Genomic DNA, 46,422 nt, shown 5'->3' on the forward strand with positions numbered 1-46,422 from the left:
CTCCCCTGCTCCCTCACTCCCCACTCCCCACATCTTAAAAGGCGGTCAGCACGCAGAGAAATAAGGCTTCAGTCCACTCAACGACTGCGCCGTAGGTATCTCCAGTATGTCCGCCTAGTTTGTGGTTGAACCACGCACCAGTTAAAGTGGCGATCGCACTTCCTGCAATTATCATTGTCAGTGCGAAAAATAGCTGCTCTTTATCTATCAGCACAAGTAAACCACTCAAACCAAACAACAACAACAATCCTGGTAACAAATCTTTGTAAGAACGAATGGCTTGTTTGTGAAATGCACCTTTGCCAGTTGGTTTCAGATAAGGATATCGAGCGATCGCCAGTTGTTGTCCCCAGCGTCCCCACCCACAAGCAGCCATCAGCAATAACCAACGGTTTTCTGGCATATCTGTCAAAGCTGTTATTTTCAGCATCACCAAGGCGATCGCTGCCATTGCCCCAAATGCACCTGTGGCACTATCTGCCATCACCTCCAGTCGCCGATCTGGGTCGCCCACTGCCAAACCATCGGCAGTATCCATTGCCCCATCTAAGTGCAATCCTCCAGTCATGGCAATCCAAACACTTACTACCAAAGCACTACGAGTTAGCACTGGCATACCAATATAATCCATCCCCGTATCCAGTAACCCTAAAATTCCCCCAATCATCAACCCCACAAACGAAGCAAGACGTGCCACTCCCCGAAAGTCTAATCCGTTCAAATACGGTAGTGGAATAACAGTGTAAAATATCATACTAGCTGCCAGCTTTAACAGCAGCTTTTTCCACCACTGTTGCTGTTTCATCATCTGAATTACATTAATATTTGGTTAATTGCTGGATAATAGTCATAATTTCGGTACAACCGACATCAGCAGACTTTAAAGCTTTAGATAAGATTTACTTCTATTAGAAATTCTCCCTGAAAATTTTGTTATGCTGATCTAAGTAATAGACGGATACATACAGTGCCATTTTATACAAAAATTTCAGGATTTAGGAAATTAAAATTCCATCAGGGATCAAAATTTGTGTTTTGTATACGTTAATTAAAAACTTACTCCAAATTGTTAGACGATTGCCCCACAAAATTGATATTTTTTTAAATGTGGGAGTAAATAAGCTATTCAATTACGACAGTTTAGCTATGTTGTCACTCTCCGTAGCTCTAATCGCTATTTTCCTATGAGTCACCATCTACCCGACACCAGGATACCAGCTCCGTGCATTATTAACACGGGAATCATTGTGAATCAGCTCGACATCCGCCGATTGCTGGCAGATTTAGGTCGAGTCCACTACATCTACACCCAAGAAGATAAGGTACTGAGCGAGGGTGAAGGGGATGTGATGGAAGTTTTTGCTAATCCGCAAAGGTCTACTTTAGTGGCTAACCACGCGCTATATTTGAATGTTTGTAGTTTTGATTACTTGGAACTAAAACAGTCGTCGCAACAAGAAACCTACTTCGATTTGATGCAGGATGGGGTTCGTCTGCGGTTGATTCCCCGCTCAACCCCTGTACAAGAGCGACGAGAGCGAAACTTCAATGTCAGCGCCATAGAAGCAATGATGGAGCAAGTACTCTCAGCCAGGTGGGATGCAGAAATTGACGATGACTGTTCTGATTCTTTCTAAAATAGCGACTGTTATACCAATTTGATGTCGGGGCAATACCCTGCGGGAAGCCGCTTCTCTACGAGACGCAAACGCGAGTGCGTCTACATGAATTGCCCCGACATCGTATAGTTTTGCGTAAGTCCTATAGGCGCATCTTCAACAATTCAAAATGGCATGAGTGCGAATTTTTCTTTTGAATGTCTTGCTTGCTGTAGCCAAACCAAAGCTAGAGCCGGAGTGTTTTTCACGCCTCACGGTGTTGTAGAAACCCCTAGATTTATGCCAGTGGGAACGCTGGCAAATGTCAAAACTATTACCCCAGCACAGCTACGAGATACTGGGGCACAAATGATCTTGTCCAATACTTATCATCTTCACTTACAACCAGGAGAAGCGATCGTGGCTGGGGGTGGTGGGTTGCACAAATTTATGGGCTGGAACGGTCCGATGCTCACTGATTCGGGGGGGTTTCAGGTGTTCAGCTTAAGCGAGATGCGAAAAATTACTGAAGAAGGTGTAACTTTTCGCTCACCCCATGATGGACGAATTATTAACTTAACACCAGAGCTATCCATTGAGATTCAAAATACTTTGGGGGCAGATGTGATTATGGCCTTTGATGAGTGTCCGCCCTACCCAGCGACTCGCCAAGAAGTAGAAACTGCAACTGAGCGCACTTATCGCTGGTTAGAACGCTGCATAGTGGCTCATCAAAGCAGTGAGCAGGCATTATTTGGGATTGTGCAGGGGGGCGTGTATTTGGATTTGCGTTGCCGTGCGGCTGAAGCTTTGGCTAAATTGGATTTACCCGGATATGCCATTGGTGGCGTGAGTGTGGGAGAACCGCCAGAATTGATGGCTGAGATTGTAAAAGTGACAGCACCGCTTCTACCTCCCGATAAGCCGCGTTACTTGATGGGTGTGGGTACTTATCGGGAAATGGCGATCGCGATCGCATCTGGGATAGATTTATTTGATTGCGTAATTCCTACACGCTGGGCCAGACATGGCACCGCAATAGTCCAGGGCGGACGCTGGAATTTAAAAAATGCTAAGTTTCGTGAAGATTTTACGCCATTAGATGAAACTTGTCCCTGCTACACTTGTCAAAATTTTAGCCGTGCTTACATATCTCATTTAGTGCGATCGCAAGAAATTTTAGCTTATACCTTGTTGAGCATTCACAACATTACCGAACTAATTCGCTTTACGCAGCATATTAGAGAAGCAATATTGAGCGATCGTTTTGCCACAGAATTTGCTCACTGGCTCAACTCATCTGAATCAGCACCAGATGAGGGGGAAATTACAAATGACTATTGACAAATGATCAAGACCCAAACCATGTTAAGATATCTCTCAATTATGAAAGCTATGTTGGATAGGTGGATTTAAACAAACATGGAAGCAGCACTTTTATTAGCAAAACTGCCTGAAGCTTACCAAATCTTCGATCCTTTGGTAGACGTTCTCCCAGTCATCCCTGTATTCTTCTTGTTGCTTGCTTTCGTTTGGCAAGCAGCTGTGGGATTTAGATAAGTTAATCTATTTTTAAATTTATAGGACAGGTAGAGTACCTGTCCTATTTTTTTGTAGCACCATGTTTTATAAAGTTAATATTTATTAATATTTTGTAATGAATTAAGATAATAAATAAGATGTGAATCAAGCCATGTCAATATGAAGCCTTGAAAGCCAAGCTTAGAGTCAAAGAGGAATCAGTTATGGGTAATATCAAATTCGTTAAAGAGAATAAAGAAGTAGTGGCGGCGGATGGTGCAAATCTTCGGCTCAAAGCCATGCAAAATGGTATTGATATATATACATTGATTGGCAAGATGACCAATTGCGGTGGCAATGGTCAATGTGGCACTTGTGTTGTCGAGATAGTCGAAGGACTAGAAAATCTTTCCCCCCGCACAGACGTAGAAAGCCGGAAATTCAAGAAAAAGCCGGAAAATTACCGCCTTGCCTGTCAAACTTTAGTGAATGGCTCAGTCAGCGTAGTCACCAAACCTTAAGTTCTCAAATCTGGCATTGCTTCAATTTGTATCCAGTCAGTAGTCAAAATACTTACCAAAATTAAGTTTCCTAATTTTGAATTTTGAATTTTGAATTTTGAATTGGTATAACTCTGTCATTGATGATGCTATCCTAATGTTGTTGACTGGAAATTTAAGAGAGGCTTTTTTGCCATGCAAGTTAATGACCTGGGGTTCATAGCGAGCATTTTGTTCGTACTAGTCCCCGCTGTGTTTTTACTAATTCTTTACATCCAAACTGCTAGCCGCGAAGGTGGAAAAGATAGTTAAGAGTTTGTGTATAAAATAAATAACCCCTGCACCAATAGTGTAGGGGTTTTTATTTATCAACCACTAACTTAGTGCTGTTAGCGGGGCGTTTAGCCCGTGCTGAATAGTAAAGACAAGGCAAATCTTGCTTTTTTACTATCCTATTAAAATAATTCTTATACTCAGCACTGTTTACTTTAAGCGATTGTCCGCGCCAACAATACCGGACAAGTGGCATTGACTCGAACATAGTCAGACAAGGAAGAACCGATGAGTCTGTCTATGTCAACAAAACTCTTAGCGATGGATGGACGACGATCTGGAGAACCGAGCAATAATAAGTCTATATTCAACTCTTCTGCCAATCGACAAATTTCTTCACCAGGTTTGCCACTGCTGATATAAGAACGAGATTGGATGCCTAGTTTTTCAGCTTCTGCAACTGCGGCTGCTAAAACTGGATTTTTGTCTGAATTAACTTTAGTTATTTCCGATTTTTTACCGCCCAAATCTGTACTAATATTTGCCAAAATTAACTCGCCACCTTGAATATCTCGCAGTAAAAACAGTGCCAATTTCAAGCAATTTTTTGCTGAATCAGAGTTGTCTATTGCCACCATAATGCGCTTAATTCTTTTAACATAAATGTCATCCTTTACCAGCAGCATGGGGCGAGAAGATAGTTGGAAAACATACTGACTGACTGAGTTTGATAAAATCGATTGCAGCCGCTTCAGTCCGCGTGAACCCATAATAATCAAGTCAGCGTCGATTTCATCAGCTACTTGGCAAACCACATCTTTGGGGTCGCCTTCACGCAAAATTGAAGAAACCTGGCTAGGATCTAAGTTCAAAGTTTGAATTGCATTCGCCAGAATTTTACCACCATTTTCCCATTTAGCTGTCATGGTAGCAGCAGCATTTTGTGCTTGAACAACATGCAAAATTGTAACTTTTGCAGATTGGATTGAAGGGATTTCTTTCAGGGTTTTGAGCATTTCTTCTGCGTGTCCCAATCCCGATACAGCCAGTAAAATTCTTCTGATCATCTTACGTAATTTTTGTGAAGTTTACTTTTGTTTTCGCTGTTAGTACTTGGCTCTGGTCAGATTTTTACCGCCTTGCTCGATCACCTAGTTAGTAAGTTGACACAAATAAACTTTGTTTTTTAGTATTTAACACTCAAACAAATGGCAAAGGATAAAAAACTCAACAAATGTTTAAGTTTATTTGCACCTAGTTACTTAAATTCTCAACTAGATTTCAATTATTAAGCATACTCTCAATTTAGCCTGAAGAACTTAATAAATTATGATGTTAGTTATCATTTTTAATCTATGTTAACTTTTTTTAATTAGAGGTTAGTTAAGTATTGCAAAGAAATGCCAAAATAACTCTTCAGGAAAGTTGATTCAGTGTAACCTTTAACAGGCGATGTCTACGACGGGCTATGCCTACGCTTCCGGCTTGAATAGTCTACACTACTCCTGAATTTTCTCTACTCTCCGCCTTTTTTTAAATTTCTTGCAGTTTTTGTAACTCAGGCAGGATTTACTGTATCCGCAAATATTAACAGAGATAAATCAACTACTTACTACTGCTCCTTTGACGGCAGCAGAGGATAATGTTGATAACCTATCATATCCAGTCTGCAATGTAGACAGGTCCAGTTTCAATACTTCCATCGGGCATGATGGTATTCCAGAAAAAAGTACCAATGTCACTATGTCTGTCTTGACGGAGTTCCAACCCATTCTTGTGCATAAAACCAACACTGTTTCTGAGGTCAGCTTCAGCCAGGTTGGTATGATTGAGGATGGCTGGACCGATAGATCCAGCCAAATTAGCCCTAGTCAAGTTGGCGTAACTCAAATCAGCCCTTCGCAAATCAGTACGATATAACCTAGCTTTGATCAAATTGGCACCTCGCAAATCAGCCCTACTCAAGTTACAATCATCGAGAAAGCCTTCCGAAACGTCAATTCCAACCAAGAAAGCATTGCTGAGATTAGTACCAATAAAACCGCATTGAGCCAAGTTAGCTCCAGCCAAGTTAATTCCACTGAGATCGGCTCCTTCCAACAAAGAGTAGTCACCGTAAATATAGCTAAAGCTCAGTCCAGAGAAATCCCTTCTGCCAGCAGCATAAAGCTCGAAGAACTCCTCAATGAAAGAAATTTTGGCTCCCCTATATCCATCCATACCCTAACTCCACAATCAATTAGTATTATCGACAGTACCGCACAAACCCTCTGGAACACTCTCCTAAGAGGATGTTTTAAAAGTGGTTGGCTGTGATTTTAGGCACTTATTGATCCCCCCTAGCCCCCCTTAAAAAGGGGGGAACCGGATCAAAGTTCCCCTTTTTAAGGGGGATCTAGAACGTTTTGCTACTGACAAGAGGACTTCTCAAACATCCTCTAAGGGAAGAACTATAGGTTTCAAGATAGACGTGGTTTAAACACCTTCTTAATTAACGCATTTAGTTCCAGATTGATCGCCAACTAAATTATGGAAATTACCTTATGACCACAAATTCGCCTCAGCCGCGAAAGTACGATGTAGTTATAAGCAATGATTCTAATCCCCTAGCAAATGATGCAGTTTTGGGAGGGATTGAAAGAGTTAAGCAATTGCTGGCGCATGGAAAGGTTGAACAAAAAATTGATGCCCTTCTAGATGCTTTTGAATATGGGGAAGCTGGCTTAGACTTGATTATTCAAGCTTTACAGAACTCAGAGGTTGACGTTCAAGAAGCAGCTTATTGGCTACTTCAGGAAAGTATAGAGCCAAAAGCTAAACGGGCATTACAGGCATACAACCCATATTTATTTTTTGAGTATCTTTTGACTATTGAGAAGTATACAGATGAAGTTCGCAGGATAGCTTGTGTAGATGTTAGCCAAGAGTGCCAAACCTTAGTTAATTGTAATTATAACAACACAATTCAAGTGTGGAATATGCAAACACAACAAGTAATATGCACATTCCAGCCAGAAGTAACTAAGGAATTTCATCAAATCGCTACCACACCCAACAATCGCGTTTTAGGACTTTGGAATTGTAATGATTATGCTGAAGTGTGGGATCTAAAAACAAAGCAAAAAATCTTCACTACACATCGGAGATCAGATTGGTTTTGGTATATTGTCTTTAGCCCAGATGGTCAATCATTTTTAAATGCTGTTGACGGAGAAATTTTTGAATTGTGGGATATACAAGTAGGAGGAATAATTTCCTCTATTCATATGTCTGATATGGGTCATAATTTTATCTATTCAAATTCGCAAGTTTTAGTGACTGAAGAAAAAGACTTTGACCAAAAATATAAAATATGGGATTGGCAAACAGAACAAGTAATTTGCACTTTAAACCTTTCAGGGTATATGCCTGTAATTACTGTCAGCCGCGATCAACGCTTTTTACTTAGTGGTAGTCGAGAAAATGGAATTATCAAAGTGTGGAGCATTCGCACAGGACATGAACTTTGTAGTCTCACAAGTAATTCATCGTCAATTACTAGTCTTGCAATTAGCTCAGATGGACAGAGACTATTTATTTGGAGTGGAGACAGCACCGTTGAGGTGTGGGGAATTTAATTATTCACGGTGATTTGAGATAGTTTTACTTCAGAATTCTTATAAATTATGAATTATTTAAAACCTGCCATTTCCCTGAACAATGTGCTTAACGGTGGTCAAGGTTTCCAGGCTGATAAATCCCCGGCGATGACCTTTTTGGTTAGACATGCCGAGAAACACTGAATCTCCCCGCGAGGGGTTGCGGGAAAAACGCGGGGAAGTGTTGATGTAGGTAGAAGCACTGTTAACTCCCAAGGCAAACTGCCGACTTTCCTGGTAAGATTCAGTAACGATGGAGTCGGCATGACCACTGCTGTATTGATTAATCCAGGCGATCGCAGCCTCTAAGCTATCCACCAGTTTAAAAGCTACGGTCCTAGTCAAATAAGGGTTTCCCCATTCGCCCTCCTTCACCAGCTGCAACTGAGGAAAAGCTTTTACTAGTTCTGCATCCCCTTTAATTTCAAAGCCTTTTTCCATCAAGCTGTTCCACAGAACGGCTATTGATGATGGCAAGGCTTGGCGATGAATGAGTACCTTTTCAATCGCATTAACTTGGTCTGGTTCGCTCTGATGGCTATCAAGAATCATCCAGCGCACCATTTCTAAGCTGCTATTCGGCGACCAGTAGAGATAACAGTTACCCATCGCTGACTTTAAGACTGGACAAGTTGACTGTCGTACTACCTGCTGCACCAAGCTAGAACGTCCGTAGGGAATCACTAAATTCACGTACTGGTCTTGGGTGACTAAATCCCGAATCGAAGCACCATGTTCTGCTGTGATCAGTTCTAGACAGCCCGCAGGTAGACCAACTTGGGCGATCGCACTTTGCAATACCTCAGCGATGGCGGCGTTAGAATGGCTAGCTTCAGTACTGCCTTTGAGAATTAGACAATTGCCAGTTTTGATACAAAAACCCGCTGCGATCGCCCCTAAATCGGGAAACGCTTCATAAATAAATCCAATCACTCCCAAGGGCATTAATTGGGTGTAACTCTGGGAATCTTCCAGTTGATAATCAGCGGTTCTGACGCGCCGCAGCGGATCTGATAATTCCCCCAACCGTTGTAAAATGTCTACTGTCATCTCTAGCCTTGTGGGAGTCAGCTTCAACCAGTCCAATATCAACTCTGGCACTGCCATTTCCCGACTGGCTTCTAAATCCAAGGTGTTGGCTTCTAGAATGTCGTCAAATGAACGCTCAAGGGCTTGTGCCATCGCCAATACTGCACGACTACGGTCTGCTCCCTTTGTGATCCCCAACTTTAGGGAAGCTTGATAGGCTCGTTGGGCACTAGTAATCGGTTCGGGGTGGTCATCCAAAACTTCAACAGTCATTGAGTTAACGTCTGTAGGTAAGCCAGACCATTAGTGCTGGTAGGATAGCCAATAGCACCGCCACCATTGCCCAAGCAATAATGCTGGAACCATTTGCCAATCGCAGTGCTAATGGTAGCCATATAATCACTAGCACGAAAATAATGCCCAGCGCTATAGGCAGATAGCTTTCTCCCAAGCGGGGATGGACAACATGCCAACTATTTCCCATCCAACGCCAAGCCCGCTTGTAGGGATAGGTGGTAGAAAGCTGTTCTAAGACATGACCATTATCTTCTACAACAAAGATTTGCTGACAGCGATCGCAACCAAATGCTTCTGTCAGCGTAATCGGAATTAACTGACCCCGGCGACGACAGGGACAGGGGTATTCAGCATTGAAGTCGATTTTTTCAGGTTTTTGAGATTGCACAAGCGTTCTAATAACTTGAGCGTGTTTTACATGAACTGCGAGAATATAATCCCTTGGTAAATGCCTGATAAGGCTTCTCTCTTTATATAGATGGGCAGGCTATGCATACATCACCATGATTGCAAACAGTAGATGCAGCAAACTTGAAGTATCGTAATTGCCATATTACTACGGGGTTCTCTGTTTGTAGTCTTTCCCCGTAGCTGGCAATCTTGTTCAAAAATTTCCTTCTTTTCATCTATCGCTTTCAAGGTAATGTGGTTGCGTTTTTGGGCATTTATTGTGCTGACACACCTGGTACAATTTTAAGCCTACGTAGCGATCGCTCCTAAAACAAATCGTTTGGAAAGGCTACGCTCATAAACAACAGACACCAACAAACCCTAGATTTTCCTTTGAGTCACTATATCTTACTATCCAGTTATCAAGGTTAGATCGGGATTACGTTCAATCTCTATTTCTTGCAGTTCACAAGCGTTTCCAGAGCGGGAATTGCCAAAACATCCAGAGCATGTGACTTTTTGCCCAAATAGATTAGATTGTGGCTTACTTCACTGCTAAAAGACGCTTTGCACCTGACTACACTACTATTTAACTAACCATCTTTAGTCCAGTGTAATACACCCGACACAAAATGAATTGATTACACTTATAAAGATTGTAGCCAAGCTAATGCATATCTAGACAAGTCTAAAGCTGGGTTTTATATTTCTTAGCAAGTGGGTAATACCAATTCTATGTGAGGCTGCGCTTTATTCACGTAGGGGCAATTCATGAATTGCCCCTACAGCGGGGTTTTGGGTAAGTTCTATAGGCGCATCTTCAAAAAGAAATGGTATAACGTGATTTGAGTAGGCGATATTCACATTGGCAGGGTAGACGATTTGTTTGCTCGCTCTGTCCATATTGGGAGCGGTTTACAAGAGTGGAGCGCGAATCGACGAACACTTGAATGCACCCTAAAAACACTAAACCCCTTGGAGTTTTTGACTTCAAGAGGTTTTAGTTGGAAGCGGGTAACGCGATTCGAACGCGCGACATTCACCTTGGCAAGGTGACGCTCTACCACTGAGCTATACCCGCAATTGATAACCATATATTAATATCTCAGATTTATTCTTAATTGTCAACCCCTTAATTTAGTTATGAGTGCTGAGTTTTTTAACTCATAACTCAGCACTCATAACTCAACACTCATTTAGCCCAGTTCTTCTGACTCCGCAGTTAAATTGCCGACGCTGGCACTTTGAAAAGAGGCAGGCATTGACTGGCTATTACGAGAATATGGCTCTGCCAGGTTAGAACGCAGTTGCCGCATGAGGCTTGCCATTTCTAGGGCATTCATGGCATAATCCCAGCCATGATTACCTTTGATGCCTGCCCGTTCTAAGGCTTGCTGCATAGTATCTACTGTCAAAATGCCAAAAATTACTGGTACCCCAGTTTGAAAGCTGGCGGCGGCAATGCCTTTAGAAACTTCTGAGGATACATAATCAAAATGGGGTGTTTGCCCTCGAATGACTGCACCTAGACAAATTACAGCATCATAACGATGGGAAAGTGCTAGTTGGCGAGCTACTAAAGGTACCTCGAAACTTCCCGGAACCCAAACATAGTCCACCTGACTACCGTGAGGGTTAGGGTCTACACCGTGGCGTTTTAAGCAATCTTGACATCCCTCTAGCAACTTTCCGGTAACAAGGTCATTGAATCGACCAATCACCACTGCAAACCGCAAAGGCTCCGTTTGGGTAAAAGTTCCCTCGAAAACTGCCATGACTGCCTCTTAATCAACTATACTTCTGGCCAATATACATTTCTTATTTAAATGTAGAGGAGCAGGAAAGCACGGTCTTAACAATTCAAAATTCAAAATTCAAAATTCAAAATTAAAGACATTTCAGACGGGGATTTAAACCCCGACTGAAATGGGTGCTACATGTAGATGTAGGGGTCTTAAACCCTTTAATTTACGATAAAAAAGGAAATCGGAAAAAACTTCTCCTTTTTTCCTTTGGTCTTTGACCTTGGCTTTTCTGCTCCTCTAGTTCTTATATTATGTGCCTGCGCCAGAGCGAAGCCGTCACCTACACGACAAAAAAGTTTAACAAACCAACTAAAAATACCAAACCAATCCAGACGCCGGAACCAACCCAGAGCAGTTTTTTAGATTCACCCCAATTTTGGGGAGTGGCGTAAGCAACGGGAACGCCAACAACCAGGACAAAAGACAACACGACTAGACCTATCAAGGCAAACTGGAATATTATGGTCATTTTTGCTTCTCCCAATACAGCTAAATAGTGATATATCCTACACTAACAGTAAGCTGTACAGTGTAGGCAAGGAGCGTGACTCCTGCTATTGCATAGGACATTTCCAGAAGCTCTGGTTTTATGTGCCTGTGATGCGCCACGGCCGACAGCTTGATTTTTTCTTCCTTTCGTACCCCACAAATTTTACGACACAGGATGAATTGCTTATGACTTATGCACTGATGTGTCAACCAATGGTAAATTTGCATTCTTTGAAAGGATGCCGACTCGTTTCCCGTTGTCCAACGTTTCACGTAGGTTTCCCAGAGGGCTATCTAGAGGTGTATCAACGACCGTGGCGGCGAGTAACCAATTAAATCATACAATGCCCTGATCATCTATTTCAGAATATTTGACAATTAGGGTGCTGACTCTGAAGGCTAAAGGGTGAGGCTTCTGTCCATTTTAGCTAAAGAGCGACACTGACACTGTTTTCTTGTTTTTAAGTTACCAGAAATTGCAACCTTTTAGTCATTTGTCCTTTGTCTAAGTACCGATGACCAATGACCAATGACTAATGACTAATGACTCATAACTATGGATTTAATTCTTTGCCACACAACAGCAGATTTTGACGCACTAGGAGCAGCGGTAGGGCTAACACGCCTACTACCGGGAAGTAAAATTGTGCTGACTGGCGGTTCTCACCCTCCTGTATGGGATTTTTTGGCATTGCATCGGGATGAATATCCGCTGATTGAACGCCGTTCGGTGAATCCAGAAAAAATTCGTTCTCTGACTGTGGTGGATACACAACAGCGCGATCGCTTGGGTAAAGCTGCCCAGTGGTTAGACTTACCCAATCTAAGAGAGATTATAGTTTATGACCATCACTTAGGACAAGAATCAGATATTACTGCCACGCGATCGCATATTTCCTCAGTAGGAGCCACTACAACTTTAATTGTGGAGCAATTGCAACAACAGCAAATTTCCCTGACTTCTGCCGAAGCAACTGTGATGGCTTTGGGTATCCACGTTGACACTGGCTCCTTGACCTTTGACCAGTCTACACCACGGGATGCCCTAGCTTTGGCTTGGTTGATGCAACAAGGTGCCAGTTTGTCGGTAATTTCTACCTACCGTGACCCTGGCTTGTCTTTGGAATTGCAGCAGCTATTAACTGAGGCGCTGGAAAATTTAGAATATCTCTGTCTACATGGATATACGGTTGCTTGGGTAACTTTGAAAACAAATGCTTTTGTGCCAGGGCTATCGAGTTTGGTTTCGCAACTCGTGGAATTAACCGAAATTGATGCCATACTGCTGGCTAATGAGTATCCTTTAGGTGAAAGTGATTCACGCTTAACAGTAATTGGGCGATCGCAAATTCCCAAAACAAATCTTAACCTATTATTCCAACTCTTGGGCGGCGGGGGTCATTCGCAGGCCGCATCGTTGAACCTACGCAAAGTAGATTCACAGGCAATATTAAAACAACTCCTTGAGGGGGTAAAAGCACAGATTCCTCATCCCCCCACTGCTAGGGATTTGATGTCTTCTCCTGTCCGCACGATTCTGCCTGAAACCACAATTGCCGAAGCCCAGCGTATTTTATTACGTTATGGACACTCTGGTTTATCTGTAGTTGATGCTCAAAAGCAACTGGTAGGTATTATTTCGCGGCGGGATATTGATATCGCCTTGCATCACGGATTTAGTCATGCGCCAGTCAAGGGTTACATGACTAGGAATCTCAAAACGATTACACCAGATACGACATTGCCACAAATTGAGTCGGTGATGGTGACTTATGATATCGGGCGCTTACCAGTATTGGAAAATGAGCAGTTAGTGGGTATTGTCACCCGTACTGATGTCTTGCGGGAATTACATCAAAACAGTGCTGTTAGCGGTAGTGGGGCGTTTAGCCCGTTCCGAGTGCTGAGTCCTGAGTCTCAATCATCACTCACAAACCAACATTCAGGACTCAGGATGGAGTTGCAGAATAAACTTGCTCCTCGATTGTGGCAATTACTGACCACAGCATCGCAAGAGGCAGAAAAACGGGGTTGGCATCTTTATCTAGTGGGCGGTGCGGTGCGGGATTTGCTATTAGCAGAAGCAGTAGCGGGCACCTTGATGATTAAAGATATTGACCTCGTAGTTGATGGCTTTCACAAATCAGCAGATGTCGGCGCTGGTGTGGAATTAGCAAAGGCACTCCAACAACTTTACCCTACGGCTCGCTTAGAAATCCACGGGGCTTTTCAAACTGCTGCTTTGTTGTGGCACAAAGACCCGGAATTAGATTCTCTATGGGTGGATATTGCCACGGCTAGGACGGAATTTTATCCTTATCCAGCGGCAAATCCAGAAGTCGAGGCGAGTTCCATTCGTCAAGACTTGTATCGCCGAGATTTTACCATCAACGCCCTCGCCTTGCGCCTCACTACTCCCCGTGCTGGTGAATTACTCGATTTCTTTGGTGGTTTACTCGATTTACAAGCTAAACAAATTCGGGTTTTACATGCCAATAGCTTTATCGAAGACCCCACCCGCATTTATCGTGGCGTGCGCTTTGGCGTGCGCTTTGGATTTCAGATTGAACCGCAAACTGAAGAGTTTATCCGCTATGCCATCAACAGTGGTGTTTACGATCGCACTTCCCAAGAGAATAGCAGAACTCCAGCCCTGCAAACTCGACTGAAAACAGAATTAAAACACATCCTAGAAGCCCCCTACTGGAAATCGGCTTTGCAGTTACTCGATAACTTAGGGGCGTTGCAATGTATCCATCCTAGCCTGAAGCTAGATGTAGAAGTCATACGACAATTACGTTTGCTAGAACGCTGTTTGCGGCGATTTGACCCGCAACCAACCCTTATCCATTGGGAAATGCGCTTAGAAACGTTAATCGCCCACCTCGCACCAGAATATCGGGCGAAAGTAGCAAAAAATCTGCAATTGCCAGAGGATAGTATTAAACGCTTGCAAAACTTGGCTTCTGCCCAAGCTGAGGTGATGGAATCTTTGCCTAAGTGTCAAAGTCCCAGTCAAGTAGTGCAGTTATTGCGACAGTACGATTTACCAATGCTGATTTTAATCGCCGTGCAAAGTCCGCGAGAGTTTAGACATCAGATTTGGAAATATTTAACTGTTTGGGCTAATGTGCAGCCACTATTGAATGGCAATGATTTAAAGAAACTTGGTTACAAACCAGGGCCGCAGTATCGCCAAATATTAGATCATGTACTTGCTGCTACCTTGGATGGAGTAATTAAAGATAGATTTGAGGCTGAGGAGTTTTTAGCACAACACTATCCTAAATGAATTAGTGAAGCGACACGCGCTTGTTGACCTGAAGCTGAAATCAGGAGATTATCCTCATCAAGCCACCGTTTATAGGATTTTAGATCCTTTAATCGCACAACATAAACAGAAGACAAAAGTCATAAATCCGGGATCGGGATCTTGGATGACAGTTGTAACACGAGATGGACAGCTACTGAAGGCTGACTTTAGTAACCAAATTATTCAATGCGACCATACTAAGCTGGATATTTGCATAGTTGATAGTGATGATAATTTATTGTCTGACCGTCCTTGGCTAACCACTATTGTGGATACTTATTCAAGCTGTATTGTTGGTTTCCGCTTATGGATCAAACAACCAGGTTCTACAGAGGTGGCTTTAGCTTTAAGACACGCTATTTTGCCACCAAAGGGTGTGACTATCAAACCCAGACCAATTCGGTTATGTGGTGCTTGCTATGCAGAAGAACCTTATCATCGAATTGAGTGGCAGTATAAGGAGAAAATAAAGTGCGATCGCCACCAGTTGAGTTTATTAACAAAATGTACTAACTGTGAGACACCATTTCCAATCCCTGCTGATTGGGAGCTAGGCGAATGCACTCATTGTTCCCTGCCTTTTGCAAAAATGGTGAAGCGTCAAAAGATTTATTGACCTCTAAATGTCTAAGAAAAATATACGTTTATAAAACAGATGCAGTAGTATTTGTCACTCAGACACGGCAGAATTCTAGAGATAAAATTGTAATAAAGTAAAATTAGTCTTGGAAACAAGGTTTAGGGAAAATTGGACTGGTCTAGCTTCAATCTTCATGGCGATGCTCCTCAACGTGCGTTCGAGTCCCTAACAGGAATACTTTTTGTCCGTTTTTATGTGTACGACTCGAACAGTGCGGGCAGTTAATCTTCTGAGAACTAAAATACTGCGTCCCATCTAAAGTCACCAACAGATACCCGCCTAGACACTGATACGGCTTCAGGTATCCACGCTGATGCAAGCCTTGGTAAATCCAGGTGAACACCTCAAATAGTTCTTGGCCTGCGATCGCATCCAGGATATTGCGAATTTGAGGCGTGGTCGGAATTAGCGTCAAGTCAAACAACCTCTGGGCATTATCTTTGCCACAACGGCTGTACATCTGACGTTGGTGTTCCAAAAACGACTCGCATTGCATGAAAAACACTGAAAAAGCTCCTAGTACCGTGTCTTTCAGACTGTAGCGAGTGGCATTGCTAGCTTGTCGGGGGTCATTCATCTGAGCAATTGCCCGGTGAAGAAATCCCAGCAAGACTGCAAAACTCAGTGTCATTGGCTCCATCTCAATGCCCTTGAGGAAATACTTCTTTATCCTCAAGCTAGATTGTACCTGTTGTCAAAATTGAATTTCAAATTGCTGGACTTAATCGGTTTTCTCTAGCTACAACTTCGGTTATTGGCAATGATTTTGCTAAACTAATAATCATAATTAAGTTTTTTAGTCATTCGGCGTGTCACGGGTTCGAGTCCCGTCAGTTCCATTACAAGGGGCTGTAGCTCAGTTGGTAGAGCAGCCGATTGTTATAAGCAAAAGGTTAGGAATCGCTACATCCTTACCTTTTACTTTGCTATTTTTATTCCTGCAAATACTGGAATGTAGTAAAAATAACATTGATTGCATTAGCAAGGTATTTACTTTACGTAAGTAGATTTTTTCTGAATACCATCACTAATTACGCCTATTGTAAAATGTGCTAACTGCGGATACTGTTCTCCCTAATCAATGGAGGCATGAGGAATGCTCACATTTTTTATACTTTGTGCAGGAATGGCAAAGCGTCAGAAGAAGTGTAGACAATTCCTGCTTATAACTTTCATCTAAGCCAAGCGTGGATATGCCAGTCACATAAGCATAATGAATTAAAAAAGAGGTGAAAACCAAGCTGGTTAATAGTTTCAGCAATTTAAGCTTTTGCAATTTTACAGATAACCTCTCATTCAGTCACATGACAGTCACATAAGAATTGTAGAAGACGAATCATGCCCAGAATGGTACATACTTAGCATGTTTGCGAGACATATTTTCTGGATCGTAAGGTTTTATCAAGCCTGTATCGATTGTGTCTGCTATGATTCGGGATGCCATTGAGTAGTTCTCGTCTTTGATAGAGAACCGCTCTCGTAGTGATGAGTTCGTCATGCGATCATTGGATACATAGCGCAAACAGGCATGTTGGTAGCAAGCTCGGACTCGATCAGCTTTGTCCATATCCGCCAACTTCTTATAAGCAAAAAGTGTGACTTTTGTGTGATTAGTTGTAACTTGAAATTCGGGGGCAGGTAACTGGAAAAGCTCTACCATTAGGATAACTTTATCAATACCGCTTCCCCGCTCCTCACAGATGTTAATACGGCGCATAAAAGCAGCTAAATCCTCGTTACGAGAACGAGGTGGTTGATCAATAAACCGCATTGTATCAATAAGCGGTACACCTGGATTAGTAATCTCAATTCTGTCAGTGAAAATTTCAATGAGCGGCCCCGTACCAGTTATATTAAAATCTTGGTGAATAATAGCATTCGCAACTAATTCTCTAATAGCTAGTTCTGGGTATATCCGTTGTTCTCTGCGAAATGCTTGACCAATCTGCTCATTTTTAGGTAGTTGGTCATTAATAAACCCTAGCATTCCTTCAAAATCAGTAGCATAACCTTTGACGCCAGTTTGCTCTCGCTGGCTCTCAACCCTATTCTTACCCTTGTAGATTACTACTCTAATAGCCTTTCGAGACAAGCGTTCAAAGTTTCGTAAATCTTTTGCAAAAAGAATACCTCCTAGATTTGTTACATCAAAGATATTATTTGTTTTTTGGACAATAAGTCTTTCCGAGATTAGTCGTTGTATTATGCCATCCCGATTGTCTGGCAGACTTTGTTTTGTCATATCGAAATAAACTGGGTAATTAATATTTTTTATGACCTCATCCGCAGTTAAGCTTTCTAAAGCTATACTTTTTTCAAACGGCTCAAGCGAAAATAAAACCCATAATTCCCGCTCCTTCTCAGGGAAATCTTTAAGCAACTGTCTGCAACTACCTACACGGATATACTCAACTCCTTTGAAGCGAACAGGAACATGGTTTGCTTTAGGTATTTCAAAAAAAACTATATTTTTTCCTTCAAAATTGAACTCGTGTATTTTAAAGTTTATTCGAGGAGATAATTGGGTTGCTAGCCAATTTTCTAGTTCTTGGTTTCCAATTTTTTCTAACCGAGGTTTAAATTTAGTACCTAATATATCGTGACTAATATTATCCACTCCCCACACAATATAAGCGGTATTTTCTCCATGTAAAGTTGCAGAGTTAGATAAAGCTGATAGGTATTCACCTATATCTTCTGGGCTACTATTATTTACTTTGAATTCAACCCACTCTGTTTCATGAGTTAATGATGTTAGTGCGAGTAATATTGATTTTAAATGAACTGTATCCATATTGCTGCTTCAGACTGGTAAGAACGCTATATCAAATTAGGAAAAGTATATAATAAATACAAAAATGAACTCTTTAATTGATTTTCATCTAATTCTCCTGTTTCCTATTTCAATTCAATATCGTAATTTTATAAAGTAATTATACTGTCTGCTCAGTATATTTTATATCAAATAAAAGCGATCGCACTCTAAAGTCACTCACAAACTCGCTAGTTTTGTCAACTCTATTCGCCAATCTTCATCATGTCGTAGGACAAGGATATGGTAACTAGTGTTGTACTTGAGATTGTCCCGTTCAATTTGGTCTTGCTGGCGTTTATCAGGGCTGTCATGAACTGAACCGTCGCAAAAAATAGCAATGCCATCTTCCTTATAAAGAAAGTCTGGCTTACAGTTCGTCTCTGGAATCAATTCTTGTGCAGCATCGGGTAGTTTATATCCGCGTTGATAAATTTCTTCTAAAACTACTCGCTCAAATTCGGAATTTGGATCTGTTTGTTGCAGCAGTTGTTGATACTGTTCATCACGAGATATTCCTTCTATCTGCACTGTACTTTTTTCCAGTTCATCAAGTAAGGGTTTGATGAGATGGCGATTTATCAAAGCATGGTCGAACTGGTTGCGGTAAGAAAGCAAGCATTCATAGCAAGCTTGGACACAGCTATCTTTAGTTTCTTTGAAATGGCAAATATCTAAAGCTGCATCGGCTATTTTTTGGAAAGCATCAGGCTTTTCTAATAGTTGAGAAAGGACACCTACACCGCCTTCTGCCGCTTCCCAGAACAGCAAATATTTCCCGTCTCCCAGGCGTTCGGAGTCGAGTTCATCGGCTTCCAATTTATATACTGCTTGGATGGCAGTTTCCAAGACATATTGCAGAGTGGCAATAAAAGCTTCTCTTTCGTCTGTGGGTACACCTAATGGTTCAACAACTAAGATATTGCAGGTGTTTTTCACCATTAAATTAACATCGGTGTGAATGCTATCTTTTGCTGAGTCGTTTTTGGCATCGCCCCAAATACCAGTTTTGATATCGAGTTTAAATCCTCGTTCCTCGCTTTTTTTCTTGTTCAGTCCGCGATTAATATGCCAGATGTCTGCCGTAGCGCCATAGGTTAAACGTAATAATTCTGTGCCATCGGCGGTTTGTACAGTTGCTGATTGGCGTTTTTGCTGGTCGTAACGGAAATGGGTGGTGATATTGTAACCGTATTTAAGGCGTTCTTCTTCATCGCAGGTAATGCGTTCTCGTCTCCAGGCGATCGCAGTTTCCATTGATAATAAGCGAGTAAGCAAAGCCTTATTATTGTTACTATCGGCAAGTTTTACGCCGCAGTTCTCACAGGTATCGCGGTTACTGGCTGCCCCTTCATGGAAATAACCACATTTAAAACAAACATTTGCCCGTTGATAGTCAGCACCACTAACAGGCATTTTGGTTTTAGCCACCATAAATTTACTACCCTCGTAGTAAATAACATTACCAGGGGCAAATTCTCTCAAAGCGACGCTGCGGAGACGGGAAATAAATTCGCCACTTTCTTCTGTGGGAATAAATGCCCGAACTGGTAAGCGAGGGAAGTTAAACCCAGGTAAAAATCCCTCGGCAGCAAAGTAACGATAAGGGTAAAATTCAAACTGATTATTACTCCTGCTTTGGACTTGTCCTACTAACAGGTCAATTTGTCGCAATGCTTCTTTTTCTTGGGCTTTAGCGATATCCCGTTCTTCTTGGGTCGCATAGCCTCTGGTATAACGACTTGTGCTGTCGCGGGCTTTGTCTAATTGTTCAACTGCATCTTTGTATAGTCTACGCCAGCGATCGCCAGCTTGATCAAAAGCATTATGTGCATTTTCTAGGGTAAACTGTAACCAATTTTCCGAATACCAAGAGGTTTTGTTCAGATCGTTTTGGCAGAAAGTATCAGATAAAATCAGTTTTGTGGCTGCCAGACATTTGGCTAATTTTTCCTGACTCATGGTGATTCGCTGGCTTACATCTTCTTTTAGCGGACAGTCTGGCGAATCTAACTCCAGAATTTGATTCATGGAATTTTCCAGGTATAAGCCAGTGTGTGCCAGCCAAATTGAATACACATGAGATTTAATTAAATCCTGGTTAGCTAGTTCTAATTTGGGTGGGGCGACGACACCAGCAACCATTTGACTTTGACGTTTAAAGAAATATTGGTCGTGACCGCTACCAATGGAGGCATAAGTAATTACTAAAGCTTCCTGTCCACTTCTCCCGGCGCGACCACTGCGTTGGGCGTAGTTGGCTGGACTGGGGGGAACATTCCGCAGATGGACAACGCTGAGGTCGGAAATGTCTATCCCCAATTCCATTGTCGGGGAACAAAATAAAGCTGCTAATTTCCCATGACGGAATGCGTCTTCTCGTTTCTGGCGGTTTTCGTTTTTGACCTGTCCGGTATGTTCTCGCCCTTCCAGTGCTTTAATTTGATGAGCGTTAGTTTGGTAAAAGTCTTGGAAAAATTGATTAACAGAAGTATTTCTTTCGCTACCCTGCAAGCGACGGGAGGTTAAAGGGTCGGGGGGAATTTCACTTAATTTTGACGCTACCCAGACCATTGAATTAATTTTTAGTTGGACTTCTTCTTCCTTCTTGTATAAGTAACCTGCATCTGCCAAAGCATTTACCAGAGCATTAATTAATTCGTTATAATCTGACTCTGGTAAAGGTTTTTGCAACCAATTCCATGCCCGATGAGAACGCAGAAAGCGCCCGATTTCACCACGAAATGTCAGTCTAATTGTATTCCACCGTGATTGACCTTTTTTCTCAGTGGGGTTGAGGCTTGCCCAACTAGCTTCGTGTAAATATTCAAAAGTATCAATTGTCCAAGGGTCTTTTAATGCTTGGGATACTTCCTTTTTCAGTTGTTCTGTACCCTCTTGTTGTAAAATTTCCGCATCAATTACCAATTTTTTTCGCAGATGGTCAAGAAAGGTTTTAACAACAAAATATCTTTGTGACGGTGAGGCTTGCAGTAAAATTGGATGGCGGTATTTTTGCCAGAGTTGAGTATTTTCACAAGTTGCTAATAGTTCGGCGTATTCTATGGTTAATAGACCGCATTGTTCTAGATTGGGCTGAACAATTCGCCAACCGCGACGTAAATCTTCGTATAGCCGATATTCAATTAAATTGCTAAAAGCTTCTTCATTCTTGCGTTTACCAAAGCCAAATTCTGCGGGTTGAATTGCATAATCTTCTTGAGATAAACCCATTTGTCTGACAACTTCCGCCGCAAGTACTTTGTGAGTTAACTTATGATTTTCTTGAATAGCACTATTCAAAGCTGCCCGCAAGAAACTGGTTTGGACAAAATCATTGAAATGTCCTGCCTGTAATGAAGCATCCTGACGGTTATCAGTAAAGCTGAGGATTTTTGCGGCTTTGGCTTTCTCGCCAGTGAAAACTTGTTTGAGGCGACTGACGGTAGAAAGGCAAAGTAGAGTAGTTGCGGTACTACGTCCTTCACTACTTAGACGAGAGAGTTTGGTAAATTCGTTTTTCTTTTGGTCGTACAATACACCGCAGTGAAGACAGGTAAGAAAGGGTTTGGGAATAAACCAACAGGTAGTTCCCTGTAATACAGAGTTTATGATTTTACCGTTGGGTAGAACTTGCAGTTTTTGGGGAATAAAAGGTGCATATTTTTTTTCGGGGATACGTCCATGCTTTTTAGTTTCTTTAAACCATGAGTCTGGAAGTCTCTCTTCATCGTCTTTATCCCACAGTCCTGGTTCATCAAGGGTAAGGTAGCCTTCCTTGATATCTTCATTGTCAAGACTATCTAAGGCTGTGGGTAATTGGGGCAGTACAATATCTTTTTCAGAATCGTAGTGCATCACGTAATAGTCCTGTCCGCATTCTCGACAAAAGACGAGGGGATAAAGTAGGCGGTTTTCGGTGGTTGTATACTGGCCTTCCAGGGTGAGAAGTCGTTTATCTCGATTTTCAATGGTGGCGTAAACGCTACCGCCTTGGGAAATAAACTGATGCAAGCGGAATGCCAACCCCTTAGTTTTGCTTCCCCAAAGAAATATTTGTTTGAGGATATTTAAGCAAGTTTCTTCGTTGACTTGGGTTTCATTAGCGAGTTGTGTTGCACCTGTTTCTAGGGTGATGGGTGTACGGCGCACGAGATGACCTTCTTTTTCGTCTAAACCAAAGTTCATCTCTACCCAGTGGCTAAGGGGATGCTGTTTAAAAGCGTCTAAGGTTTGTTCGGACTTTGGGGGTAAATCTTGGATAATGCTTTCCCGCAATTTATCTGTGGTGGGTGCAGCACCTTGGATGGAACGTTCTAAAGTTTCATCAATGACGTTGCTGGGTTGAATTTCCACACCGAATAATTTACTAGCAACATCTGCCACTACCTGACGACGTTGTTGGCGGGAACCTTGGGAGGACATGGTGGCGCTAGTGCCAATGCACAGAAGTTTTTGGCCGCAGCGTTGCCGAAGTTTGCGAATTAAGATGGCGACATCTGCACCTTGCCGTCCTCTGTAAGTATGCAGTTCATCTAGTACGAGGAATTTTAAATCGGGGGATGCTACTAATTTATCTTCGTGAGTGCGCGAGAGCATTAACTCTAGCATCACGTAATTTGTGAGCAAGATTTGAGGCGGGTTGTTTTGAATTTCGGTTTTCTTCTCTAGTTTTTCTTGCCCAGTGTACTTTTCAACGCGAATGTGGGTGTTAGGTACGTGTTTGAGAAATTTTCTTAATTCTTCTTCCTGAGAATTAATTAGAGCATTCATGGGATAAACCAAAATAGCCCTAACTCCTTTGATTTCAGGATGGTGTAGCAAATCATTAATGATAGGTACAACATAAGTTAGGCTTTTACCTGAACCCGTTCCTGTGGTGACAACGTAGGGTTCTTGACGTTGTGCTGTTTCAAAGGCTTGTTTTTGGTGGGAGTGGAAAGTAAAAGCTTCACCATTTTGTGAAAAGTAGCGTGTACAGTCTCGATGGAGAACACCTTGCTGTACTAATCTGGTGACAGATGCGCCAGGACGATATTTAGGGTTAAGTTGCACTAAAGGGTCAGTCCAGAGTTGACCTTTTTCTAACTCGTTATCGACAAATTTTTTAACCTTTTCGTCGCGGATTTTGAGGAAGCTTTCAATATAGCGGCGGTAGTCGCCTATTACTTCGTTGCGGAAATTAAAAATATCAAGGAACTGAGAATTGGTGAGAGAGGATGAGCTATTCTTGGCTGGTAGTTGATGATTTGTTCGACCTAAGCGTTGGTCAATCCATTCTTGAAGTTGATGATTAAAAGTTTGAGTAATAGTAGAAAAATTGAAGATTTCTTCGATTTCTTCTAAATCCCAATTTTGAGGAATACTTGTGAATAGCAGAGTTAATTGTTCGGATGTAATAGCTACTACTTCTGTACAATCTAGAAATGCTAACTTTTGACCTAATAAATTGCTAATAGGTAAAATTGCATTTTCAGGTTGCTGTAATAATTCTTGTAATTTGATATTAATTTTCATAAAATTTAATTCTCAGTTTTAGTAGATAGGGTGCGTTAACGAACTATAGCGGTTTTCGTTTGGATGCAATACACTTTAACCTCTCTCCAAACCTCTCTCCTTTTAGGAGAGAGGCTTTGAATCTTACTCCCCAACGCTAGTAGGGAAGGGGCTGTTCTTGTTAGGTCTGTTCTAAAACTTTTCTTACTTCCTCCATATCTAGTTCTAAACGTTCGGCAATTTGTTGAACAGTTAACCCTAGTTCCAGCAAAATTGGTATCATTTTTAATTTGGTTTCTAGTTTTCCTTCTTCTTTTGCTTCTTGATAAACTCTAGTTTCTTTAAGTATGTTTAAGTTCAGCATGGTTTCTCTGTACTCCAGAGTAAATCATCTAATTTAAGACTACTCTCCCAAAGCTTGTCTAATGGTGTCATCATCCAATTCTAATAACTCTGCTATCTCCTGAACACTGAGTCCCCTTTGCACCAGCTTTGGCAAAATTTTTAACTTAGCTTTTAACTCACCTTCTTCTTCACCTTCTGCTTTTGCTTCTTGATAAACTCTAGTTTCTTTAAGTATGTTTAAGTTCAACATGGTTTCTATCTCCTCGCGGCTTAAGTTAGGAAACTTGTAGACTACGATCGCCTCTATAAATTCTAAAACTTTTCTTTGGATGAGAGTGTCTGTCAATTCCTCCTTAGCCTTGCTAATTAGGGTTTTGGCGAATTCTCCGGCTTTGTTTTCACTCTCTACAACTAAGAGTGCAATTCCTATTCCCAGAGAATCATCTGGTGCGTTGTCAAGTTCATCTAGGTAAAAGCGACGTAGATGAGGTTCTAGCAAGGAACGATAACGTGGGGGATAGCTACGTTCATTGCTGCGTTTGTCATAAATAACTATTGTAAACCAGTCAGGGTTAGGTGGCTGATATTGGGTGAAGTAAAGGAAAATACTTGTAAACAGTCGGTCATAAAATTGTTTATCTCTGTAAAACTGAACCTCTACAAAGTATAGTGGTTCATTAGTTAATTCTTCAAGGGGAGAAAAGACACCATCTAATCGGAAGCTTGTTTGTTTAATTTCTGGTGCGGTAAACTCGTAAATATTGGTGTTAGTATCTGGCTTACCAATAATTTCAAAGAAAATGTTGGGAAATTATTTAAATATTTCGTAGAAAATTGCATCTGTTTTCATAAATTACGAATTACGAATTATTCAAACATTCTATCCCATGCTTCCAGCACTAATCTTTGGGTGCGGTATTCACCAAATTGTCTAATTTCATTGTTCTTCAAAACGCGGAATGTTTCGCTGGGAAAGTCTTTGCCGTAGATATCAGCAGGGTCTAGGATATATCGCAGTTCATCACGGGTAAGTCCGTAGAGTTTGGCGTAATATGCGTCTAATTCTGCTCTTAATAATGCGCGTCTGTTGGGATTCCAGATGAATGGTTCGCCGTCGTATCCCATATCTTTGGCGAAGGGTTGCATATCCCAGGCGGTGTAGACTAATTCGAGTACGCGATCGCTAATAAATTTGATATCTTCTGGGGTGTATAATTCTGGGGGAAGAACGGGAAGTTGTTTGACGATGAAAAGTGCTAAATCAGTTCCTCCTATCTTTTGTCTGGCGACAAAATCAAAAATTATTGAATTTAAATTTGCTCCTAAACAAGCAATCAGCTTAGGATTTGAAGGATTAGAAAATATTAATGGAGCTTTTCCCGATACTGCACATTTTGGTATAAACGTAGAAATAAAAGAACGTTCATCAGTTGACCTACAAATACTTCTAAAACCCAAAAGCCAATCTTTATTCCACTTTTCAGCTAAACGATTTTCCACCTCAACCCGACTCACCCAATAACGCGGTTGAACAGCAAAATGTGGATTTTGCTTTACTTCTTTTAATGGCTTTGGCAATATTCCTACATTAAGCTGTGCTTGTGTTGCATCTTCATAAGTTGAGTAACGGTGGTCAAACTGATGAAACATCTTTGCTTCATACAGTGGAACTAAACCATCACCCGCCTCATTTTTAAATAAACCGCTATCATTCGCCATGTGAAACATAGCCATAAACGAAATTCCCCAAGGGTTCCTACCTGTGTTCTCATTCTTCAAAACAGGAAAACGCTGATAAATTTTCTTGGTTAATTCTGCATCAGCACCAGTGCGAAAAACTGGACAAGTAAGTGTGTTAGGATTTAGTAAAAGAAATTCATATTTAGCAAGATTGAATTGTCTTTTTGGATCATTTGCTTCGGAAAAAGTATAAGCAAGCCAAGAAAAAGTCATTTCATTAAAATTGGTTTGCGAACCTCCAATGATAACAATACAGAAAGTAACGACGTGTTCAATTTCAGCAAAAATAAACCTCTCATTTTTAAATCCGGTTATACTTTTAAGACTTGACGACTCCACTAAATCACGGAAAAATTCTGATGTAGTTGAATCAGTTGCAATTCCAGTAGGAAGAATAACCCCAACTCTCCCGTTAGGTGAAATCAATTTTCTCGTAGTTTCAGCAAATACAGCATAAGTATTGATATCTCCCACCGCAGTCAGCAGAAATCTATTCGACTCACGGATAAACTTACTCTGCGCTTCAGCATCATGTTTTGCCTCTTCAAAAGCTTGTGCTAACTCAGGATTTTTCTTAGGTAATTCCTTAATCAACTTCTCCCGTGCTGCCTTATTTATAGCATTAGCTATTTCCGCGCTTTGAGAAGCAAAAAATTCTTTTTCTTGTAACTTAATCCGTTCCCAAGGTGGATTACTCAATACACAATCAAACCCACCTTGTCCAAATACTTCAGGAAACTCTAAACACCAGTGAAAGAAGTATTTTTCTTCTGCTAATTTATTCGCTGTATCTACAATCTTGTTTAATTCATAATTCCTAACTCGTAATTCACAATTATCATCTGATTTGCGAATTTTTTCTACTTTTTCACGCTTTAAACGGTTTAATGCTTCAGTTGTAGGTAGTAACTGCAAATGATGCTCAGTTAGTGGCAGAAAAAATGCTGCCGTCCATAAGTTGCAAGCAGAATATTTCAACCACCAACTAGATTCTTGCAGATTATCTTTATATTGCTTTTGCTTATATTTAACTTGTTGTGGTGTGGTTTCAGGAATTACCCCCAACTGTCGCCACATTTCCGCATAATCTACGCTATCAATTTCTAACTTTTCATCAATTGATAATTGTGCTTTGTTCTCCCGTTCTTTTTTATTCCGTTTCTTAAGATGTGTAGATAGTTTTTTATCATCACCTGTTACTGGCTTAAACGCTTCATCAGGGATTCCTTCATCTAAACAACTCAAATCCATCACTCCCACAAGGGAATTACCACACTTAATCCTATGATCTAAAAAGTTAAGAGGGAAGCCGCGACAAAAGCCTTCAATCCATAATGCTACTTTGCATAAATCAATAGCTAAAGGATTTAAATCCACCCCATAAATGCAATTTTGAATAACATCTCGAATCGCTAACTTTAAAGGCTCACTACCTGGTTCAGCTTCCCCAGTCCGAACTTTAGCTAGTTCCTTCCCTACTCGACGTGCTGCGGCTAAGAGAAAATGACCGTAACCACAGGCAGGGTCTAAAATTTTGAGGCTAAGTAGTTCTAATTCGTAATTCGTAGTTCGTAATGACGCTCGCGGACTCGCTACCGCTGCGCTAACGTAATTATTAGAGTTGGAATTGTGATTTTTTTGTTCGGCTTTGCGAAGTTTTTCATCAATTACAGGTTCTAAAGCTGTTTTTATTACTTGTCCCACTAGCTGCGGTGGTGTATAGTAAGAGCCAGTAGTTTTCCTCTCACTACCAAATACTAATTTGAATTCGTGATTTTTAGGAGTGACTTGTGGATGAAAGTCAAGCAGACTTTCGTATACGCTCCCCAATTCTTCGATGTCCAAAGCAGCATAATTTACCCGCCGCAATTGCCCCTTTTCTTGATATAACGATAACTCCCGAATCGCTACCAGTAAATCATGATTATCAATCGCACAATCATCTAAATCTGGCAGAGTTCTGGAACCAAATAAATCACCATTTAGTGGTGATAATCCTAAATATTGTCCCCGCCAGTTTTCATCAAACAACAGGAATGTCACCCGCAAACCCTGCCACAAATCTTGAAAGCCTTCCCGCCGCCAACGTGGACGCTCGGCTAACTCTCGCAGTCGCTCAATGCTGTAATATTCTTGGTAGATTCGTGCTTTCTCTACATCATCTCCAATTAATAAATTACGGGACTCTGCCACCATCAAAAACAGCAGGCGATAAATCAGCCGCAACAGTTGACGATAATAAACTAATTCGTAATTATCAAAAAACTTTTGGCGGAGGTGTTCGTTTTGCGGATGTTGGAGAAAACCAGTGCCTAGCTGTATTAGTGCTTTTTCTACTCCATCTCGGAGTCGATCGCGTACCCGTCCGCCCTGTTGCAGTGCTTCTTGGTGGTAAAATTCCAGTAAGCACTTATCCGCATCATCCATACCTTCAGGCAAGCGGGAACGGTGAAACAACCGATAAAATAGCCCAAATTCGGCAAAGTTCTCTCCGTTGAGAATCTGTTCTAAGTCAAATTCGATATAAGTTAAACGAGTCATTAGGGAAGAATCGCGCAGTAACCGCCAACGAAAACCATTAGTTGCGATCGCCCACAAATGTTCCGTTTTGTTAAGATACTCCTGCACCAGTGCGTGTGCTGATAACCTGGGTGTGCCACTGGGAGGACGATGATCCACTTTGATTCGACAACCGATAATGTGTATCGGTGGCTTGTTTTCGCCTAATTCCGCACGATGAGAAATCGCATAGGTTTGTCCCTCCACGATTTCGGCTTTAGCGGTGTAAACAGGGTTATATCCGAGACTGCGTAGTAAGGGAACTGCCCACAGTTCGCGGGTGACGCTAGTAGCGGCCTCATCTGGATCTAATCTGTCTAATTGCCGTTGAAATGCTGCCCAATAAGCTTTAGCATCACCCCATGCGATCGCAATTTCATCTGCTAGCTTATCAGTTTTGGTAAAACCAAAATCTTCTGGTGCTTGCCCTTTGACATTACTTGCCAGCAATTCGGCAGTTATATCTGCTGCTAGCAAATTCCCTTCAATCTGAACCCCTGCTAAAGTAATCTTTGCTACACTCATCTCTCACGCACCTAATATTAAAAATTGTCTAAAAAATTACGTAGCTTGCTTCCCCGAAGGGGTATTAAGAATTACGAATTTTTCCAGGTTGGAGAATATAAACCCCTAGAATGTCCATTGGTAGCTGAGGTTTAACCTGAATCTGTCCTTCTTGGGTGATGGCTCTGACTCGTCGATGTGATTGGGAGAGAGAATGCGATCGCTCTCTGGCAAATAGTTCTAAATCAGACTCCAACTCTGTGATTTTACTGAGTAAATCTTCGATTTCCGCCTGTTTGATGGCTAGAGGCGCATCACCCACAGGGTTAGCTTGTTCCAGCAAAGATTTTGCATTCTCTGGTGTCAGCCAGATGGGATTAGATGGAGCGCCTGTAAATCCAACTACTGCACACTCCTCCGCCAGCAAACTTTGATGTTTGGGACTGTTTAACAAATGCCGTAGTCGCAATAACAGCAAAGTCGTGCGCTTGGTGACAGTATCCGTCGTCGTAAAACCACACCGCGCTGCTATGGGGTCTTGACTATTCGAGAGTGCATCTTCAATAATGTGACGCGCTAAACCTTCTACCAAAGGGTGATTCCGTCCGACATATTCCACGCCTTCTGGTGCAGGGGTTGTAAAGGTGAACAAACGCGGTTTATCCCCCAGTGCAGGCTGGAGAAAATTAGGAATTGTGGATAATAACCAACCCTGTTTTTTCTTACTTAACGAACAAGATAGGCGATTTGTTGCTGACAACACAAACCGTTCCGCATCCTGTTCATTACCCAGAATTTGGTCAGATTCAATCAGTTCTTGCTCTACCTCCACAGGTTTGATTGACCGTTGAGCAAAGCGGGTACGGCTAACCTTTTCTCTTTCTACAGCTTTGTCCCAATTTTTATGAACTTGGTCAACAGCAGATTCTTTTTCATCCAATAAATCCAGCAGCGACAATTGCACCGCATCATGAGCGCGGTCAAATAAAGATTTAAAAACAGCTTCCGACACTGTGGTACTGTCCATTGGTACGGGGACAGTAATTCCTAAAGTCTTGTGAATCTGTACAGCTTTGCGAATTAGCACATCCAAAACTGCGCCATCTACCGGATTATCTGAACCGTAAAGCAACAAGGTTTTAACTTTACTTGCAGTTTGACCATAGCGGTCAATACGCCCTTCCCGTTGTTCCAGACGATTGGGATTCCAAGGTAAATCGTAGTGAATCACCGCACTGAAATGTGATTGCAGATTTACCCCTTCGCTCAAGCAGTCAGTAGCTACCAAAACTCTTTGAGGATATGACTTTAACTCTTGCAGGCGAATTTCTCGTTCGTCTTCTGAAAGTTCCCCAGTAATAGCAATGACTCGAATTTGACTCCCCTTCTTTTCTAGTTTTTGCTTGAGAGCATCAGCAACATAAATTGCTGTGGCAATATAGCGACACCAGATAATCGGGTTAAAACCTTCTGAAAGCAGGGTTTGTATGGAAGCGATACATGATTGTAATTTCTGGTCTTTCTCAAAGAGTAACTTTTGGGCTGCTTGCACAAAACCTTTGAGTTTGCGTTTATCTGTATCGCCATAGCTTTGCTGTCCCTGTTCTACGACCACATTCGGAGTTGCATCAACAGCTTGCTCCTGGTCTGTAGAGTCGTAAACGTAAGAACTCATTAAATCTTCGTCTAAATCAGGAAGCAAACTATCGTCACCCGATTTACTCACCTTACGGTTTAACGTTGCGATCGCGGCGGCGGGAGAAGACATCACACAACGAATCAACGCCAACGCTGACCAATAACGTCCCCGACGCTGGCCATAACTCATGTCCTCTGTCGTAGTTTTTACTAACCCACGAGCAAAGCTGTAGACATCATCAAATAATTGCTTATATTCCTTCGATAACTTGTAAGGCTTTTCTTCTGAATCTCTTTCAGGAAACGGCGTTTCATTCCCCAACCACTGTTTAACATCTGCCCGCCGACGCTGGATAAAATGACTTGCTAGATTGTCTCGCTGCTTGTCTGTGAGGCGGTCTAGGGTTAATTGCTCAAACTCCGGCTGAAGCAATCCTAGCAGGGATAAAAACGACTGTTCAATGCCACTGTGAGGGGTAGCCGAAAGTAATAATAAATGGCGATCTTTTTTCTCAGCAATCTGCTGAATTAATTGGTGGCGTTGCTGCCCAGATGTACTCTTGCTGCTGAAATGGGTACAAGTATGCGCCTCATCGACAATTACAAAATCAGGACAGTGTGTAATAAAACTTGCACGGCGGCGTTCTGCCTTGGCATAGTCTAGGCTAACAATCAGGTGTCGATAGTAACTAAATATATGAGAATCATTCGGGATTGCTCTCTGCAATTTAGAAGCTGTTCCAGAACGCACTACCACAGCATCAATATGGAACTTTTCGCGTAATTCCTGCTGCCACTGGTCGCATAAATGAGGAGGACACAGCACAGCTATCCGTTTTACCTCACCCCGATCTAAAAGTTCACGAGCAATTAATCCAGCTTCGATGGTTTTCCCAATCCCCACGTCGTCTGCAATTAGTAGTCGCACCGTTTCTAATCGCAATGCCATCAATAAAGGAACTAACTGATAAGGACGAGGACGCAGTGATAAACGCCCCAAACATCGAAACGGCCCTGCTCCACTTCGCAGCAAATGACGTGCTGCATCCATCAGAAGAATTGCTGCTGTATGATCTTTGATGCTGATAGCGCTTGGCAAGGGAAAGGTTGCTGGTTGCAGAGTTTCTATCCCTAACTCCTGAAGCTTCTGATAGACCCCAGCGATTTCCTCTTCGTTTCCTGAGAGAGGGCGCAGGCGAATAACGTCTTCATTTTCGGCAGGTAATACAACCCACTGCCGATCGCGACAACCGACTATAGAGCCTGGTATGGGGTTCAAGGTTTCCGTCATCGTTTCCCCGTATTTAAAAATAGGCAGCAGAGGACAGGCAGTAAGGATTGATTTCTTACTACCTGCTCTCTCTAAAGTGCCAATAGATACTATGTATAATGTTTAATTAGTAACTAAGTCACTTCGTAAAATTACGCTTAATATAAAGTTCAGTACATTCCATTAGTAATATAATTTCAGACAAAATGCTCCAGTGCTATTACTGAAGAATAAGGTGGGTTGCATCCAAGTAGTTTTCCAAAAACTAAATTTTAATTGCTGGGAATCCTGGGAGCAAATTCAATTTACGCTTGCGATCGCACAACACGCCGTATTCTAACAAGCGTTACCCGAATTTTGCGACAAGCTGACCTGATTAATCAATCCAAACAGCTAGTTGTTAAGGGAATTATTACCTTGCCCTCTCCCTCTGACTTTCCTCAAGAATAAGTGAGGGTGTACAATACCTGCGCCTGCTCTTTTATTGGGTAGAAGTAACCTTTCTGAAAGCAAGTTGAAGTGTCAGAGGCGATCGCTACTCACTATCAATTGTGCCAAAAACCCCTTGCTCTGATTACAAGGGTAATCTTAGGCTGAGATACAGAAGTACTATTAATTTGCCAAAAACGACATTAATTTGCCAATTGCGACATTTAATTAACGAACGTACAAAAATCAACAAAAGCCAGCAGCGGGATTTGAACTCGCGACCTTCCGATTACAAGTCGGATGCACTACCACTGTGCTATGCTGGCAAGTTTGGCGATTACTCTCAAAAGCAACCACAATTTCTAATTGTACCATAATCAATTTATTTGTCTAGCTGCGATCGCTAAAAAATATCTGCCTCTTCAGAAATTAGGCTAGAAGACCAGAGATTTTGGCAAAATCGCTGTTTTTGTACGCCTAGATGGTTGAGTTAGGGTTGCAATTGTCATGAAACAGAAAAAAATCAGTGATTCTGATCACTGACAGGATTTACCCATTGAAAACCTGAAACCTCGATCCCCCCTTAAAAAGGCTACTGTGTACACACAAATCCTAAAAACCTAGCTTGATGAAGTTTGACTCGTTCCCATACGGAGTATGGGAATGCATTCATTGAGTCAGAGACTCAATATCTCAATATCTAACTGGAGGCAGCAGCCCCTAATCAGCCATTCCCATGCTCTGCATGAGAACGAAGGAACAATAGAAAATCGAGCTTTTTTCGACTTGTGTGTACACCGTAGCGACGCTTGCGGGGAGGGGAGACAAAGCACAGCTTTGGCTCTTTGAGGTTCTTCGGAACTGAAAGGTATATCAGTTGCCAGGTAGCCATTGACATCAGCTAATCAGAAAACACTGACACCAAGAGACTTTCAACCCTGTTAAGAGTTCCCTGTTATAATTAACCGAAAATGATATTAATGAACTGTCCCTCTCAATGATTCAGCATCAACGGGTTTGATTAGGTAAGTCTGCAATAGATGCCCAACTATGGAGGCTATCAAGGGTAATTTTTGGCAGAATTTTACAATTGGTGAGCGATTGCTGTTGTTAATCTCTGCTATTTTCAGATTAAGGTCAGAACACTGCTCCAATCGTCGGAAAAACTCTGGGTGATTTGTATTCAAAATCAACGGAAAAGCCCTTGCGGCGGTGTTATTCGTCTCTTCAATCACTCTGGTATTATATTCGCGCGGGTCTATCCCAATGGATTGATAAAACGTTGCCCGTTCAAATACTGTCAAGGTGTGAGTAGCAAAAACACTCAGCAAAAAGAAACGCACCCACAATCTAGCTTTCCAATTGTTCCATAATTGAGGTTGCGATCGCAGCAGCGCTTTGAAAAAATCTCCATGTCGATTTTCATCCTGACACCAACTCTCAAACTTGCGGAACAATGGATAAATTTGGTGTTCTGGATGTTTTTCCATGTGGCGATATACCAAGATGTAACGCCAGTAGCCAATTTTCTCGGATAGGTAGACTGTGTAAATAATCCACTCTGGCGGAAAGAAGGTATAAGTGCGATTTTTGGTTAAATAACTTAAGTCGAGGGAAAGATTAAAATCTGCCATTGACTTATTCAAAAATCCCGCATGACGTGCTTCATCCCGTGCCATAAAATTAAAGGCTTCTGCCAGAATGGGATTGCGGTTTTTCAGACGACGCGATAATTCTTTGAACAGCAGAAATCCCGAAAACTCTGAAGTACAGGAACGTTCCAAAAAGTCAATAAAGGCGACGCGTGTTTCTCCGTCAATGTGATCCCAACACTGTTTAAATTCTTCATCACGTACAAAGTGATCGCGGTTATAGTCTGCTCGTAACTCCTCTACAATTGCCAGTAACTCAGTCTCTTGCGCCGAAATATCCAACTGCGCCGCCGCTTCAAAGTCAGTGGTGTAAAACCGGGGTGTTAATAATGTTTCCTGAACAGGCGCTTTTACACCTGACTTCAGTAACTCAGGTTCAGGAGCCAGCGCGGTCTTCTCTACGAGACGCTGCGCGATGGGGGAAACCCCCATGAGCGACTGGCGTTGGGTTTTCAGAGACTTAACCATAAGAATCCTTTTATCTTTTTATGCCTCAAAATTTATATAACCATAAATAGTTGTTTGAGGACATCAGTTAAATTATTGAAAGTAAATTGTGAGAAATAAGCTTACCGCCTAAGCTAAACTTTGTGCATAACTTGTGCATAATTAATGACACATAATTACTTTTACTAGATGCAAATACGTTGACGATGGATATTCAAAAGTAGGACTTACGCAAAACTACACGCTGTAGGGGCAATTCATGAATTGCCCCTACGGTAAGTCAAACAATAAATAAATATTAATAACTTAATAGTTATGCAAATATTAATAGTTAAATAATCTTAGGAGAAATAAAAATAGCTGGGATTTGCATCGGCAGTGGTACTTGCTGGATAGAGTGATGCAAATCCTCTCTAAACCTAGAATAACAATTTCTTAGCTGGCACTGGTAGGCATCCTGAGTCGGTGACTGCCCAGAAACCTTGCGCTTGAACATGAAGGAAGCAACATGAGTAGCAATCTAGCCATCAAACTGCGCTCTGGAACTCAACAAGCCCACACATCAGCGGAAAATGTGGGATTCATGAAATGTTTTCTCAAAGGAGTTGTGGATAGAGACTGCTTTGCTAAGTTCTTAAGCAACTTGTATTACGTTTACAGCAAACTCGAAGCGGCATTAGAGAGCCATGTAGACGATCCTGTGATTAGTGCGGTTTACTTTCCCGAACTTAATCGCCAATCCTCGCTCGAAAAAGACATGGTGTTCTATTATGGGGATAATTGGAGAGAGCAAGTTACACCCTCACCTGCTGCCCAGACCTACATTGACCGCATTCGGGAAATTTCTGCTAGTGAACCAGCCTTATTGTTAGGTCATGCCTACACTCGCTACATGGGCGATCTCTCTGGGGGTCAAATGCTACAAAAAGTTGCTCAGTCAGCCCTGAAGCTTTCTGGCTATGAAGGCACATGCTTTTACAATTTTGAGCAAATTCCTGACAAAAAGGCATTTAAGGATAAGTATCGTCAGGCATTAAATGCATTACCCGTTGATGATATAACAGCAGAACGGATTGTTGCAGAAGCTAATAATGCCTTTGGGTTCAATTTACAGATGGCTCAGGAGTTAGAGGGAAGTCTAATCAAAGCACTCGGTCAAGTTCTGTTTAATAGCCTAACTCGTTCTCAAAATTCAGGTAGCACTGAAGTAGCTTAGTCATTAGTCATTAGTCATTAGTCATTAGTCATTAGTCATTTGTCATTTGTCATTTGTCATTTACTCCCTCATCCCCCTCATCCCCCTTGTCTCCCTCATCTCCCTCATTCCCCTCATCTCCACCACTCCCCACTCATACATTCATTGGAAAGCAACTCAATGGTTTTTCTATTACCTGGTGTCAAGTTTGATCTGGATCTGATCCAAAAGTACGACACTCGCGCACCCAGATATACCAGTTACCCGCCCGCTACAGAGTTAAGCGAAATATTCACCGAAACTGATTTTAAGGCCGCGATCGCAGCCTCGAATCAACGCAAAACTCCTATGAGTTTATATTTCCACATCCCCTTTTGCCAAAGTGCTTGCTACTTCTGCGGTTGTAACACGGTAATTTCTAACAATAAGAATATTGCTAAACCTTACCTGGAGTCTTTGGTTCAAGATATCAAAAACATCGCAGCTTTAATCGATCCAGACAGAAAAGTGCTGCAAATTCACTGGGGAGGTGGTACTCCTAATTACTTGGAGCCTCACCAAGTAGAACTTTTATGGAAAAACATCAATCGCTATTTCAACATCGATCCTCAAGCAGAAATCTCAATTGAAATTAATCCCCGCTATATTGATAAAAACTACATTTTATTTCTGAGACAGATTGGGTTTAACCGCATTAGTTTTGGCATTCAGGATTTTAATCGCCAAGTTCAAGTTGCTGTAAATCGTGTCCAGCCAGAAGAAATGCTATTTGATGTCATGAGTTGGATCAAAGAAGCTAAGTTTCAAAGTGTGAATGTAGACCTAATTTATGGTCTACCTTATCAAACCCGCGAGACATTTCGGGAGACGGTGAAAAAGACTATTGAGTTAGATCCTGACCGAATTGTTGTTTTTAACTTTGCCTATGTACCGTGGCTGAAACCCACGCAAAAAAATATTCCTCAAGAGGCGCTACCGCCAGCAGAGGAAAAGTTAGAGATTCTGAAAATGACCATTGAAGAATTGACGAATAACCAATATCTATTTATTGGGATGGATCATTTTGCTAAAACTAATGATGAACTAGCGATCGCTCAACGTAATGGCACTCTCAAACGCAATTTTCAGGGCTACACTACCCACGCTGAGACAGAACTCTTTGGTTTTGGTGCTACATCCATCAGTATGCTAGAAGATGCTTATGCTCAAAATCACAAGGAATTAAAGGATTATTATCAAACACTTGCGCTAGGTGCTTTACCTGTTAGTAAAGGTATCAAGCTTACTCAGAATGATATCATCAGACGGGATGTGATCATGGGTATTATGTCTCACTTTCAATTGCATAAGCAAGACATTGAAAACAAATATCATATCAATTTTGATGAATATTTCTCTGAGGAACTAGAGGCGTTAAAACCGCTAGAAGCCGATAGTTTAGTTAGTTTATCAAAAAATCACATCCAGATTACAGACATCGGTAGATTACTAGTAAGAAATATTGCCGTCATATTTGATACTCATACAAGAACACGAGAGTCAAAATTCTCACGCGCCATTTGATAAGCTATTCCATATTTAACTTGCATATCTTGGGCGGGCGAGACGCCCACCCCACAAAAAATGTCCAATTTCAGATTATGCAAACTAGATGTGGTTTAGCTGACAAATTTTGCTATTATCTCCTGAATCTACCTTGAAAACAACGGTTGAGGGAAGCTAATATGTTGCAATTATTAAAATAATTGTTGTGAGCAAAGTTGATTATCTGTAATTAAATATAAATAATCAATGAATGCTACCGAAATCGCTAGAGATTTTTAGGAGCAATATTGTAACGCATCTCCAAAAAGTTAGATAATATTTTTCCATCTTCAGATAGATATAAAAAAATATACATTGATTAATTTAGTAGTGTCTAGTTCCATAGCAAATAAGGTCTAGACTTATGTATTGAATAATTCCTGATTTATCGGCTAAAACTTTCGTTTAACATTTTTATGCTAGAAATGCCAATACTCATCCAAATCTTGATGTAAACTCTTTTGTCTAACTTTTGGATTTAGCATTTATCCCATCTGGTAGAAAGAATTTTGAATCAGAGTTGATAACTTAGATACAAGTGAGATTGTTGAGGCAGTTATGAGTATTATTGCTTGGGTAGTTTTAGGACTTTTGGCAGGTGCGATTGCTAAAGCTATTTATCCTGGCTATCAAGGCGGCGGAATTCTCTCCACAATGATTTTGGGTATCATTGGTGCTTTCGTCGGTGGAAGTCTGTTTACCTTACTACGAACAGGAACTCTGCAAATTACTGCGGCTGGCGCTGGGTTAACTCTTCCTGGTATTTTAGTGGCTGTGCTCGGTGCAATTGTTGCTATTTATCTATGGGGATTAATCAGGAGAAACAGCAACATCTAATCGCTGATTGCCAGTTATTAACACTGAACACGACTACTGTATTTTATCAGTCTTCTAGTTCACCAGTTTGAGAAGCTATCAAACATCAAATTAGCTCTATCTGGAAAGATGCTAGTAGACAATAAAATAGCCGATCCTTTCTGTAACATCATAATTTTTGGAAGTGTAAATCCATGTTTTTTCACAAGAAAGAGCCTATTCATGCAGTTAACGTTAGTGAAGCAAATCCTCGTTTTGCTCAGTTGCTTCTAGAGCAGTTTGGCGGAGCTACTGGAGAACTGAGTGCAGCTCTCCAATATTGGGTTCAATCATTCCATGTCGAAAATGCTGGAATTAAAGATATGCTCCAAGACATTGCGATCGAGGAATTCAGCCATTTAGAAATGGTTGGTAAACTCATTGAAGCTCATACCAAAAATGTGGATCAAACAGAGGCTTATAAGAGTACTCTCTTTGCAGTTCGAGGGGCTGGGCCTCATTTTCTAGATAGTCAGGGTAGTGCTTGGACTGCAACTTACTTGAATGAGGGTGGAGATGTAGTGCGTGATTTGAGAGCTAATGTTGCAGCTGAAGCTGGCGCTCGTCAGACTTACGAAGCATTGATCAAGTTGGCAACCGACAAAGGAACCGAAGAGACTTTAGTGCATCTGTTAACACGAGAAATTTCTCATACCCAGATGTTTATGAAAGCTCTAGATTCACTGGGTAAGTTGACAGATCCATTCTTTGGTAATATTAAGCCAGATGAAACTGTTGCTCTTTACTACAACCTATCTACAAACGGTGATGGTAAAGATGAGCGTGGCCCTTGGAATTCTGAGCCAACATTCAAATATATTGCTAATCCGCTAGAAAGTCACTCTTAATTCCATAGATTGATTTGAAGCAAAGAGATTTTTGGGAAATTCTTGAAAACTCCCAATTATCCTGTGGGTAAATAGCCCACCTTATTTAGCAATTGTTGGGCTGTTTAGCTACATCTCGTGAACAAAAAGATTCCCGACTTCTTAGAAAAGTCGGGAATTTGAGTTAATACCATTTCTTTTTGAAGATGCGCCTATAGAACTTACCCAAAACCGCGCTGTAGGGGCAATTCATGAATTGCCCCTACGTGAATAAAGCGCAGCCTCACATAGAATTGGTATAAGTATTTGGGTATTAGACTCAATTTAAAATAGCTATAGCTATACTGAAAAATTCAGAGCGATCGCCCCTTCATTATCTACCCCGACGTTTCGGAATTCATGCAGCGCAGTGATAATTTGGTTGTTGTGAAACCCTGGCCTTTCCAGAACGATAAATTCACAGTCAATGTCGAAGCCTGCGACCTCTGCAAGGCAAAATTTGAGAGCAGCACCGAATTAATTCAAGCACTACAAGAAGCTCCCATCAAGGTACTAGAGCGGACATTCGTTAAAAGTTAGATAGACACTTACAGCTTTTTTTAGCTAAATAGACCACGCAGTAGGGGCACAGCATTGCTCATGCCTGTTAACTTAAGCTAAAACCCTTTTAAAACCTCGTTTCCAGCCTCTGACTGGAAATGCTGCTTCATTGCGGCTCTGCCGCAAGTCAACAGGCGGCAGCCCTCCCATTAGGCATTAAGAGTCGGAGACTGGGAACGAGACAATCTTTAAAAGCTTGTTATAGACTGGCTTTCACTTTAAGTTGACACCCATGAGCATTGCTGGCCCCCTACGACAGATGTGGTTCAAATAAATAAAAATTGTTGTAAGTTGTCGCCACTATATTAAAGCCCCCAGATGGGGGCTTTTTGGTATTAGAAAATACAGGCGATCGCTAGGATAGCTGTATAATTTATGGCAAGTTTTTTATATCGGCTAGCAATATGCCAAAATTGCTTGAGTCGATTGTTCGCAGGTTTTTCAGGATATAAAGAGTTTGAAAACACGCCCTAGTTGCCCTCTGCTAACGGCTAAATACGCATATCTATCAGGTATAATTACAGAGGTTTTATATAAGTACTATTGCTATGAATAAGATGTTTAACAAAATCTCAAAAATAAGTTTTTTGTGCATTCATGAAATTAATCCAGATCCTAAAAGTAGCTGTAATTCCTGTTTTGACTGTATTTAGCTTTCTTTCTACATCAAATACAGCACTAGCTGACTACTTAACAAACAACGGGATAGGAGGTAGATACCATTATGAATTATGGTCTACCGATGATAACAAGGATTACTACTTGAAAACTTGGCCAAATGATCAAGGAAGTCCAGAAAGTGCTCCATCATACTGCATAACTCGACATTTCTCCTCTAGTAGGGAAGCTCTAAGTTATATAGGGAAGCTCTAAGTTATTTTGATTCTCTAGGGAGGTAGTCCAGTAAAAGATGAAGAGAGTTTCAGACTCTTATTTAAACCCGGATGGTTCCTGAGCCTGTCGTTCGCGTAGCGTCCCGCAGGGAAGGACTGAAACTGAAGCTACGTGTAGACGAACGCGAGTGCGTCTCCAAGAGTTGGGGACTTAAACCCTTTAATTTACGATAAAAAAGAGCCAGAGAACTAACTATCTGGCTCAAAGCTGGAGACAAAAGAATCATCAAATAAAGGCTAACTTGGGTAAGAACCTAAATTCTTCCCAGGTTATGCAGCCCTAAGACAGCGCCCACTCCTAAGATATGACCAAAGGCGGCACTTGCTAAAAAGGCTGGTAAACCAAAATCACCTAAGAAATTGCCTAAGGGTAGTTTTGGTTCTGCGTTGGGATACTTGATGGTAGATTTGCCAATGGCAATGGCAAGGAGATTAGCGAGGATTATAATCAGCCCAACTATAGGACTCCATTCCAGGGGTGTGGTTGCAGCAGCGAGTAAGGTTGAAGTAAACACCTGATTTGCTCCTGAAATTTATTAATGGTTGAAAATATAATCTGAAATTTTCCGAAGCAAATTCCAGAAAGTACCCAATTTTGCATCAATATTTAACAGTTATTCTTACTACTTAATACAACCTGAGTTCAACGCGGTGAGTTAAGTGTGGTAACTGGTTTGAACTTCAATGTGATAAGTAGACATTTTTAAGTTTTAAATTATACCAGATTATCAAATGCCAAGGAGAATTAATCGGAGTTCATCTATACAGCAATTCCAAATTCAAAAGTTGAGGCATGGGTGCCTACCTACCGTTTTGCGGCAGCAACTTCACAATCTTGCTTTTCACACCCATCCTGGGGACTGATGAATTCAGGGGCTAAGGGAATTACTAGGGACTGAGAAGGGGACACAATCACGGGTAGACGCTCCCTTCATGTCTTCAAATTGACAACATCCTGCTGTGTAACCCATTCCTCAAACAAGCGAGAACCTAATGTATAGGACTCGTCATCCAATTGCCGAATTACACCAGTACCAGCAATAACTTCTAATGCGTCTGCCACCTTGACTCGGCTGAAACCTGTGTATTGTGCTAAATCTTGCGGAGTTCCTTTGTGGTGCTGCACAAGGGCATAATAAACTTTGCGTTCATCTTCGCCAAAACAACCAGACAGATGTTCTGCATTCCACCACGCTGAAAAGTCTTTGTCATGATGCTGTAGCAATTTGTCGATGAGATTAGCGCGGGTTTGTTGTTGGTGGTTAGAGTCAAAAATAATATTTAAAGCTTGTTGCGTCAGGTAGGGATGGCAACCCGACCATTCGATAAGTGAGGTAATTTTTTCCTCACTCAAAGATATTTTCTCTTGTTCGGCGCGATCGCTAATTAATTCTTTGGTTTCATTATCCCTTAAAGGAGCCAACCATTCAATTTCTGCTATGTTTAATAATGGCGAACCGACGCGCTGCTGATACTCTTTCAAATCTCGATAGCCCGATAGTAAAAGACCCAAGCAAGGTTTGATGGCAGTGTCGGTATCTTTTAAACCGCGTAGGTAAGACCAAGCATCAGTCGCCCAATTCTGGCGCACAATGAACTCAGCGCCATCGATGAGAAAGCAAACTCCTTGAAAATTTAATTTCCGCAGTTCTTCAGTGGTTTTTAAGAACGCCAACCGAAAGCTATCGTTATTTAAACGTCTTTCGGAGTCGGGATTATTAATATTTAATTTGATATTCAGTTGTTTGAGAAAACTCAGGGTAACTTCGCCACTCTTAATTTGACTGAGAAACTCGCGATACATTTGCCGAATTTCCGTCAGAGGAACTTCTCGCCAGCATTCTATAGCTTCGCGGAATCTAGCAATCAGAAGATAACGCAGATTGTCTAAATCTTTCGGTTGTTCCAATTGGAGGTCAATTAGTACGGGGAAGGCGCGGCGAGGATAATTAGTGTTTAGATTCAGCAAATTCCACTCTACAGCACGTAAAGCACTCGTTTTACCCAAACGCCGTCCGCCTAAGAGAATCCGTACCTGGAAGGGTGACTTAAGCATTGTGTTGATTAATTCGCTGCGTCCGAAGAAGTGGGAGGGGTCTGTTATGGCGACGCGAAAATTATCAAAAGGACGTTCTCCTACAAAATTCTGCATTGCTTGATTTCCTCTTCTGTCATCTGCATTTGAATCCACCGTGATAAGAGAGGAATTCGGATATGGTAGAAATCCTGATGCTCAACTTCCTCCTGATACAACAATCCAACATTTATGAGCCAATTACAAGCGTCTAAGCACTGGTTGGCTGTGAACTGGTTTCTGAGTTGGTTGAGTAATGTTGTTTCTGCTATCCTGTCTCGGTAACATTCGTTACAGGCGATGGTGCGGAGAATGGTAATTGCCACTTGAAAGTCGCGTTTTTCTAAATCTTCCCAAATGCTTCTTTCTAAGTAATTTTTTAACTCACCTGTCTGGCTTAAAGTCTTTTCTAAATATGGTTCTACCATTGCCCATTCAATGAGCATATTTCCGTTGACAACAGGTTTAGTATTATCTTTTATCTTTTCTGTTAAAAAACGAGCTAGTTGGCGAGAAACAAAGGGATGTCCACCGCTTTGATGATGGATTTGTTGAGGAGTTGTTGTATCAAACTCTAACCCCATTAATTTGCCTAGATTAACCAACATTTCTTGTGTTTCTTCTGCTGAAAAAGGAGGCAAAAATATTTCTTTGAAGAAGCTAAATACAGGATTAGTTGCAACTCCTTTTTGCTCCCACGAGTTAATGCGATTGCAATCTGGATGCACATCAGCCACAAGCAGCGACATTTGTAGCTGTTGTTGGCACAACACGCGCAGCGCCCCAAAACAAACATTAAATTCTTCAGCTTTTTCGCGGCTGTCTTCTGATGTGGGAATAATTCTTTCTACTTCATCTAAAAAGCAAAGGATGGGCAATTTATATTTATGACTTTTCTGGATGACACGGACATACTCACTGATGCGTTGAATAAATTCTCCAGTTAACTCTGCGGCTGATTTATCTGAAGAAAAAAGTTCAAATTGAGGAAGTGGAATTTCAGTTTCTAGAGTAGATAGACCCTGGAGAATATCGTTAAATAAAGCAGCACCATAGCGAGAACCACCATAGCGTTGCAAGTCAATGTGTACGATGGGATATTCGCGCAACATAAAGCCTAATTGGAGAAGCACGGAAGTTTTACCAGACTTGCGTAATCCAAATAGTCCCACTCCTTGATATCTTAGTAGTTCTTCTCCCAAGCGTTGCAATAGTTCTGTGCGACCGAAAAACGATAAGGTGTCACTAATGGCGTTCTTGTCATCAAAGAAATCAGCACGCTGGAGGTAGCGATCGCAATATTCTTCCAGCAATCCTCTACATTCATATTTATTGGGTAATGCTTTTTCTATTGATGTTAGCGGTATAGGAATTAGCACAAAATGGTCGCGTAACCGCACCTTAGCTATTTCCATTCTGGCTGTGGTATCCGGGGGAACTTTGTATATCAAAATCCCAGCTTTTTGAGTGTGTTTTGTTGAGAATTTTTGGGCAATTTGTACTAGACGTATAACATCTTGGTCAGTTGGCGTGTCAACAGTTATTAAGACAGGTAAAGGCGTGTAAATGCTGAGACTACTTTCAGTAATTTCGATTGTCAGGTCGAGTGAATTCTCACGTTTTATCTTGGCATCGATTTGTTCTAAAAACTTAGTTACCAAATCTAAAGACTGAGTTTTCTGTTCGTGTTGTTGCAGCAGTGGCTTGACATCTTGTGTCCATTCTTGTGGCAAACGTAAATTTAATAGCTGAACAAATTTATCGCTCAATGTATGGTCTTTGCTGTTAGCGGCGTATTCAATTAATCTTTCACGCAATACTAAAGCAGTATCTAAAGGAAGTAAGTTTGCTAATAATAAGTAAACACCGCGAAATCTGGGATCATTAATGTGTTTGTTTACAATTTCTTGAACTTCTTCACCTTCACCGCGAAAGTTTTGCAAAAGGAAGAATTCCATAATTTTGTCGTGGCGAAAATACCAAGTTTTCTGGGATTCTCCTTTATTTTCCCGTTGACGGCTGACGACCATCTTATATTTTTCATCTTCCATACTGGTTAATTCTTGTTTGAATTCATCACCAGGGATGGCGCTTTCGTCATTCAGCCGCATTTGGTAAACTGCTTGAGAAAATTTCTTTAAAGGGAATTCGTGTTGCCATTCTCGCTGGTATTCTGCCGCCATCAATTGATATTGCTGTTCTTGCAGGCGAAACAAATTTGGTTGCTGGCCTTGTGATAGCATCAGGGCAACCAGCGTTAAATCCATCGGGTTGGAAAGGATGCGCTTCGCTAGTGCTAAATCTTCTGGGGATTGTTGCTCGTTGAATGCTTCTGCAATGTAGTTGGAACAGGCTTGTTCGTATTCAGTCATGCAACCAAACCCCTCAGTCCCTTTCCCTGTGAGGGAAGGGGAATGCGACTCTCTTGCAGGTTGGATAGTGTTTAAATCAGAGTCACCCATCCCAATCTCTAATCCCCTATTTCCAGTCACCAGTCCCCAATAACGAGAAAGCAAAAACTGCTGGATTTGTTCGGGCTGCAATGGCTGCAATTCATATTTTTTGGCTGTAGTGGGCGGTATCCACTCTAGGGGCTGGGTTGTCATGATCATATTGCCCCTTAAATAGCTTTCGGCAAACTGAGATACTTTTGCCCGCGTGTCGGCTGTAACTTCGTTCAGTCCGTCAATACAAATATCAAACGCCCCATTATAAATCAGGTTTTTGAGGAACTTTGCATCTTCTGCCTGTCCACGTAGTTTGGCATAAATTGCTTCAATCACCCCTTTGTCACACTTTTGGGCGGGGAGGTAAACAACTATGCGCTGGGAGTTGTTCACCAAATGCCGCAGAAACATTGATTTGCCTAAACCAGAGTCGCCTTCTAAGACGATTTGTCCTTGGAGAGTGGGCAGTGCTTGGGTAATAGGTTGAATTTCTGGTGTTATGTTATCTGTGAAATTTGTCTTCGGCTGCACCCGCTTTTGCAAAAATATATTTGTCATTGCGTTGGCAAAACGCCTGACTGCAAGGTACGCAGCGACAGCGTAGTGAAGCAATTGCAAGCTTCGGGGATTGCTCCCTTGTCTCGCATTTGCCCCTTCCCGCCTTGTTGTCAAAATCTTATATTTATCAGGGCTTAAGGGTAAGGCGTTACCTCGTGGAAGCTTGACATAAGATTCAGCAAAATAAGTTTGTTCAGTAAAATTGTCTAATCCTGCATCTGCTAGCAGCAAAGGTTTAAATGGTTGCAACAATCTGCGACGCAGCCAAGGAACCCAAGTTAGGAGTAAGCCGATGTAACCAAAACCGAGAATTTGCCGTACCCAAGGGTTCCAGAAAAAAGGTGCTATAAATTGGGTAAGTTTAGGATAGGCAAGGATGAGGGTAAGCCAAATGGCAAGGTGAATAAAGATGACTTTTGCGAACAGCAAAAACCCGTATTGAAATTCTAGATTATCGATTTTTGACTTTACCGTATCTGCTTCTGTAAAACCAGCAAGATTCTTGTAATGAGATCGAAGTAACTTAATATCTTGCCATTTACAAGAACTTTTTTTAGTAACTGTGGCAATTTGCTTTGCCAAATCTGCTCGTAATCCCCCCAAATCTTGACTAACATCCCAAGTCTTGATAAAAAATTGTAGTGTTTCATGGCACTGAAAATGTTTTACATAATCATATTTTCCTTTAGGTTCATCTAATGATTTAAGTAGAGTTTTAACCTGCTCAGTTCCGCCCCCAAGAAAATAAGTTAAAAAGCGCCAATATTCATTGTATAACTGACCGTCGTAATAGGCATTATCCAGAATGACAACTATCTCATTGAACTCTAGTTTTCTGGTTTTTCCCAAAGCTGATGCCGCACTGTAACGAAGTTGAGCCTCAACGCTTTTATCTTTGAGGAAGTTAAGGATGTCTTTGACGTAGGGTGTGGCTGCTGTTCCCAATTTCCCCAAAGCTGATGCCGCACTGTAACGAAGTTGAGCCTCAACGCTTTTATCTTTGA

Annotated in this window: 32 protein-coding genes, 2 tRNA genes and 2 pseudogenes; 15 read left to right on the top strand and 21 right to left on the bottom strand. The window is 41.5% G+C overall.

The features are described from left to right. Positions 1-34: 34 nt before the first annotated feature. Entirely contained in the window at positions 35-808 is a 774-nt protein-coding gene (gene cobS / locus HWQ41_RS01175) for an adenosylcobinamide-GDP ribazoletransferase (RefSeq protein WP_292759147.1), read from the bottom strand. Between the two features lie 376 nt (positions 809-1,184). Between cobS and HWQ41_RS01180 the strand changes: the two genes are divergently transcribed. From HWQ41_RS01180 to psbM, 5 genes are all read left to right on the top strand, one after another. Beyond that, positions 1,185-1,637 (top strand): hypothetical protein, encoded by a 453-nt coding sequence (locus tag HWQ41_RS01180; protein WP_292759150.1) that lies wholly within the window; start codon positions 1,185-1,187, stop codon positions 1,635-1,637. A 156-nt stretch (positions 1,638-1,793) separates the two neighbouring features. Beyond that, complete coding sequence (gene tgt / locus HWQ41_RS01185; protein ID WP_292759153.1) at positions 1,794-2,942, top strand: tRNA guanosine(34) transglycosylase Tgt; 1,149 nt, start codon at positions 1,794-1,796, stop codon at positions 2,940-2,942. Positions 2,943-3,020: 78 nt separating this feature from the next. Next, the gene (locus HWQ41_RS01190) at positions 3,021-3,158 is read left to right on the top strand and encodes a photosystem II reaction center protein K (RefSeq protein WP_006195022.1); all 138 of its coding nucleotides are present in this window, start codon (positions 3,021-3,023) and stop codon (positions 3,156-3,158) included. Positions 3,159-3,343: 185 nt separating this feature from the next. After that, positions 3,344-3,640, top strand: a complete 297-nt coding sequence (locus HWQ41_RS01195; protein WP_292759156.1) for a 2Fe-2S iron-sulfur cluster-binding protein — start codon at positions 3,344-3,346, stop codon at positions 3,638-3,640. A gap of 174 nt (positions 3,641-3,814) precedes the next feature. Next, the gene (gene psbM, locus HWQ41_RS01200) at positions 3,815-3,931 is read left to right on the top strand and encodes a photosystem II reaction center protein PsbM (RefSeq protein WP_084227279.1); all 117 of its coding nucleotides are present in this window, start codon (positions 3,815-3,817) and stop codon (positions 3,929-3,931) included. Positions 3,932-4,107: 176 nt separating this feature from the next. Here psbM and HWQ41_RS01205 read toward each other — a convergent pair whose 3' ends face one another. Beyond that, positions 4,108-4,959 (bottom strand): universal stress protein, encoded by an 852-nt coding sequence (locus HWQ41_RS01205; RefSeq protein ID WP_292759159.1) that lies wholly within the window; start codon positions 4,957-4,959, stop codon positions 4,108-4,110. Positions 4,960-5,548: 589 nt separating this feature from the next. Beyond that, positions 5,549-6,112 (bottom strand): pentapeptide repeat-containing protein, encoded by a 564-nt coding sequence (locus tag HWQ41_RS01210; protein WP_292759161.1) that lies wholly within the window; start codon positions 6,110-6,112, stop codon positions 5,549-5,551. Positions 6,113-6,435: 323 nt separating this feature from the next. Between HWQ41_RS01210 and HWQ41_RS01215 the strand changes: the two genes are divergently transcribed. Beyond that, the gene (locus HWQ41_RS01215; protein WP_292759164.1) at positions 6,436-7,509 is read left to right on the top strand and encodes a hypothetical protein; all 1,074 of its coding nucleotides are present in this window, start codon (positions 6,436-6,438) and stop codon (positions 7,507-7,509) included. 57 nt (positions 7,510-7,566) lie between these two features. Here the strand turns inward: HWQ41_RS01215 and HWQ41_RS01220 are convergent, their stop codons facing one another. From HWQ41_RS01220 to psbZ, 5 genes are all read right to left on the bottom strand, one after another. Continuing rightward, positions 7,567-8,832, bottom strand: a complete 1,266-nt coding sequence (locus HWQ41_RS01220; RefSeq protein WP_292759166.1) for a glutamate-5-semialdehyde dehydrogenase — start codon at positions 8,830-8,832, stop codon at positions 7,567-7,569. Between the two features lie 4 nt (positions 8,833-8,836). Beyond that, positions 8,837-9,244, bottom strand: a complete 408-nt coding sequence (locus tag HWQ41_RS01225) for a hypothetical protein (protein ID WP_041565838.1) — start codon at positions 9,242-9,244, stop codon at positions 8,837-8,839. A 1,011-nt stretch (positions 9,245-10,255) separates the two neighbouring features. Beyond that, a tRNA-Gly gene (locus HWQ41_RS01230) sits at positions 10,256-10,327 on the bottom strand. 115 nt (positions 10,328-10,442) lie between these two features. Further along, positions 10,443-11,021 carry a 6,7-dimethyl-8-ribityllumazine synthase gene (ribH, locus tag HWQ41_RS01235; protein WP_292759169.1) on the bottom strand — a complete coding sequence of 193 codons (579 nt, stop codon included), beginning with the start codon at positions 11,019-11,021 and terminating at the stop codon, positions 10,443-10,445. A gap of 310 nt (positions 11,022-11,331) precedes the next feature. Next, positions 11,332-11,520, bottom strand: coding sequence for a photosystem II reaction center protein PsbZ (psbZ, locus tag HWQ41_RS01240; RefSeq protein WP_104908235.1), 189 nt, complete (start codon positions 11,518-11,520; stop codon positions 11,332-11,334). 206 nt (positions 11,521-11,726) lie between these two features. Here psbZ and HWQ41_RS01245 point away from each other — a divergent pair, with 206 nt between their 5' ends. The 3 genes from HWQ41_RS01245 (at position 11,727) to HWQ41_RS01255 (ending at position 15,469) form a co-directional block, all read left to right on the top strand. Further along, the gene (locus tag HWQ41_RS01245) at positions 11,727-11,876 is read left to right on the top strand and encodes a hypothetical protein (protein WP_292759173.1); all 150 of its coding nucleotides are present in this window, start codon (positions 11,727-11,729) and stop codon (positions 11,874-11,876) included. 220 nt (positions 11,877-12,096) lie between these two features. Continuing rightward, the gene (locus tag HWQ41_RS01250) at positions 12,097-14,832 is read left to right on the top strand and encodes a CBS domain-containing protein (RefSeq protein WP_292759175.1); all 2,736 of its coding nucleotides are present in this window, start codon (positions 12,097-12,099) and stop codon (positions 14,830-14,832) included. A gap of 4 nt (positions 14,833-14,836) precedes the next feature. Further along, the gene (locus tag HWQ41_RS01255) at positions 14,837-15,469 is read left to right on the top strand and encodes a hypothetical protein (protein ID WP_292759178.1); all 633 of its coding nucleotides are present in this window, start codon (positions 14,837-14,839) and stop codon (positions 15,467-15,469) included. Positions 15,470-15,617: 148 nt separating this feature from the next. Here the strand turns inward: HWQ41_RS01255 and HWQ41_RS01260 are convergent, their stop codons facing one another. The 7 genes from HWQ41_RS01260 to HWQ41_RS01290 all read right to left on the bottom strand — a co-directional run bounded on the left by HWQ41_RS01260 (position 15,618) and on the right by HWQ41_RS01290 (position 31,878). Then, a complete protein-coding gene (locus tag HWQ41_RS01260) occupies positions 15,618-16,124 on the bottom strand; it encodes a hypothetical protein (RefSeq protein WP_292759181.1) in 507 nt (168 codons plus the stop codon). 705 nt (positions 16,125-16,829) lie between these two features. Continuing rightward, on the bottom strand, positions 16,830-18,287 hold the full coding sequence (locus HWQ41_RS01265) for an RNA-binding domain-containing protein (protein ID WP_292759184.1): 1,458 nt from the start codon (positions 18,285-18,287) through the stop codon (positions 16,830-16,832). A gap of 198 nt (positions 18,288-18,485) precedes the next feature. Then, positions 18,486-23,822 carry a DEAD/DEAH box helicase gene (locus HWQ41_RS01270; protein WP_292759187.1) on the bottom strand — a complete coding sequence of 1,779 codons (5,337 nt, stop codon included), beginning with the start codon at positions 23,820-23,822 and terminating at the stop codon, positions 18,486-18,488. Between the two features lie 160 nt (positions 23,823-23,982). Beyond that, the gene (locus HWQ41_RS01275; RefSeq protein ID WP_292759190.1) at positions 23,983-24,165 is read right to left on the bottom strand and encodes a hypothetical protein; all 183 of its coding nucleotides are present in this window, start codon (positions 24,163-24,165) and stop codon (positions 23,983-23,985) included. A gap of 39 nt (positions 24,166-24,204) precedes the next feature. After that, positions 24,205-24,948 carry an Rpn family recombination-promoting nuclease/putative transposase gene (locus tag HWQ41_RS01280; protein WP_292759220.1) on the bottom strand — a complete coding sequence of 248 codons (744 nt, stop codon included), beginning with the start codon at positions 24,946-24,948 and terminating at the stop codon, positions 24,205-24,207. A 65-nt stretch (positions 24,949-25,013) separates the two neighbouring features. After that, positions 25,014-28,970: a restriction endonuclease gene (locus HWQ41_RS01285; RefSeq protein ID WP_292759193.1), complete on the bottom strand. Its 3,957-nt coding sequence runs from the start codon at positions 28,968-28,970 to the stop codon at positions 25,014-25,016. 64 nt (positions 28,971-29,034) lie between these two features. Next, positions 29,035-31,878, bottom strand: coding sequence for a helicase-related protein (locus HWQ41_RS01290; RefSeq protein WP_292759196.1), 2,844 nt, complete (start codon positions 31,876-31,878; stop codon positions 29,035-29,037). A 255-nt stretch (positions 31,879-32,133) separates the two neighbouring features. Between HWQ41_RS01290 and HWQ41_RS01295 the strand changes: the two genes are divergently transcribed. Beyond that, positions 32,134-32,307 carry a hypothetical protein gene (locus tag HWQ41_RS01295; RefSeq protein ID WP_292759198.1) on the top strand — a complete coding sequence of 58 codons (174 nt, stop codon included), beginning with the start codon at positions 32,134-32,136 and terminating at the stop codon, positions 32,305-32,307. Between the two features lie 233 nt (positions 32,308-32,540). On the opposite strand, the gene HWQ41_RS01300 is transcribed toward HWQ41_RS01295, so the two are convergent. Then, positions 32,541-32,612, bottom strand: a tRNA-Thr gene (locus HWQ41_RS01300). 651 nt (positions 32,613-33,263) lie between these two features. After that, positions 33,264-34,370, bottom strand: coding sequence for a magnesium-protoporphyrin IX monomethyl ester (oxidative) cyclase (gene acsF, locus HWQ41_RS01305; RefSeq protein ID WP_292759223.1), 1,107 nt, complete (start codon positions 34,368-34,370; stop codon positions 33,264-33,266). Positions 34,371-34,893: 523 nt separating this feature from the next. Here acsF and HWQ41_RS01310 point away from each other — a divergent pair. From HWQ41_RS01310 to HWQ41_RS01330, 5 genes and pseudogenes are all read left to right on the top strand, one after another. Continuing rightward, on the top strand, positions 34,894-35,601 hold the full coding sequence (locus HWQ41_RS01310) for a heme oxygenase (biliverdin-producing) (protein ID WP_292759201.1): 708 nt from the start codon (positions 34,894-34,896) through the stop codon (positions 35,599-35,601). 159 nt (positions 35,602-35,760) lie between these two features. Continuing rightward, positions 35,761-37,143 carry an oxygen-independent coproporphyrinogen III oxidase gene (gene hemN / locus HWQ41_RS01315; RefSeq protein ID WP_292759204.1) on the top strand — a complete coding sequence of 461 codons (1,383 nt, stop codon included), beginning with the start codon at positions 35,761-35,763 and terminating at the stop codon, positions 37,141-37,143. A 579-nt stretch (positions 37,144-37,722) separates the two neighbouring features. Continuing rightward, on the top strand, positions 37,723-38,001 hold the full coding sequence (locus HWQ41_RS01320) for a GlsB/YeaQ/YmgE family stress response membrane protein (protein ID WP_292759207.1): 279 nt from the start codon (positions 37,723-37,725) through the stop codon (positions 37,999-38,001). A gap of 173 nt (positions 38,002-38,174) precedes the next feature. Then, positions 38,175-38,867 (top strand): manganese catalase family protein, encoded by a 693-nt coding sequence (locus HWQ41_RS01325; RefSeq protein ID WP_292759209.1) that lies wholly within the window; start codon positions 38,175-38,177, stop codon positions 38,865-38,867. A gap of 378 nt (positions 38,868-39,245) precedes the next feature. Next, positions 39,246-39,425 (top strand): annotated as a pseudogene (locus HWQ41_RS01330) (DUF3891 family protein); the annotation flags it as partial. A 356-nt stretch (positions 39,426-39,781) separates the two neighbouring features. On the opposite strand, the gene HWQ41_RS01335 reads toward HWQ41_RS01330, so the two are convergent. The 4 genes and pseudogenes from HWQ41_RS01335 to HWQ41_RS01350 all read right to left on the bottom strand — a co-directional run. Then, entirely contained in the window at positions 39,782-39,913 is a 132-nt protein-coding gene (locus HWQ41_RS01335) for a hypothetical protein (protein ID WP_292759211.1), read from the bottom strand. A 680-nt stretch (positions 39,914-40,593) separates the two neighbouring features. Beyond that, positions 40,594-40,854, bottom strand: a complete 261-nt coding sequence (gene psaK / locus HWQ41_RS01340) for a photosystem I reaction center subunit PsaK (protein ID WP_292759214.1) — start codon at positions 40,852-40,854, stop codon at positions 40,594-40,596. 416 nt (positions 40,855-41,270) lie between these two features. Beyond that, on the bottom strand, positions 41,271-42,491 hold the full coding sequence (locus HWQ41_RS01345) for an ATP-binding protein (RefSeq protein ID WP_292759217.1): 1,221 nt from the start codon (positions 42,489-42,491) through the stop codon (positions 41,271-41,273). A gap of 1,655 nt (positions 42,492-44,146) precedes the next feature. Then, positions 44,147-45,352, bottom strand: a pseudogene (locus HWQ41_RS01350) (PBS lyase); the annotation flags it as partial. Positions 45,353-46,422 lie beyond the last annotated feature (1,070 nt).

Origin of the sequence: Nostoc sp. NOS(2021) (genome assembly GCF_017115025.1) — a bacterium.
Classification (GTDB): domain Bacteria; phylum Cyanobacteriota; class Cyanobacteriia; order Cyanobacteriales; family Nostocaceae; genus Nostoc.

Coding starts and splice junctions, on each gene's coding strand:
- cobS (WP_292759147.1), bottom strand. CDS start 808: ATGATGAAACAGCAACAGTGGTGGAAAAAGCTGCTGTTAAAGCTGGCA.
- HWQ41_RS01180 (WP_292759150.1), top strand. CDS start 1,185: ATGAGTCACCATCTACCCGACACCAGGATACCAGCTCCGTGCATTATT.
- tgt (WP_292759153.1), top strand. CDS start 1,794: ATGAGTGCGAATTTTTCTTTTGAATGTCTTGCTTGCTGTAGCCAAACC.
- HWQ41_RS01190 (WP_006195022.1), top strand. CDS start 3,021: ATGGAAGCAGCACTTTTATTAGCAAAACTGCCTGAAGCTTACCAAATC.
- HWQ41_RS01195 (WP_292759156.1), top strand. CDS start 3,344: ATGGGTAATATCAAATTCGTTAAAGAGAATAAAGAAGTAGTGGCGGCG.
- psbM (WP_084227279.1), top strand. CDS start 3,815: ATGCAAGTTAATGACCTGGGGTTCATAGCGAGCATTTTGTTCGTACTA.
- HWQ41_RS01205 (WP_292759159.1), bottom strand. CDS start 4,959: ATGATCAGAAGAATTTTACTGGCTGTATCGGGATTGGGACACGCAGAA.
- HWQ41_RS01210 (WP_292759161.1), bottom strand. CDS start 6,112: ATGGATGGATATAGGGGAGCCAAAATTTCTTTCATTGAGGAGTTCTTC.
- HWQ41_RS01215 (WP_292759164.1), top strand. CDS start 6,436: ATGACCACAAATTCGCCTCAGCCGCGAAAGTACGATGTAGTTATAAGC.
- HWQ41_RS01220 (WP_292759166.1), bottom strand. CDS start 8,832: ATGACTGTTGAAGTTTTGGATGACCACCCCGAACCGATTACTAGTGCC.
- ribH (WP_292759169.1), bottom strand. CDS start 11,021: ATGGCAGTTTTCGAGGGAACTTTTACCCAAACGGAGCCTTTGCGGTTT.
- psbZ (WP_104908235.1), bottom strand. CDS start 11,520: ATGACCATAATATTCCAGTTTGCCTTGATAGGTCTAGTCGTGTTGTCT.
- HWQ41_RS01245 (WP_292759173.1), top strand. CDS start 11,727: ATGACTTATGCACTGATGTGTCAACCAATGGTAAATTTGCATTCTTTG.
- HWQ41_RS01250 (WP_292759175.1), top strand. CDS start 12,097: ATGGATTTAATTCTTTGCCACACAACAGCAGATTTTGACGCACTAGGA.
- HWQ41_RS01260 (WP_292759181.1), bottom strand. CDS start 16,124: ATGACACTGAGTTTTGCAGTCTTGCTGGGATTTCTTCACCGGGCAATT.
- HWQ41_RS01265 (WP_292759184.1), bottom strand. CDS start 18,287: ATGGATACAGTTCATTTAAAATCAATATTACTCGCACTAACATCATTA.
- HWQ41_RS01270 (WP_292759187.1), bottom strand. CDS start 23,822: ATGAAAATTAATATCAAATTACAAGAATTATTACAGCAACCTGAAAAT.
- HWQ41_RS01275 (WP_292759190.1), bottom strand. CDS start 24,165: ATGCTGAACTTAAACATACTTAAAGAAACTAGAGTTTATCAAGAAGCA.
- HWQ41_RS01285 (WP_292759193.1), bottom strand. CDS start 28,970: ATGAGTGTAGCAAAGATTACTTTAGCAGGGGTTCAGATTGAAGGGAAT.
- HWQ41_RS01290 (WP_292759196.1), bottom strand. CDS start 31,878: ATGACGGAAACCTTGAACCCCATACCAGGCTCTATAGTCGGTTGTCGC.
- acsF (WP_292759223.1), bottom strand. CDS start 34,370: ATGGGGGTTTCCCCCATCGCGCAGCGTCTCGTAGAGAAGACCGCGCTG.
- HWQ41_RS01310 (WP_292759201.1), top strand. CDS start 34,894: ATGAGTAGCAATCTAGCCATCAAACTGCGCTCTGGAACTCAACAAGCC.
- hemN (WP_292759204.1), top strand. CDS start 35,761: ATGGTTTTTCTATTACCTGGTGTCAAGTTTGATCTGGATCTGATCCAA.
- HWQ41_RS01320 (WP_292759207.1), top strand. CDS start 37,723: ATGAGTATTATTGCTTGGGTAGTTTTAGGACTTTTGGCAGGTGCGATT.
- HWQ41_RS01325 (WP_292759209.1), top strand. CDS start 38,175: ATGTTTTTTCACAAGAAAGAGCCTATTCATGCAGTTAACGTTAGTGAA.
- HWQ41_RS01345 (WP_292759217.1), bottom strand. CDS start 42,491: ATGCAGAATTTTGTAGGAGAACGTCCTTTTGATAATTTTCGCGTCGCC.